Here is a 54759-nt window from a genome sequence, read left to right as displayed (position 1 = left end):
GCCGAACGCAGGCTGCGCCASCTGCTACAGGGGATATGTGCGATCTTCAGTTGCGCGGCAACCAGAAAAACATCACCACGCAATAGACCGTCAGGCCAACGCAGAACCACATGAATCGGCGCTGCCGACGTTCCCCGGCGTATTCGGCCAGTGCCGGCAGGGGCATGCCGCATTGGTGGCACTCGGTTTCTTGTGAAGGGTTGGCATGTTGGCAATACAGGCAGACGGGCATGGCACTCACTCGAACTGTTCCAGGCGCAGACGATCAAGAATGGCGATCTGACGGCCGTCCTGGGTGATGATGTTTTCATCGATCAAGCGGCGGATGATTCGCGAAAAGGTTTCTGGCTGGATCGACAGATGCCCGGCAATCAGTTGCTTGGCCATCGGCAGTTCGAATTGGCAGTCAACGGTTTGCTGGCGCACCAGTTGCGTCAGCAGATAACGCACGACCCGGTGGGTGGCGTTTTTCAGCGACAGGGTTTCGATTTCGTTGACCCGTTGATGTAAGCGAACGCAGAGCTTGCCCAGTAGTGCGAAGGTCAACCGACTATTGCTCTGCAGCAGGCGCATGTAGGTGCTGTTGGATAAACGATAGAGCTGGGTGGGGCAGATCGCTTCGGCCGAGGCCACATAGTTTGGGGTGTCCATCAGCATCATCGCCTCGGCGAAGGTTTGCCGCTCGCTGATGACCTCGAACACTTTCTCCTGCCCATCCGGTGTCAGCCGGTAGATTTTTACCGCGCCGGCAATCACGAAGTAGAACGCATCGGCCGGCTCGCCCTGACGGAACAACGGCTCGCCTTTGTCGATGCTCAGCAATTGGCTGGTACTCATCAATTCGTCCAGCTGTTCTTCGTTCAACGGCTCGAACAGATGATGACTGCGCAGAATCTGGTGATGGACGCGGTGAAGCACCATGAGAATTCATCCTGAAGATTGAGAAGGGGGGCTGGTGAACAAGTCAGACGAGGCCCAGGGAAACGCCGCTGGCTACGGCCAGGATTGAGGTCAACACCACGAACCAGGCCAGTGGCTGGATGACTTTTTTCATGACGACTCCTGGGATCGGTTTGTTTGATTTCCACAAGCTTGAGCAAGACATGGGCCAGGCTTGGAGGCCTTTATTTAGCGGGGTTCTCAGGCGTGAGGGTAAAAAAGACCCTGAGGATTAGGGTGAAAATAACCCTTTAATGGTCATTTGTACCCTGATCCGGAATGCCCTGTGGCGAGGGAGCTTGCTCCCGCTGGAGTGCGAAGCACTCCCAACATCGATCTACGCGGTATGTCTGATAGAACGCATTCGCCGGTTTTACGGCTGCTGCGCACCCGAGCGGGAGCAAGCTCCCTCGCCACAGGAATACGAGAAAGCATCAGGGCACGCCCCTTGCACACTTGATCTGCGACAACGGCAATGGATCGGTAATACCCGATGATTGCCCCTGGATTTACCTCGGCGCCTGCGGGTTGGTGTCAGGTCGGCAACAAGGTAGAGGAGTGGTTTTATGCAAGTGCTTGACCGCCGTAAAGCGATGRCAATCACGCCGCTGTTTCGGCTGGCCTTTCGGCCACTTTTCCTCGCCGGTTGCCTTTTGGCAGTGCTGGTCATTCCACTCTGGCTGGCGGCCTTCAGTGGTTCGATTTCCAACTGGCAGCCGGCGGGCGGTTGGCTGGGCTGGCATCGGCATGAATTGCTGTTCGGGTTCGGGTTGGCGATTATCGCGGGCTTTCTGTTGACGGCGGTGCAGACCTGGACCGGTCGCCCCGGCCTCAGCAGCAAACCGTTGGCCGCGCTGGCGTTGCTGTGGTTGTTGGCGCGGGTGGCCTGGCTGGCCAATGCGCCATGGCCGTTGCTCGCCGTGCTGGAACTGGCGTTCCCGTTGGCGGTGGCGGTACTCATGGGCTTCACCTTGTGGAAAGTGCGGCAGAAACGTAACTACCCGATTGTGGTGGTCTTGATGTTATTGGCCTTGGCTGACGGGTTGTCTCTGTACGGCCTGGTCGAGGGGCACGAAGGCTGGCAACGCCAGGGCGTGCTGAGCGGCCTCTGGCTGGTGGCGGCGATGATGGGGTTGATCGGCGGGCGGGTCATTCCGTTCTTCACCCAGCGCGGCCTTGGTCGGGTTGAAGGCGTTGCCGCCTGGCCCTGGCTGGATCGCCTGCTGTTGGTCGGTTCGCCGCTGGTGGCGTTGTTGTATGCCGCAGGACCGGCGCTCAACCCCAATGTCTGGGTGGGCCTGCTGTTCGCGGTGCTGGCGGCAGGGCATCTGGTGCGCCYGGTGCGCTGGCATGACCGGGCACTCTGGCGCGTGCCGTTGTTGTGGTCGCTGCATCTGGCCTATGGCTGGCTGGCGGTGGCGTGTCTCGGGATGGCGCTGTGGCATTTCGGTGTGCCGATCAACCCGAGTCTGGCGGTGCATTGCCTGACCATCGGGGCCATGGCTGGCCTGGTGCTGGCGATGATCGCGCGGGTCAGCCTCGGCCACACCGGTCGCCCCCTGGAACCGCCATCGGGCATGACCCTGGCGTTCATTCTGCTCAACCTGGCGTGTCTGAGCCGGGTGGTGTTGATCCTGTTTTTCCCCTTGGCCGCATTGTGGTTGGCCGGTCTGTGCTGGGCGCTGGCGTTTGCACTGTATGCCTGGCGCTATGGGCCGATGCTGTTGCGGGCCCGGGTCGACGGTCATCCAGGATGAATACGCGAATGAATGGAGGCAGCCGCTGATGTATCCCTTTTTACTGGTCACGCATTTGCTGGCGGCAATCGCCTTCATTGGCACGCTGTTTTTCGAGGTGGTCATCTGGCATCGCGCCCGCCAGCCGTTGACGGAGATTGCGCAAGTGACGGCGGATCAGGCGATTGCCCTGCGTTCGCGTAAGGTTCTGCACGGCGTGGTGTTGCTGTTGTATGGCGCCGGCATCGGTTTGGCGTGGCAGTACCGTGGCGCATTGAGTCAGCCGCTGGCCAGCAGTTTTGGTACGTTGCTGAGCCTGAAAATCCTGTTGGCCTTGAGCATCATCGGTCATTACTTGCTGCTGGCCTATTGGCTGACCCACGGGCGCCTGACCGCGACCCGCGCAAGCTGGATTCGCCGCAGCATTCTCGGGCACATGGTGTTGATCGTGATCCTGGCCAAGGCCATGTTCTATTGGCACGGCTGATCGCAATACGTCCCTCATAAACAAAACCCGCGTCATCCGGTTGGATGGCGCGGGTTGGGGGGTGGCCGGTAATCGATCAATGGCGGGGGTTCAGGGCATTAATGAACAGCACGTTGTTTTCCAGGTGGATGTGTTGCATCAGGTCGTCTTTGAACTCCAGCAGCCCGCGGTAGAGCGCACGCCAGGTGTTACAGGCATCGGCGGGCGGGATGATGTGATTGGTCAGGGCGAGCATCTTCTCCAGCGCTTCACCATGTTGATCGTGTTCGAAACGCAGCACCTGGATCGGCGGTGCGGCCTGAGGGCCAACGCCTTGTTGCAACATCGGGAAGAGCACTTGTTCTTCCTTGAGCATGTGGCCTTCGAGTTCCTGCTGCATGTCTGTCAGCAGATCGGCCAGGCCGTTGGGGCAACTGCTGCGCGCGCCATGGACCTGCTCGACGCGGCGAGCCAGTCGGATCAGCTCCGGCAGTTGCTCGCGGTGGCGGGCGTGGTAGCGCGCCAGAAGGTGGGCGATCAGCAGTTCCGACGGTTCGTTGCGCCAGTCGTGCTGGGTTTCGCCGGCGTCTTGCAGAATCTGCAGGGCGTCGGCAATGAGGACCGGATCGAGGTTTTTGCCAAGGGCCGCTTCACGCAGGCTTTTATGCCCGCCGCAACAGAAGTCCAGTTTGAAGGTGTGAAAGATCCGGGTGGCACCGGGAATGTCGCAGGCCAGTTGGCCGAGACTTTGTTCCAATAGGGGCTGGCTCATCAGGGTTCCTTGTTTGGGTTTCAACGGTTCCCCAGGCTCATTGCACCCGGCATGCCATTTTTAACGTATTGAAAAACATGGATTAATTTTTAGTTGTGGTGATATTCACCCTGATGCTTCAGGGTAAATACAACCATAGAGGGTGATGACTACCATGCTGCGAGAAAGCCTGGCGGCCGACCTGATCGTCGAGTTGCCCAATGCCGTGCGGTTGCAACGACTGGTCCAGACCCTGCGCGAATACTTCAACAGTGGCGCCGTGGGCTTGCTGCGTCTGGATGACGACAGCCTCAGGCCCGTTGCAACGGTGGGGCTGGTTCATGAAGCGTTGGGGCGCCGGTTCGTCATTGCCCAGCATCCTCGGCTGGCGGCAATCATGGCGTCGCGCGAGCCGACCTGGTTCGAGCCCGACAGCCGCCTGCCGGACCCCTACGACGGCTTGCTCGACAACCATGTCGGCGAACCGCTGCCGGTGCATGACTGCATGGGCGTGAGCCTCTATGTCGAGGGGCGGATCTGGGGCGCGATCACCCTCGATGCGCTGCACGCCGGGACCTTTGACAACCGGGCGCGGGAAGAACTCAAGCGTTGCACTTTGCAGATCGAAGCCGCCGTGCGGGTCACCCGCCTGGAGCAGGAAAACCGCAGCTTGCGCCTGTCCCGCAGCGATCCTCAGGACTTGCGCGTGCCCGTCGGAGAAGGCGAGATCCTTGGGCAAAGTGAGGTGTTGCATCAGTTGCTCAATGAGCTGGATGTACTGGCCGATTCCGATCTGCCGGTATTGCTGCTGGGCGAGACCGGCGTCGGCAAAGAGCTGTTCGCACGGCGCTTGCATCGTCTTTCAAGGCGCCACCACAAACCGCTGATACAGGTTAACTGCGCAGCCTTGCCGGAGTCGCTGGCAGAGAGTGAGTTGTTCGGGCATGTCAAAGGCGCCTTTTCCGGTGCTACGAGTGACCGTGCCGGACGCTTCGACGCCGCCAACGGTGGCACGCTGTTTCTCGATGAAGTCGGGGAGTTGCCCTTGAGTGTGCAAGCGAAATTGCTGCGCACCCTGCAAAACGGCGAGATCCAGCGCCTGGGCGCCGACAAGCCGTTGCACGTCGATGTGCGCATCATCGCCGCCACCAATCGGCACCTGCCGGACAGCATCCGCGATGGCTTGTTTCGCGCCGATCTGTATCACCGCCTCTCGGTGTACCCGGTGCCGATTCCAGCGCTGCGCGAGCGTGGTCACGATGTGTTGATGCTGGCCGGGCATTTTCTGGAGCTCAATCGGGCGCGGCTCGGCCTGCGAGGTTTGCGTTTGTCGCCGGCGGCGGAGCGAGCCTTGCTGGCATACACCTGGCCGGGCAATGTGCGCGAACTGGAGCATGTCATCAGTCGGGCCGCGTTGAAGCAGCTCAGTCGCGGGACGAGTCGCACATCGATCATGACGCTGGAGCCAGAGGTTCTCGATCTCGACAGCCCGGTGGCAGCATCGGGGGCAGAGGTCGAGCCATCCCGGGACATTACGGTTGATCTGCCGTTCCAGCCCCTGGGCGAAGCCGTCGATGATTACCAGCGCAAGAAGATCCTCGAGGCCCTGAGCCTGTCCGGGGACAACTGGGCCAGCGCCGCGCGAATGCTGGAAGTCGACCCCAGCAATTTGCACAAACTGGCGCGGCGCCTGCGTCTGAAGTAGGTCAGGGCGTTGTYGCTTCGACCCTCGGTGTTGATGGCGGTCAAGGTGGTATCGCGCAGTGCCTCGCACACTGCGCAAAACCTTCCGGAGATCACCGTCATGCCCCTGTCCCTGGCCCAAATGCGCCGTAACTACACCCTTAATGGCCTGCAAGATGAGGCTGCGCTGGACGATCCGTTGGCGATGTTCCGGCAATGGCTGCAACAGGCCCGCGACACCGAGTGCGCACCTGTCGAAGCCAATAGCATGGTGCTGGCGACGGTCGATGATGAAGGGCGGCCGCACTGCCGTGTGCTGTTGCTCAAAGGCTTGAGCGATGAAGGTTTTACTTTTTTCGGTAATTACCAGAGCGACAAGGGGCAGCAGYTGGCGGTCAATCCCTATGCCGCCATGACGTTTTTCTGGCCAGGGCTGGAGCGTCAAGTGCGCATCGAAGGCCAGGTGTCCAGGCTCGACCCGCAACTCTCGGATGCATACTTCGATTCCCGCTCGATGGCCAGTCGCCTGGGCGCCTGGGCTTCACCGCAAAGTCGTCCGTTGGCCAGTCGTGCCGCGCTGGAGTCGATGTTGGCGCAGACCATCAAGCGCTTCGTTGGCCAGACCGTCTCGCGCCCCGAACATTGGGGCGGTTATTGCCTGCACCCTGAACGTCTGGAGTTCTGGCAGGGCCGTGCCGACCGCTTGCATGACCGTCTCGATTACCGGTTGCGAGATGGTGCATGGCAACGGCGCCGCTTGGCGCCTTGAGCGACGAGTAAGTTCCCCCGTAGCAGCCTGCGGCAGCTGCTACGGGCTTGAGTCCCCCATTAATCCATAGACCCCGACGAGGTACCTCCTTGGAGGAATAGGCTCGTTCGCTATTCCGGTTCAGGCTTTGGGCCATACCCTCATCTACGGGAAAGCCTGGATATGGCCCATCTGACGCAACGCACGTTTGAACCCCTGAACATCGCCGTACTGACCATCAGCGATACGCGCACCTTTGACACCGACACTTCAGGACAGACCCTGGCGGATTTGCTGCAAACGGCCGGGCATGTGCTGATCGATCGTGGCCTGGTCAAGGACGACATTTATCAGATCCGCGCAACGGTCTCCCAGTGGATCGCCGACCCCCGGGTGCAAGTCATATTGATGACTGGCGGCACCGGTTTCACCGCTCGTGACAACACACCGCAAGCGGTGCTGCCACTGCTGGACAAACATGTGGAAGGCTTCGGCGAATTGTTCCGCCAGGTGTCGCTGGAGGAGATTGGCATGTCCAGTCTGCAGTCCCGGGCACTGGCCGGGATGAGTAACGGTGTACTGGTGTGCTGCGTTCCTGGCTCACCGGGTGCCTGCCGGACTGCCTGGAACAAGATTCTGCTCGAGCAACTGGACAGTCRCACCGGCCCGTGTAACTTCGCCCCGCATTTGAAAGCGCAAGCACAGCGGGTCATCGACGCCTGCGAGACACGCTCATGAGCGGCCGGGTGTGCGACCTCGGCAACCTGATGCCCGTGGACGAGGCCATCAGCCGTCTGCTCGACCAGGCGCCACCACCACCCCTGGCGCAAATGGTCCGTCTGGACCAGGCCATGGGGCGGGTGCTGGCGGTGGACATTCATTGCCCGGTGAACCTGCCGGCCTGGGACAACAGTGCCATGGACGGGTATGCCCTCAGGGCTGGTGACCTGCCAGCGGAAGGTGGCTGTTTGACGATTGGCGGGCGAATTGCGGCGGGGGATCAGGCGCGCTCGCCCTTGCTTGCGCAGCAAACGGTGCAGATCTTTACCGGCGCGCCATTGCCACCGGGTGCCGATACCGTCGTGCCGCAAGAGCGCTGCCGGGTCGAAGGCGAGCGAGTCTGGTTCCCGCCCGTAGCCGTTGGCGATCACGTGCGCAAGGAAGGGGAGGAAGTTCGCCGCGGGCATCTGCTGCTCAAGGCTGGCAAACGCCTGCGCGCACAAGAACTGGGGTTGCTGGCCGGCGCCGGGATCGCCCGGGTCGAGGTCTATAGGCCGTTGCAAGTGTGCCTGCTCAGCAGCGGTAATGAACTGCGCGAGCCGGGCGATTCCTTGGCACCGGGGCAGATCTACAACAGCAACCGGTATTGCCTTGCTGCGTTGTTGCGCGGCTGGGGCGTCGAGGTGCATGACTATGGCGTCATGGCCGATGAGTTGGTGGCCAGCCGGCATGCCTTGAGCCTGGCGTCTTCGGAATGCGACTTGCTGTTGAGCTCCGGTGGCGTGTCGGTCGGCGAGGAAGATCACCTCAAACAGGCCATCGAGGAACTGGGCAGTGTGGATTTCTGGCGGCTGGCCATCCAGCCGGGTAAGCCATTGGCCTATGGCGAAGTGGCCGGTAAACCGTGGATCGGTATGCCGGGAAACCCGTCAGGGGCGCTGATTACCGCGTTGGTGGTGGTGCGTCCGTTCCTGCTCCGGGCCCAGGGCGTGACTGACGTGCTGCCAGTGCCGTTGGCTGTACCCGCCGGGTTCGACTGGTTGCAGCGTAACAAGCGTCGACAATACCTGCGGGCCAGGTTGATTCCCGGTGCCGATGGCCAGTTGAGTGTGGAACTGCACCCTCAGCAAAGCTCGGCCATGTTGACCGCCGCGTGCTGGGCCGACGGGCTGGCGGTGATCGAGTGCGAGCAGCAAGTGCTCAAGCACGACAACGTGATGTTCCTGTCCTTCGCCGACCTGATGCAGTGATGGCAATTGATTGCCGTCAAGGCTGTGCCTGCCGGTCTGGCTAGACTGTGTGGCGAGGGAGCTTGCTCCCGCTGGGTCGCGAAGCGGCCCTGTTATTCAGGCCTGCTGCGCAGTCCAGCGTCGGAACGCCGCCCGGAGCAAGCTCGCTCGCCACAAGCGCATTCCAACCATGGCTGATCAGGCTCCGGACTGCGCTTTTTGATGAGGATTACCCATGCAACTGGTCTGCCCGGCAGGGAATCTGCCTGCGCTTAAAGCGGCGGTGCGCCAAGGCGCCGATGCCGTGTATGTCGGCTTTCGCGATGACACCAATGCCCGGCATTTCGCGGGGTTGAACATGGACGACAAACAGTTCGACGCCGCCGTCGCCCACATCCGCCAACATCAACGCAAACTCTACGTCGCGGTCAACACGTACCCACAACCCAAGGGGTGGGAGCGCTGGCAACGGGCGGTGGATCGTGCCGCCGATTTCGGCGTCGATGCGCTGATCGCCGCCGACCCCGGGGTGCTCGACTATGCCAGTCAGCGTCACCCGCAATTGGCCCTGCATCTGTCGGTTCAGGGGTCGGCAACCCATGCCGCGGCGCTGGAATTTTATGCGCAGCGCTACGGCATTCGTCGCGCGGTATTGCCACGGGTGTTGTCGTTGGCGCAGGTACGTCAAGTCGCCGCCAGCAGCTCGGTGCCCATCGAAGTCTTTGGCTTCGGCAGCTTGTGCATCATGGCCGAAGGGCGTTGCCACCTGTCTTCCTACATTACCGGTGAGTCGCCGAACCTGTGCGGTGTCTGTTCGCCAGCCAAAGCCGTGCGTTGGAGCGAGGACGCCGAAGGCTTGAGCGCGCGCCTCAGCGAAGTGCTGATCGATCGCTACACCCCTGACGAATCGGCCGGTTACCCGACCTTGTGCAAAGGCCGTTTTCTGGTCGATGGCAAACGCTTTCATGCGCTGGAGGAGCCCACCAGCCTCGACACCCTGGACTTGCTCCCGGAATTGACGGCCATTGGCGTCGAAGCGGTGAAAATCGAGGGCCGCCAACGCAGCCCGGCGTATGTCGAACAAGTCACCCGGGTCTGGCGCGCGGCATTGGATGCTCACCGTGGCGCGCCCGGCAGTTTTCGGGTCAAGGAAGAATGGCGTCAGGTGCTGGCCGGTTTGTCCGAAGGCAGCCAGACCACCCTGGGCGCTTATCATCGATCATGGCAATGAGGGACGCGACATGAAGCTCAGCCTGGGACCGGTCCTGTTTTATTGGGACAAAGAGCAACTCAGCAACTTTTACGCCGACATGTCGACCTTGCCCCTGGACGTGATTTATCTGGGGGAAACCGTGTGCTCCAAACGCCGGGCCTTTTCCCTGGATCAATGGCTGGGGCTGGGGCGCGAGTTACAGGAATGCAGCCAGGCACAGTTGGTGCTTTCCAGCCTGACGCTGATCGAGGCTGCCTCCGAACTCTCCAGCCTGCGCCGGCTGTGCGACAACGGCGAGTTGTTGGTGGAGGCCAACGACATGGGCGCGGTGCATTTCCTGGCCGAGCGCAAGTTACCTTTCGTGGGCGGCCCGGCGCTCAATCTGTACAACGGCCACTCATTGGCACAATTACTCGACAGCGGAATGACTCGCTGGGTGCCGCCCGTGGAGTGTTCGGCGACGCTGATCAGCGACGTGATCGGGCAAGTGCGCGAGCTGGGCCGTGCAGTGCCGGAAGTTGAAATCTTCGCCTATGGGCATCTGCCGTTGGCCTATTCCGCCCGCTGCTTCACTGCCCGTGCAGAAAACCGGCCCAAGGACGACTGCCGGTTCTGCTGCATCAACTACCCCGATGGCCTGGCGCTGACCAGCCAGGAGGGGCAACCACTGTTTACCCTTAACGGTATTCAAACGATGTCGGCCGAGGTGACCAACCTGCTGGCCGATTACGCCGGACTGGTGGCCTGTGGTGCCGATCTGTTGCGCTTGAGCCCTCGTGCTCAGGGCATGGACGAAGTGATCGCGGCCTATCAACGGGTTCGTCTGGGCGAAACACCGCCGCTGTTCGTCGAAGGTTGCAATGGCTATTGGCATGGTCAGGCCGGCATGCTGCGCGTCGAGGAGGTTGGCCTGTGCTGAATCGAAAGAAGTGGCTGTTGAAAGGCGCCGACCGGTTGTTGCCACTGGTGCGCCGGGTGCCTTTTGCCGTGCAGCGCCTGGCGTTGCAGCAGACGCTGAATCGCTGCCTCGCCGAGCCATTGCGCGAGGGCGAGTTCGAAGTGCTGCGCGGGCGCTGGCTGTGCTTGCGGATTCCGGACCTGGGTTTGTCCTGGTACCTGACACTCAGTCGTCAGGGCTTGCGGATTGCCGAGCACGCTACGGCGAACGTGACCATCAGCGGTAACTGGCGCGAATTTTTATTGCTGGCCAGCCGTCAGGAAGATCCGGACACGTTGTTCTTTCGCCGGCGACTGGTCATCGAGGGCGATACCGAACTGGGGCTGGCGCTGAAGAACCTGATCGACAGCCTTGACCCCGATGTTCTGCCTGTGTGGTTGTGGCGCAATCTGGAGCGGGCGGGGAAGGGCTTGGCGGCGGGATGACCAACGTAGATTAAATGTGGGAGCGAGCAGGTCGAATCGTCGCACCGCCGCTCCCACAGTTGGATTTTCGTTGGCCCTCAGGCCATCGTTTACTGTAATGCTGTTCACTTAAGCCGTAATGCGATCTGTAGCAGCTGTCGAGCCTGCGAGGCTGCGTTCGGCGGCGAAGCGGTCGTGAATCCGGCTAGTGCGGTCTGYCTGACACRCCGCAATCACTGGTTTGACGACGGCTTCGCCGCCGAACGCAGCCTTCGGCAGCTGCTACAAGGAATGCGTCGCGGCTGAAATTGCTTAAGTGAACAGCATTAATCGTTTACTGGCGGCTTCCGTGCTGTCGGGCATCACTGGCAATCAACTGCCTGATCCCTTCAAACAACTCATCACTCTGCGCCAGCGTGCAGTCCTCGCCATAGCGTTTGCGCAGCCCGTAGTGGCTGAGGATCAGGTGCACGTCCGCGTGCAGGCCATGTTGCTTGAGGCAGTTCTCGACGCATTGCAGCGGGCAGCCGTCCAGCGCGAAGATCCGGCGCCCCGAGCGCGCTTTGTTGACCAGCGCTGCCACATGCCCGCCGACACCAACGATGCAGGACATTTCAGCGAGACCACTGCGATCCAGGCGCACGGCCAGGGTGTTGGCCAGTTGGGCGACGTTGGAGCAGCCTGAGCAGGAGTAAACCAAAGGCAGGGTTGAACGGGGCATTTGCACTCTCCGTGGATGGGCTCTGTCAGTGTGCAAGAGGTGTGGATGGGTACCTTGATGACGGTCAATTCCGGCTATTGGAAAGCGGCCAGTTCCTCTTCAGCGAGGATGCTGATGTGGCGTCGTTCCATGGCAATCAGGCCGCTTTCCACCAGGCGATGCAGTATCCGCGAAAAGGTTTCCGGCTGAATTCCCAGCTTCGACGCCACCAGGCGTTTGGACATCTGCAAGACAATCTGGCCGGTCACCGGGTGGCGTTCCTGGAACAGGAAATTGATCACCCGACGGCTCGCACTGGCCATGGTCAAGGTATCGATGTCGCGCAGACGCAGGTGCAGGTGCACACTCATGCTCGCCAGGATAGCCAGGCAGACTTTTGGCTGGTCCTCCAGGGCATTGCGGTAATGGTTGCCGTCGATGCTCACCAGCACGCTGTCCTTCAGCGCGGTGGCGCTCACCGGATACAGACGAGCCTGGCTGAACAGCAAGGCTTCGGCAAAAGTCTGGCCGGGCTGAATCATCTCCACCAGGTTCTCCTGGCCTTCGCCGGTGAGCCGGTACAACTTGACCTGGCCGCTGACCAGCAGGAAAAAACGCCTTGCCGGATCCCCTTGATGCATGAGCGTGCTGTGACAACTCAGGCGTTTGAGCATGGCCAGGCTGCAGACTTCCTCGAAGACTTTCTCCGGCAGTTGGCTGAACAGATGATGACGGCGCAACGTTAAAACGATGGAAGGGTGAGTCAGCATGGCGTACCTCCGCTGACGACCATAGTAGAGAGCGCAGGCTCGATGACCTATGCCTCTGCAGGCCTACCTCCAAAGAGGAATACCCTTCAGCCGGCGTTGCGCAGATGTTCCATGGCCCACACCGCCGCCTCTACTCGTGAGCGCAAGCCGAGTTTGTGCAACAGGTTTTTGACGTGAACCTTGACCGTGCCTTCGGTGATGCCCAGTTTGTGCCCGATGACCTTGTTGCTGAAGCCGCTGGCGATGGTTTTCAGCACCTGACGCTCACGCTCGGTCAGTTCCACCACGGCCTGACGCGCAGGAGCACGCAGTGCTTGCGCCATGACTTGGGTCAGTCCCGGGCTGATCACCAGCGCGCCGTTCAGGGCATCGCGGATGTACTGAATCAACAGTTCGGGCTCCATGTCCTTGAGCAGATAGCCGTCGGCATCCAGGCGCAATGCATCGCGAATATCGTCTTCGGCGTCCGATACCGTAAACAGCAGGACTTTGCCGGTGTAGTGCATGGCTCGTAGCCGGCGCAGGGTTTCGATGCCATTCATTTGCGGCATGTTGTTGTCGAGCAAAACCAGGTCCGGCTGAAGCGGCTCAATCAGACTGAGTGCTTCTTCACCCTGGCTGGCTTCGCCGACGATCAGGAAATCATCTTCGAGTTCGAGCATCTGGCGAATGCCGTGACGCATCATCGGGTGATCGTCTACCAGCAGGATTTTGTGTTGTGGGGACGGGGTCATGTGGCGCTACCTTCTGTTTGCTGCCCGAGAAACTCCGGGTGGAATTCCAGTTGGACACGGGTGCCTTGGGGCTCCCTGGAAAATATCTGCAGTTGGCCGCGCAGGCTGCGAGCCCGCTCATCCATGATGTTCAGGCCGTGGTGTTCGCGCTGGTCGACATTGCCACTGAACCCACGCCCGTCGTCTTCGACCGACAACCTGACGGTCTCGCCATCCTGGCGCAGTTGCAGCCAGGCGTTTTGCGCATGGGCGTGGCGCAGGCAGTTGGAGAGCGCCTCGCGGGTGATCTGCAAAATGTGGATTTGTTCGCTGGCCGATAGCTGAAAGGCCAGCGTGTCGACGTGCAGGTGCACCTGGAGTTCTCCGCGACGGGAAAACTCCTCGGCCGTGTCCTTGAGTTCCTGTACCAGTCCCGCGTCGTGAATCTGCAAGCGAAACGTGGTCAGCAACTCGCGCAACTGGCGATAGGCATTGTTCAGTCCCTCGCGCAATTCGCTGGTGACGGTTTCCAGGGTCTGGACCGGTTCGCCCCGGCGCATCAGGGTTTGCATGCGGCTGACTTGCAGCTTCATGTAGGACAGGGCCTGGGCCAGTGAATCGTGCAGCTCGCGGGCGATGATCGTGCGTTCTTCGAGCAGCAGCAGGCGATGATCCTGTTCCCGTTGACGCTTGAGCGAGAGCGAGGTGCCGATCAGATTGGCCAGGGCCTGGATCAGTTGGGTTTCCCAGGCTTGCATGGGGTGCCCGTCGACAAAGTGCGCCTTGAGTTCCCCCAGTTCACTGCCCTGGTTGCTGATGCTGAAGATTTGCGGGTTGGTTTTAGGGTGTCGCTGGCACGTGGCGCAGTCGCTGCTGGCACAGACTTCCCGGATGTTCGCGCCATGCAGGGCGAGCAACTGCTGGGCCGGTGCCTGCAACTGTCCCTGCAGGCACAGCGACAGGCGCAAGCCGGGCAGGCGTTGCTGGAAGCGCCGAATCAACTCATCCAGGCCTTCGGCATTGGCCAGGCGTGTGGCCAGGCTTCGGCTGCTTTGATACAGAAGCTCCAGGGCGGCATTGGCTTGTTGCAGGTTCAGGGTTTTTTGCCGGACCTGACTTTCCAGGGTGCGATGCGACTCTTCGATCGTCTCGGCCATGGTGTTGAAACTCATGGCCAACTGGCCCAGCTCATCCTCGGACTGATGGTTGACCCGCACCTTGAAGTCGCCGCGACSAAAGCGCTGGGTTGCATCCACCAACTCCTTCAAAGGGGTAACGACGCCGTACTGCAGTTCGTAGAGCCCGAGCAGCAGGACGATCATGGTGGTGAACAGGGCCAGGCCCTGGATCGCCTGTTGCCAACCTTGCTTTTGTTCGCTTTGGCGCTGCAACAGATCGACGAACTGGTTCAGTTGCTCAACGAAGGACTGCGCCTGAGCCTGAAAGGCCGCCGCATCGCCGCGCTCCAGGGCCGGACGCAAATCCTCATTCCAGTGTTGCTGGATTTGCCCATAACTGAGTTGCAATGCGGTGGTCGGGCCATCTTCCAGTACCGCTTTGAGAGAGTGGCTGTCCAAGCGGTTTTGCAGGCTGTCGATGATGGTGGTGATTTCTTCGTCGGCGACGCCAGCGGCGAGTTTCCAGCTCAGGTGATAGGTCTCCATGCGCACCGAGCCTGCGGTGTTGATGGCAGCGGCATCGCCCTGGCTGAACCAGGCGATCAGCCCGGCGCTCAATGAACTGGCGAGCGCCAGCACGGCGATCAGGATCACCGCCAGCCCGGCGCGAGCGGGCAGGGAGCTGCGCAACCAGCGGATCATCGGCGCAGGTCCGGGAAAGCGATAAGAAAACAGAGCATGCACGTTCCAGCGTGGGGTTTTGCCGCCGTTCCTGGGCGAGCTACCTCTAAAGAGTTGTCGACAGTTCCTTGTCGGCAAAAGCGTGGGTTGAAACCCTTAACAAGCTGATAAATAAAGGTTTTCAAGGTTTTCTTGCACTACCTCCTTGGAGGTAGGCGGGCTAAGCATAGGCTTAGGCCCTCATGGGCATCGTTGACCTGGGTCAAGTTTTTGCGGGGTTTGCCTCTCTAGTCTGCCGCCATGGCTAATTGACGGGAGAGCATTGTGACCCAACCGCGTGTACGACAAGGCTTGGTGCTGGGCATGAGCACGCTGGCCTTCACTGTGTGCTTCATGGTCTGGATGATGTTTGCCGTGCTCGGCGTGCCGATCAAGGAATTGCTCCAGCTCAACGAAACCCAATTCGGCCTGCTGGCCGCGACCCCGGTGCTGACCGGCTCGCTGGTGCGTTTGCCGCTGGGGTTGCTGACCGACCGATTTGGCGGGCGCTGCGTGTTTTTCCTGCTGATGCTGACTTGCGTCACGCCGCTGTACTTGATCAGTCACGCCACCGCCTACTGGCAGTTCCTGGTACTGGGTTTGTTCGTCGGCCTGGCCGGTGGCTCGTTTTCCGTTGGGATTGCCTACGTCGCCAAATGGTTCGACAAGGAGAACCAGGGCTTCGCCATGGGCATCTTCGGTGCCGGTAACGCCGGGTCGGCGGTGACCAAGTTCCTGGCCCCGGCGCTGATCGCCGCCGGCAGCTGGCAGCTGGTGCCGAAAGTCTTCAGTGCGATCTTGTTTATCACTGCGCTGCTGTTCTGGTTCCTGACCTCAGAAAACAAGGGCCATCGTAGTGCCACGGGCGCCAGCTTGCGTGAGCAACTGCGCTCACTGAAAGATCCTGCGGTGTGGCGCTACTGCCAGTACTACTCGATCGTCTTCGGCGGCTACGTTGCCCTGGCACTGTGGATGACCAAGTACTACGTGCAGGAATACGGTTTCAGCTTGCAAAGCGCGGCGCTGCTGGCGGCCTGTTTTTCCCTGCCCGGCGGCGTACTGCGTGCCGTCGGCGGTTGRATGTCGGATCGCTGGGGGGCGCAAAGCGTGACCTGGTGGGTGTTGTGGGTCAGCTGGATCTGCCTGTTCCTGCTCTCGTATCCCCAGACCCAACTGCAAGTGCAGACCATCGACGGCCCGCTGGATTTCCACATTGGCCTGAGCCCCGCGTTGTTCACCGTGCTGCTGTTCGTCATGGGCATCGCCTTCGCATTCGGCAAGGCCTCGGTTTTCAAATACATCGCCAATGAATACCCGAAAAACATGGGCGCGGTGTCCGGCATCGTTGGCCTGGCGGGTGGCCTGGGCGGTTTCGTGCTGCCGATCCTGTTCGGCGCCCTGGTGGACCTCACCGGCGTGCGCTCTTCCTGCTTCATGTTGATGTACGGCGTGGTCTGGGTCTCCCTCACCTGGATGTACTTCAGCGAAATACGCAAAAGCCCGGTGCTTGGTAAAGAGCCGCTGCTGATCCCGTCCCCGATTTCCAGCATTGCCCAAGGAGAAGAACATGTCCGTTCTGCAAACGCCTGACAAAGGCCCGGTCATTCATGACTGGCGCCCCGAGGACCCCGCGTTCTGGGGAAGTAGCGGCAAACAGACCGCCACTCGCAACTTGTGGATTTCCATTCCTGCGCTGTTGTTGGCCTTTGCGGTGTGGATGGTCTGGAGCACGGTGATTGTGCGCTTGAACGCCATCGGCTTCAGCTTCACCACCGACCAACTGTTTTGGCTGGCGGCATTGCCGGGGCTGTCCGGTGCGACCTTGCGGGTCTTCTATTCCTTTATGGTGCCGATCTTCGGCGGCCGGCGCTGGACTGCCCTGAGCACCGCRTCGCTGCTGTTGCCATCGATCTGGATGGGCTTCGCCGTGCAGGACCCGAGCACCTCATACAGCGTGTTCGTAGTGATTGCCTTGCTCTGCGGTTTCGGTGGCGGCAACTTCGCCTCGAGCATGTCCAACATCAGCTTCTTCTATCCCAAGTCCCAACAGGGCACAGCTCTGGGCCTCAACGCCGGACTGGGCAACCTGGGCGTCTCGGTGATGCAGTTCTGCGTGCCGCTGGTGATTACCTTCGGTGTGTTCGGCTTCATGGGTGGCTCGCCGCAAGCGTTGCCGGACGGCGGTCAGTTGTGGCTGCAGAACGCCGGGTTCATCTGGGTGCCATTTATCGTCCTGGTGACAGTGTTGGCCTGGTTCGGCATGAATGACCTGTCCAGCGCCCGGGCCTCGTTCAGCGAACAGGCGGTGATCTTCAAGCGCAAGCACAACTGGCTGATGTGCTGGTTGTACCTGGCGACCTTCGGTTCGTTCATCGGCTTTTCCGCCGCGTTTCCGCTGCTGATCAAAACCTCCTTTCCGGATGTCATTGCCTTGAAATTCGCCTTCCTCGGCCCACTGGTTGGCGCTCTGGTGCGGCCATTGGGTGGCTGGCTGGCGGACAAGCTCGGTGGCGCGAAAGTGACCCTGTGGAACTTCGTGGCGATGATCGCGATGGTCTTCGGCGTGATGCACTTCTTGCCGCAGAACGGCGCGGGCGGCAGCTTCTACGGCTTCCTCGGCTTGTTCATGCTGCTGTTCATCACCACTGGCGTGGGCAACGGCTCCACCTTCCGGATGATCCCGGTGATCTTCCGCACGCAGCACGAAAAAGCCTCGGCCGGGAAATCGCCAGCCGTGCGTGAACAGGCGCTCAAGGATGCCGGCAAGGAATCGGCCGCCGTCCTGGGCTTCAGTTCGGCCATGGGCGCCTTCGGTGCGTTCTTCATTCCCAAATCCTTCGGCACTTCGATGGCCCAGACCGGCGGCCCTGAGATGGCCTTCTACATGTTCGTCGTTTTTTACCTGAGCTGCATCGTGGTGACCTGGTGGTGGTACGCGCGCAAAGGCGCCGCGACACCCTGCTGAGACGACCTGAATCCAACCATTGCGTGGGCGGGGCGCAGAACCCCGCAGCAAGCCTGAGAGGACACACCGTGAGTCATTTACTGGATCAACTGCGGTTTTTCAATCGCAAGCAAAACGAGTTTTCCGATGGTCATGGAGAGACTCGCAAAGAGTCTCGCGACTGGGAGAACGTCTACCGTTCGCGCTGGCAGTACGACAAGATCGTGCGTTCCACCCATGGGGTGAACTGCACCGGCTCGTGCTCGTGGAAAATCTACGTCAAGAACGGCCTGATCACCTGGGAAACCCAGCAGACCGATTACCCGCGCACTCGCAACGATTTGCCTAACCACGAACCCCGCGGTTGCCCGCGTGGCGCCAGTTACAGCTGGTACATCTACAGCGCCAACCGCCTCAAGTACCCGAAAATCCGCAAGCCGTTGCTCAAGCTCTGGCGCGAGGCGCGGCAGACCATGGCGCCGGTGGAAGCCTGGGCCAGCATTGTCGAGAACAAGGCCAAGGCCGACTCCTATAAAAGCAAGCGCGGCATGGGGGGCTTCATTCGCTCCAACTGGGAGGAAGTCAACGAGATCATTGCCGCGTCCAACGTCTACACCATCAAGCAATACGGCCCGGACAGGATCGTCGGTTTCTCGCCGATTCCGGCCATGTCGATGGTCAGCTATGCCGCGGGTTCGCGTTATCTGTCGCTGATCGGCGGTGCGTGCCTGAGTTTCTATGACTGGTACTGCGACTTGCCACCGGCCTCGCCGATGGTCTGGGGCGAGCAAACCGACGTGCCGGAATCGGCCGACTGGTACAACTCCAACTACATCATTGCCTGGGGCTCCAACGTCCCGCAGACCCGTACCCCCGATGCGCACTTTTTTACCGAAGTCCGTTACAAGGGCACCAAGACCGTCGCCATCACCCCCGACTACTCGGAAGTCGCCAAGCTCACCGACCTGTGGCTCAACCCCAAGCAGGGTACCGATGCGGCGCTGGCCCAGGCGTTCAATCATGTGATCTTCAAAGAGTTTCACCTGGACAAACCGAGCGCGTATTTCACCGACTACGCCAAGCGCTTCACCGATTTGCCGGTGCTGGTGCTGCTCAAACAAATGGTCGACAAGGCGCCGGGCGCCGGTTACCAGCCGGACCGTTTCTTGCGCGCCTCGGACCTTACCGACAACCTCGGCCAGGAAAACAACCCGGAATGGAAAACCATCGCGCTGGATGTCAGCGGTGAACTGGTTTCTCCTCAGGGCTCCATCGGTTATCGCTGGGGCGAGAAGGGCAAGTGGAACATCCTGCCTCGTGAAGGCGGCGAAGGGCGTGAGATCGATCTGAAGCTGAGCCTGATCGGCGATGACATCGCCGAAGTGGCGTTCCCGTATTTCGCTGGCGAGTCCCACGAGCACTTCCAGCACGTCGCTGGCGATGYCGTGCAATACCGCCGCGTGCCGGTGCACAACGTGGTACTGGCCGATGGCAGTGTGGCCAAAGTCGCCACTGTGTTCGACCTGTCGGCCGCCAATCTGGCGATCGATCGTGGCCTGGGTGGCGCTAACGTCGCCAAGGACTACAACGACGCAAGCGTACCCGGCACCCCGGCCTGGCAGGAGCAGATCACCGGCGTCAGCCGCGAGAAAGCGATCCAGATCGCCCGCGAGTTCGCCGATAACGCCGACAAGACCAAGGGGCGCTCGATGATCATCGTCGGCGCGGCGATGAACCACTGGTACCACATGGACATGAACTACCGCGGGCTGATCAACATGCTCATGCTCTGCGGGTGTGTCGGCCAGACCGGTGGCGGTTGGGCGCACTATGTCGGTCAGGAAAAACTGCGTCCGCAATGCGGCTGGCTGCCCCTGGCGTTCGGCCTGGACTGGAACCGTCCGCCACGGCAGATGAACGGCACCAGCTTCTTCTACGCCCACAGTTCGCAATGGCGCCACGAGAAGATGAGCATGCACGACGTGCTCTCGCCGCTGGCCGATAAATCACAGTTTCCCGAGCATGCCCTGGACTACAACATCCGTGCCGAACGCGCCGGCTGGTTGCCCAGCGCACCGCAACTCAACACCAACCCGCTGCACATTTGCCGCGATGCCGCGGCAGCCGGCATGGACCCGAAAGACTACGTGGTCAAGTCGCTGCAAGACGGCTCGCTGCGCTTCTCCTGCGAACAGCCGGACAGCCCGGTGAACTTCCCGCGCAACATGTTTATCTGGCGTTCCAATCTGCTGGGCTCCTCGGGCAAGGGCCACGAGTACATGCTCAAGTACCTGCTCGGCACCAAGAACGGGGTGATGAACGAAGACATCGGCCAGGTCGGCGATTGCAAACCCGAAGAAGCCGAATGGGTGGACGAGGGCGCCATCGGCAAGCTCGATCTGGTCACCACGCTGGATTTCCGCATGTCCTCGACCTGCGTCTATTCCGACATCGTCTTGCCGACCGCGACCTGGTACGAAAAGGACGACATGAACACCTCGGACATGCACCCGTTCATTCACCCGTTGTCGGCCGCCATCGACCCGGCGTGGGAATCGCGTTCCGACTGGGAAATCTACAAAGGCATCGCCAAGGCCTTTTCCAGCATGGCTGAAGGGCATCTGGGCGTTGAGAAGGACCTGGTGACCATCCCGCTGATGCACGACAGCGTCGGTGAACTGGCTCAACCTTTTGGCGGCACCGACTGGAAAAGCGCCGGCGTGGCCCCGGTGCCAGGCAAGAACGCGCCGAACCTGCATGTGGTGGAGCGTGATTACCCGAACATTTACAAGCAGTTTTCCTCGCTGGGGCCATTGCTGGAAAAACACGGTAACGGTGGCAAGGGCATCAACTGGAACACCGACGCCGAAGTGAAATTCCTCGGTGCGCTCAATCACCGCGAAGGGGCTGCCGGGATCAGTCATGGTCGGCCGAAAATCGACTCGGCGATCGATGCTGCTGAAGTGATTCTGTCCCTGGCGCCGGAAACCAATGGCCACGTCGCCGTCAAGGCCTGGGCTGCGTTGTCGGAATTTACCGGCATCGATCACAGCCACCTGGCGTTATCCAAGGAACACGAGGCGATCCGATTCCGCGACATTCAGGCGCAGCCGCGCAAGATCATTTCCAGCCCTACCTGGTCGGGTCTCGAAGACGATCACGTCAGCTACAACGCCGGCTACACCAACGTTCACGAAGCCATCCCATGGCGCACCATCACCGGTCGCCAGCAGTTCTACCAGGATCACCCGTGGATGCAGGCATTCGGCGAGCAACTGATGAGTTACCGCCCGCCGGTCAACACCCGCACCATTGCAGGGGTGAAAGGCAAGCGCAGCAACGGCGAGACCGAAATCGTCCTGAACTGGATTACTCCGCACCAGAAATGGGGCATCCACAGCACTTACAGCGACAACCTGCTGATGCTGACCCTCAGCCGCGGCGGGCCGATTGTCTGGCTCTCGGAGAACGACGCGAAACGCGCCGGCATCGAAGACAACGACTGGATCGAATGCTTCAACGCCAACGGCGCGCTGACCGCACGAGCGGTGGTCAGCCAGCGGGTCAAGGACGGCATGGTGATGATGTACCACGCCCAGGAACGGATCGTGAACGTGCCTGGTTCGGAAACCACCAAGACCCGTGGCGGCCACCACAACTCGGTCACCCGCGTGGTGCTCAAACCGACCCACATGATCGGCGGCTATGCACAGCAGGCCTACGGTTTCAACTATTACGGCACGGTCGGTTGCAACCGCGATGAATTCGTCGTGGTACGCAAAATGGCCAAAGTCGACTGGCTCGATGGCTCAAACGGCGATGACCTGCCGCGTCCTCTGCCGACCGATATCGAGGAGAACTGAGATGAAGATTCGCTCACAGATCGGCATGGTGCTGAACCTGGACAAGTGCATCGGTTGCCACACTTGTTCGATTACCTGCAAGAACGTCTGGACCAGCCGCGAAGGCATGGAATACGCCTGGTTCAACAACGTCGAATCGAAACCCGGCATCGGTTACCCGAAAGAATGGGAAAACCAGGACAAGTGGAAGGGCGGCTGGATCCGCAATGCCAACGGCACGATCAACCCGCGCATCGGCGGTAAATTCCGGGTCTTGGCGAATATTTTCGCCAACCCGGACCTGCCGAGCCTCGACGATTACTACGAACCGTTCGACTTCGATTACCAGCACCTGCATACCGCGCCGCTGGGCGAGCATCAGCCCACTGCGCGCCCGCGTTCGCTGATCTCTGGCAAGCGCATGGAGAAAATCGAATGGGGCCCGAACTGGGAAGAAATCCTCGGCACCGAATTCGCCAAGCGCCGCAAGGACAAGAACTTCGACAAGATCCAGGCGGACATTTACGGCGAATACGAAAACACCTTCATGATGTATTTGCCGCGCCTGTGCGAGCACTGCCTCAACCCGGCGTGCGCAGCGTCGTGCCCGAGCGGGGCGATCTACAAGCGTGAAGAAGACGGCATTGTGCTGATCGACCAGGAAAAATGCCGTGGCTGGCGGATGTGCATCAGCGGCTGCCCGTACAAGAAGATCTATTTCAACTGGAAAAGCGGCAAGTCCGAGAAGTGCATCTTCTGCTACCCGCGTATCGAAGCCGGGATGCCGACTGTTTGCGCCGAAACCTGTGTCGGGCGTATCCGTTACCTCGGTGTGCTGCTGTATGACGCCGACCGCATCAGCGAAGTGGCGAGCACCGCCAATGAGCAAGACCTGTACGAGAAACAACTGGAGATCTTCCTCGATCCGAATGACCCGGCAGTGATTCGCCAGGCCCTGGCCGATGGCGTACCGCAGTCGGTGATTGATTCCGCCCAGCGTTCGCCGGTCTACAAAATGGCCGTGGACTGGAAACTCGCACTGCCGCTGCACCCGGAATACCGCACCTTGCCAATGGTCTGGTACGTGCCGCCGCTGTCGCCGATCCAGAACGCCGCCACTGCCGGCACCGTGGGCATGAACGGGGTGATCCCGGATGTCGACAGCCTGCGTATTCCACTGAAGTACCTGGCGAACCTGCTGACAGCGGGCGATGAAAAACCGGTCAAGCGCGCACTTAAACGCTTGCTGGCGATGCGCGCCTACAAACGTTCCGAGCAAGTCGATGGCGTTCAGGACCTGCAAGTGTTGAAGGACGTCGGCTTGAGCGTGGCCCAGGTCGAAGAGATGTATCGCTACCTGGCGATTGCCAACTATGAAGACCGCTTTGTGGTACCGAGTGCCCACCGTGAAGACGCCATGAGCGACGCCTTTGCCGAGCGCTCCGGTTGCGGCTTCAGTTTCGGCAGCGGTTGCAGCGGCAGCTCCGACACCAACATGTTCGGAGCGAAGAAAGCCAACCGCCGCGACGTCCTGAAAACCGTCCAGTTGTGGGAGGAATGAGCATGCAAATTCTCAAAGTGATTTCGCTGCTGCTCGACTATCCGACCGAGACGCTGATTGGCGGGCGCGACGAACTGGAGCAAGCGATTATCCAGTCACGGGAAATCAGCCCTAAACAGCGCGGTGCGTTGTTCGAATTGCTGGAGTTGATCTGCGCCAATGACCTGATGGACGGGCAGGAGCACTACGGCGCGCTGTTCGGCCGGGGGCGTTCGCTGTCGTTGCTGTTGTTCGAGCATGTGCACGGCGAATCCCGCGATCGTGGCCAGGCCATGGTCGACATGATGGCGCAATACGAAGCCGCCGGTTTTGCCATCGGCGTCAAGGAGCTGCCGGACTATATCCCGCTGTACCTGGAGTTCCTGTCCACCCGCGAAGACCTCGAGGCCCGCGAGGGCCTGGCGGATGTTTCGCACTTGCTGGCCTTGCTCGCGGCGCGTCTGGAAGAGCGCGAAAGCGCCTATGCCAGTTGCTTCCGGGCGTTGCTGCAAATCGCCGGGGCCGAGCCGCATCAGGCGGTGGCCGACCTGCGGGCGCAGGTGGCGTCGGAACCGCGCGACGACTCCCTCGAAGCCCTCGACAAGATCTGGGAAGAGGAGGCCGTGGACTTTCTCCAGGCCGAACAGCAAGACCGTTGCAGTTCGTTGCCTGGCGCCCCGGGCAAGGCCCGGGAAGAAAGCGCCGTGCCGTTGCACTGGGTGGATTTTCAGCATGAAGGGTTGGCCACCGTGCCAGCCAAGGAGGTAGGCAATGTCTAAATGGAACCTGTTGTTGTTCGGGATCTATCCCTATGTCGCTTTGGCGATTTGCCTGATTGGCAGTTGGGCCCGTTTCGATCTGTCGCAGTACACCTGGAAGGCTGGCTCCAGCCAGATGCTCAACCAGCGCGGCATGCGCGTGGCGAGCAACCTCTTCCACATCGGTGTGCTGTTTGTACTGGCCGGGCATTTCGTCGGCCTGCTGACGCCTGCATCGGTTTATCACCATGTGATCAGCACCGAGAACAAGCAGTTGCTGGCGATGGTCTCCGGCGGGCTCTTCGGCCTGCTGTGCCTGATCGGCTTGCTGATGCTGGTCAATCGGCGGCTCACCGATCCTCGGGTACGTGCCGCCTCCAGCGCTTCGGACATTTTGATTCTGCTGGTGCTGCTGGTGCAGTTGCTGCTCGGTTTGCTGACGATTGCAGCGTCCACCGCGCACATGGACGGTTCGGTGATGGTGATGCTCGCCGACTGGGCGCAGAACACCGTGCTGTTGCGGCCGATGGAAGCGGCGGCGTCCATTGCGCCGGTCGGGCTGACCTACAAGCTGCATGTGTTTCTAGGCTTGACCCTGTTCGTGTTGTTCCCCTTCACCCGTCTCGTACACATCGTCAGTGCACCGATCTGGTACCTGGGGCGTCGTTATCAAATCGTTCGGCAGAAAGTCTGAGGAGAACATCATGTCAGGTGGATGTGGATGTGGCGGCGGTAACGGCGGCAGCGGTGGCTGCGGTTCTTCTAAAAATGCAGAGCTTACGGTGCCGGAAGTTGTCGACATCGCGCAGTTTGAAGCACTGCCGGTCGAGCCGGCGGCGGCCGAAGACGCCCCGGTGCAGTTGATCGCCAGCAGCGAACAGGAGTGGCCGATCATCAGCGTCAACGGGGTGTCGATCACGCCTGAGGCAATGGCCCAGCAGCTGCAATATCACCCGGCCGAAAGCCGTGAAGAGGCGGTCTATCTGGCCGCCAGGGCACTGGTGATCCGCGAATTGTTGCAGCAGCGCATTGCCGAACTCGGCCTGGCGCTGGAGATCGGCGCTGGTGAGAACGAAGAAGAAGCGGCCACGCGTTTGTTGCTCGAACGCGAGGTGCACGTGCCGCAGTGCGACGAGGAAACCAGCCTGCGCTACTACGAAAACAATCGCGGGCGCTTTCACAGCGCGCCGTTGCTGGCGGTGCGACACATCCTGCTCGAGTGCGCGCCGGATGATGTCGAGGCTCGCAGCCTTGCGCATGCTCAGGCCGAGATATTGCTGCAACGTCTGGAGGATTTCCCCGGCAGTTTCGCCGAGCTGGCGGTGAAATATTCGGCCTGCCCGTCGAAGGCTCAAGGCGGTTCTCTGGGGCAGATCAGCAAGGGCCAGACCGTGCCGGAACTGGAGCGTCAGCTGTTCACGCTGGCGCCCGGCCTGGCCAGTAAACCGCTGGAAAGTCGCTACGGCTGGCATGTGGTGAGTGTCGATCAGCGGATTGAAGGCATGCCGTTGCCTTATGAAGTGGTGTCGACGGCGATCCGCACGCAGTTGCAGCAGGGCGTCTGGCAAAAAGCGCTGGTGCAGTACCTGCAAACCCTGATCGGAGCGGCGGATATTCGTGGCATCCACTTGCAGGGCGCCGACTCACCGCTGGTGCAGTGAGCATCGAGACAAACCGGGAGATGTGATGAACGCTGTCATGCAGGATGGTTTTGGACGGCAGATCGATTATCTGCGGATGTCGGTGACGGACCGTTGTGATTTTCGCTGTGTGTATTGCATGGCGAAAAACATGACCTTCCTGCCGCGTCAGCAGGTCCTGACGCTGGAGGAATTGCAGCGCCTGGCAACGTTGTTCGTCGGGTTGGGCGTCCGCAAAATCCGCCTCACCGGCGGCGAGCCGCTGATTCGTCCGGGCATTGTCGAACTGTGCCGCAACATCGCCGCATTGCCCGGTTTGCGCGAACTGGTGATGACCAGCAACGGCTCGCAGTTGGGCCGTCTGGCCCGGCCGTTGGCGGAGGCAGGCGTCAAGCGAATGAACATCAGCCTCGATAGTCTGGACGGACAGAAGTTTCGCGCAATCACACGCAACGGCGATCTCGATCAGGTGCTGGGTGGCATTGAAGCGGCGCGGGACGCGGGGTTTGAGCGGATCAAGCTCAACTGCGTGGTGATGAAGGGGCGCAACTTCGATGAAGTCCCGGCGTTGGTGCAGTACGCCATCGATCAGCACATCGATATCAGTTTCATCGAAGAAATGCCGTTGGGCGATGTCGGCAGGTCACGGGGTGAATCGTTTTGTTCCAGCGATGAGGTCCGGGCGCTGATCGCCAGTGGTCACCGGTTGCTCGACAGCACTGAAAACAGCGGCGGACCGGCGCGCTATGTGCGTCTGGAACGCCATCCCGATACCCGGATCGGTTTCATTTCACCCAACAGCCATAACTTCTGCGGCACCTGCAACCGGGTGCGGATGACCGTTGAAGGGAAGCTTTTGCTCTGTCTGGGCCAGGACGACGCGTTGGATTTGCGTGGATTGCTGCGGCGTTATCCGCTGGACGACCAGCCGCTGATCAATGCGGTGCAAAAGGCTTTGCGCGGCAAGCCATTGCGCCACGACTTCAACCCCGAAGGGGAGGTGCAGATTGTGCGGTTCATGAACATGAGTGGCGGTTGAGCTGTTCTGTTAAGGAAAGAGTTTGCTAAACACAATACTTGTGGCGAGGGAGCTTGCTCCCGCTGGGTTGCGAAGCAACCCTAAATGAGGCACCACGATTATTCAGACAAATCGAGCTTGCAGGATTGCGACCGCTTCGCGGCCGAGCGGGAGCAAGCTCCCTCGCCACAGTGTTCACACCGATTTTCCCTTCACCGCCTTCGGGCGGTTTTTTTCACCGGCAAATCTTGATATCGATCAATTGCAGAACAGCACTTTGTCCGTAGTCTTCACTGCATGTTGTGTTTGTTTGTGTATGAACATCTATATGTAGTATCTGGAGGCCAAATGCAGAGCACGCTGATCTCAGTGGGATGTAACCGCTTGCACAAACGCGATGGCAGTCTGGTCGCCTTCGATGCCGACAAGATCCGCCAGGCATTGATCGCCGCCGGCAAGGCGACAGGGGAGTACACCGAGGTTGAGGTTGAAGGCTTGCTTCAGGCGGTACTCGCCCGACTGGAAGGGCTGCCAAGGTTGCACGTCGAGCAGATTCAGGATCGGGTCGAACGGGTATTGATGGATGCCGGTTACTTCTTCGCCATGCGCGCCTACATCGTCTACCGCGAACAGCACGGGCGTTTGCGCCGCGACCGCCGGACCATGGTCGAGGTGGCGACTTCTATGAATGAATACCTGGACCGTGAAGACTGGCGGGTCCAGGCCAACGCCAATCAGGGCTACTCCCTGGGCGGGCTGGTGTTGAACGTGTCGGGCAAGGTCACCGCCAACTACTGGCTGGACGAGGTGTACAGCGAGGCCATCGGCCAGGCCCACCGCGAGGCGGATTTGCATGTGCACGACCTGGATATGCTCGCCGGTTACTGTGCCGGTTGGTCGCTGCGTACTCTGTTGCACGAGGGGCTCAACGGTGTGCCGGGGCGTGTCGAAGCCGGTCCGCCAAAGCACTTGAGCAGTGCCCTGGGGCAAATGGTGAATTTTCTCGGCACCCTGCAGAACGAATGGGCCGGTGCCCAGGCGTTCAGTTCATTCGACACCTACCTGGCGCCTTACGTGCGCAAGGACCAGCTGAGTTACCAGGAGGTGCGCCAGGCGATCCAGGAGTTCATCTACAACCTCAATGTGCCGTCGCGCTGGGGCACCCAGACGCCGTTCACCAACCTGACCTTCGACTGGGTTTGCCCGCAGGATTTGCGTGAGCAGATACCCGTCATCGACGGTGAGGAGATGCCGTTTGCCTATGGTGATCTGCAAGTCGAAATGGACCTGCTCAACCGCGCGTACATCGAGGTGATGCAGGCTGGCGACGCGAAAGGGCGAGTGTTCACCTTTCCGATCCCGACCTACAACATCACCCATGACTTTCCATGGGACAGTGAGAACGCCGACCGTCTGTTCGAGATGACGGCGCGTTACGGTTTGCCGTACTTCCAGAACTTCCTCAATTCGGACATGCAGCCCAATCAGGTGCGTTCGATGTGCTGCCGGTTGCAGCTCGATGTGCGCGAGTTGCTCAAGCGCGGCGGTGGCTTGTTCGGTTCGGCGGAACAGACCGGATCGCTCGGCGTGGTGACCATCAACTGTGCACGCCTGGGCTATGTGTTCAAGGGCAACACCAGTGGCTTGTTGCGACGCCTGGACACGCTGATGGAGCTGGCAATGGAGAGCCTGGAGGTCAAGCGCAAGGTCATTCAGCACCACATGGATGCCGGTTTGTACCCTTACACCAAGCGCTACCTGGGCACCTTGCGTAACCATTTTTCCACCATCGGCCTCAACGGCCTGCATGAAATGCTGCGCAATTTCACCGGCGACGAGGAGGGCATGCACACCGAACATGGCCGACAGTTTGCCCTGAATCTGCTGGACCATGTACGTGCCACCTTGCTGCGGTTCCAGGAAGAAACCGGACATCTCTACAACCTGGAAGCGACACCGGCAGAAGGCACCACCTACCGCTTCGCCAAGGAAGACCTCAAGCGCTATCCGGACATTCTCCAGGCGGGCAGTGCGCAGGCACCGTATTACACCAACTCCTCGCAACTGCCCGTGGGCTACACCGAAGACCCCTTCGAGGCCCTGGAACTTCAAGACGAACTGCAATGCAAATACACCGGTGGCACGGTCTTGCACCTGTACATGGCCGAGCGGATTTCCTCGGTGCAGGCCTGCAAGCAACTGGTGCGCAAGGCCCTTGGACGTTTCCGCCTGCCGTACCTGACCGTGACCCCGACGTTCTCCATCTGCCCGGTGCACGGCTACCTCGATGGCGAACATGAGTTCTGCCCCAAATGTGACGAGGTCCTGCTGTTGCAAGAACAGAAGGCTGGCACCGTTCATTGATTTTGATCCACTCAACCGCAAGGAGCTTCACCATGACTGCATCGCAAACTCTGCCCCAGGCTCAACGCCAACGCTGCGAAATCTGGACCCGCGTGATGGGCTATCACCGTCCTGTGTCAGCGTTCAATCCAGGTAAACAGTCGGAGCACCGCGAGCGGGTGCACTTCACTGAAGGCGCAGCCCTGGCCGGGCGCCAATGAGTCGAATGCTTCGGGTCGGGGGCATGGTGCCCCTGACCACTATCGACTATCCGGGACAGCTCGCCTGCGTGCTGTTTTGCCAGGGTTGCGCCTGGCGTTGTCGTTACTGTCATAACCCGCAGCTGATTCCGCCTCGCGGCAGTGAGGAAGTGGATTGGCGGCGGGTGTTGGTGTTTCTGCAACGTCGTCAGGACCTGCTCGATGCCGTGGTGTTCAGCGGCGGTGAGCCGACCTTGCAAGACGGTTTGCTCGGCGCCATGGATGAAGTGCGGGACATGGGATTTCGCATCGGCTTGCACAGCGCAGGCATCAAGCCTGCGGCCTTCGCCAAGGCGCTGACTGGCGCGGATTGGGTCGGTTTCGACGTCAAGGCGTTGCCCGAAGATTGCCTGGCTATCACCCGGGTCGAGGGCAGCGGAACGGCTAACTGGCGCAGCCTTGAGCATCTGCTGGCCAGTGGTGTGGACTACGAATGTCGCACCACAGTGCATTGGCATCTGTTCGAGCCGGCGCGTCTGCTGATCCTGGCAAAACGCTTGAGTGCGCTCGGCGTCAAACGCTTCGCCGTGCAACTGGTCCGCACTGAGCGGATGTTCGATCCGCTACTGCCAAGCATTTCGGCACAAGCCTTGTTGCCAGAGTTGTGGGAGGCCATGCGCGAGTTGTTCCCAGCCTTCGTGCTGCGGGGGTAACGGGGGCTGGGGAAACTCAAGCCCAGCCCCAGAACTGCAACCACCAGCCAAACCCGATCAGGCCGTTGGCGAGGAACAGGCAAACTCCACCCGACACGCGCCGAGCCAGGGGAATACCTTCGTGTTTCAGCCGTTTCCAACCCAGTAGCAGGCTCCACCCCATGGCGGCCAATAGCAGGCAGGCCCTGGCGGGTTGTACCCACTCCAGCAGCAGACCTTCATAACGCAGTAATTTGACGGTGGTGGCCGACAGCCCGAGAAACAGTCCGGCACCACCCACAGGCGTGAGTGTCAGCGCCAGAGGCCAATACAGTGCGCGATCTCGCGCCAGTCGGGCCGTCAGGCGCAGGAGCAGCATCAACGCCGTGCCGAGCATGATCGAACTCACACTCAAGTAAGCGACAATGCTGAAGCCGTCGAGCCAGCTGAAGCTGTCGTTGAGTTGCGGGTAATGGGTCAGCAACCACCAGGGGGCGTTGTCCCGTAAGGCCCAGAGCTGGTTGTGTTCCACCAGCCACTGGGCCAGGGTTTGTTTGAGGGCGATAAACCATGGGCTGACCGTCCACTGAAACGCGCCCATGGCCAAGCCGATCACGCCGAACAGCAGCAAGCGTGTATCCCAAGGGGACAGCGCCTGCGCGGTTGCGTGAAGAATCTCCTGATTGCTGGAGCGGGCGATCAGCTGCACGGCGCCGCGTTGCCCGCTGCAGCGTCCGCAGGCGTGGCAATCACTGGCGCCTTGCAGGCGACGGATATCGAGCAGGGGAGCGCAGTTGGGGGGCGGCAGGCGTGGCGCGGCATTCTCTATCCAGCGTTGCTCATCGACCTGAAAGTGCACGGGGGCCAGCCTTGCGAGCAGGGCGAAAACCCCGCTGACCGGGCACAGGTAACGGCACCAGACCCGCTTGCCCCGGGCGAACAACAACCCGACGATGACCGCTGCGACGGTTGAGCCACCCAGAATCAACAGTGCGGCCTGGGCGTAGTCATAGACGCTGATCAATTGGCCGTAGAGGGTCGTGAGGCAGAACGCCAATGTGGGCCAACCGCCCCAACGCAACCAACGCGGCACACCCAGGCCTTTGCCGTAATGACTGGCCCATTCGCTGAGCGAACCTTCCGGGCACAGAACGCCACACCAGAGTCGACCGAAGCACACCATCGACAGCAACACGAACGGCCACCAGATTCCCCAGAATAAAAACTGCGCGAGCAAGGTCAGGTTGTCGAGTATCCGTGCCTGGCTGTCCGGCAACGGCAACAGCGCCGGGGTCACCAACAGCACTGCGTAAAACACTACGACAGTCCACTGCAGCGCACGGATGACGGACGCATGGCGACGCATCCCGTCACCCAGGCGCTGGAGCCATCGATTGTGCCGGCTCAGGTCAGGCATGGGACTTTCTCTGCAGCCCGTTGGCGTAGCCAGGCGCTGACGACCAGCCAGTAACCGACCCACACCAGTAGGGTCATGCCGCTGGGCGTTGCGCGATAACCGACAAAACTGGCCAGAAAGCCACCCAATCCATGGCTGTCGCTCAGCCACGCGCTGCCGTCCCAAAGCGATTCGCCTACGAGGCTGTAAACCACGTCCGGCACATCCAGGGCGAGCAGTTGGCCGCCGATTCGCTCGGTGCCGCTGACCAGCAACCCCGCGCCGAGCATGAGCAAGATGACTTCGCTGATGGCAAAGAATCGTTGCCATGAAATGAAGCGGCGACTGCTGTGCAGCAGCGTAATGGTCAGCGCGGACAGCACCAGCCCCAACACGCCGCCGACGGCAAACAAACCGAGCTGCGGACCTCGCAACCGGGCGCCGGCGCCATAGAGAAATACCACCGTTTCGCTGCCTTCGCGGCTGATCGCGAGCATGGCCAGCAGTAATAGACCTGCGCCTCCTTGTCGAGCCAGGTGGCTATCGGCGTGCCGTCGCAAATCGTGGTTGAGGGTGCGCCCGTGACGGTGCATCCAGCCGACCATTTGCACCATTAACAGGCTGGCAAACAGTGCGAGTGCGGCCTGGAACCATTCACTGGCCGACCCGCTCATGGCCTCACCGGCAAACAGAATCAACACCGCCAGCAGGCCCGAGAGCATCAACCCCAGCATCACACCCGCCCACAGGTATTTGACCAAGCGATGACGCTGGCCTTGTTGGCTGGCCCAGGCCTGGAGAATGCCGATCACCAGCAACGCCTCGACGCTTTCGCGCCAGACGATGAACATTGATTGATTCATGGAAGCTCCGTGCGCTAACAGGTTATTTCGCGAGGATGCCGCCCTCGGGCAATTGCGGATTGAACTCGTCGAAAAAGGGATAGTGGCCGGGCCTGAGCGGGTGAATGACGACGAAGGTTGTCACGCCCGGCGACAGTACTTTTTCAACCCGCAACGGCGTGCTCTCGAACTCGGCCGGCCCCTGACCGCTATTTTTCAGGACGATCTTGAAGCGCTGTCCGGCCGGGACCTCAAGCAAGGCAGGGGAGAAGTGGCCATCGCGCAGGGTCAGCTCAAAGCTCGGCAACTCGGCATGCGCCGTCAACGGCGCAACTGTTCCGGCCACGATCAGCCAGGCAAGATGCAGGCGCTTCATTCAATAGCCGCCTTTTTTACCGATGCCGGCGTAGATGAACTCGTAGTGCAGTTCGCAGCGTTCGAACCAGGGCGCCACACCGGTTTCCTTATCGGTGTGACGCCCGAGGGAGCCGTGACCGGTGGGTGGTAGCACGGTGAACGTCAGCCGATATTTGCCCGGCCCCAGCAGCTTCACATTGTCGCCATAGTGCGGGCCGTCATTGGCGACCATGGCATGGAAGTCGCCCTTGATTTCGTCCGGGTTACCCGCTCTRCTCAAGTTGAACGAGACATTGAGGTAAGGCACGAAACTGCCTTCCTGAAAGCCCTGTCGATTGTCCGCGGTGGCCCGAATGTCAGCTTCCAGGTGAACATCAGAATCGACAGTAGCGCGCATCATGCCAGCCGGGGCCATCTCGATCGGTTGCAGATACACCGCCCCGACTTCCAACCCCTGACACAGCTGTGGTTCCCCGATCGGGTATTCCTTTGCGTGAGCCAGCGGTACGAGCAAGAGCAGGGCGAGTGAGAGGTGGGTACGCATAATGTCTTCCTGAGCACTGACGAGTAGGAACCCGAGTCTAGGAAGCTTTGCTGCGAACAATAATGATTGTTATCAAGTTTTGATCAATTAAACCGTTAGAAGCTTAGCTCCAGGATCGCGATAGGGAGGGCAGTCGCTCGATGTCGATTCTTGATATCCATCAAGGATGGTTTTGCACAAAGGCTGTAGGTTGGAAGAACGTCTCTCAATGACCGGAGATCGAAATGGCCAAGAACTTCCCCGTCAACCCCAAGCACCCCGAGCGGATCTGTTGGGGATGTGACCGGTATTGTCCGGCCAAGTCCCTGGCATGCGGCAATGGCTCCGACCGTACGATGCATCCGGCCGAGATGTTCGGAGAGGATTGGTATTTGTCTGGCGACTGGGGAATCGAGCCCCTCATCGTCACAGACAAGACAGCGGATGATGGCGTCTAGTGCATGCCAAAGCTCGCAGATTAAAAAATCAGGGAAATATCTGGATGCTTCTCCGGATATTTCCCTGTTGCTCAATGTTTGGAATTGCTATCGATAAACTTCTCGTAATACATCTGGAACTGCTCGATCTTCTGATCGTTGAACCAGGTTTTAATCGCGTCGACCATGGGCGGAGGACCGCACAGGTAGATGTCGAATGGGTTGGCGTCGAACGACTGACGGTCGAAGTGATCAGGAATCCACCCGGTTTTACCTTGCCAATCCACGGAGGGTTTCGAAACCACAAGGTGATAGTCGAAGTCGGCGATGCGGTCGCGATAATCAGCCAGGCGTTGAGTTTCGCACAGGTCATTGTCCTGCGTGACGCCATAGAACAGTTGGATCGGGTGCCCGCAGCCACCTTTTTCTGCAATGTTATCAAGCATCCCGAGGAAGGCCGACAGGCCGGTTCCTCCTGCCACCAGTACGAGAGGTTTGGTCACCTGACGTAGATAGAAGCTCCCCAATGGGGCCTCGAGCTCGAGTACTTGACCGGGGCGGCAATGCTCGCGGATGAAGTTGCTCATCACGCCATCAGGCAGGAGCCTGATGAGAAACTGCAATTGGTTGGTGGGGTTGGGGCGGTTGGCGAATGAGTAGGAGCGCCACTCACTGGTGCCCGGTACATGCAGTCGAGCGTATTGCCCCGGAAGAAAGTCCAATTGCTGCTGGTGGGCGCAAGCGTCCAGATGAAGGATCGCCGTGGTGGCCGACACCTGTTCTACACCGGTGATCACCGTTTGCAGTAACCGGGTTGCGCCAGCGTTGCACAAGCTCGAATCGAAGTCGAAATAGAACGACGCATCCGATTGCACGCGGGTCTGGCAAGAGAGCATTTTGCGTTGCGCCAGATCCTGCTCGGAAAGAGCCTCTTCATCGACGTAGTCTTGAGTGAATTGGCCTGATTCGCAGCGACCCTGGCAAGTGCCACAGACACCTTCGCGACAGTCCAGCGGGATGTTCACGCCATTGCGTAGCGCGGCGTCGAGCAGCAGTTCGTTGGGCTTGACCTCGAAGAACGAGGTCTTGCCATCTGCGAAGCTGAAAGCGACTTTATGGTTCATGACAGCGTGCCCCACAGTTCACAGGTGATAGAAATCAAGCACTGAGTTGATCGTGTCGTTGAGCAGCACGATGTGCTTGCGGGTGATCTTCCAGCTGTCTGCGTCCGCTTTGAGGTGGTAGGTCACATGGCCGTAGAACTGCTCGGACAGCCCTTGCCGGGTGTAGAGCGTGACCCAGGCGGCCTTGACTTCAAGCAAGCCGTTATCGATCTCCTTGATTCGCACATTGCTGATTTGATGCAAGGTGCGCGGCATCGGGTTTGAAGCTGCCGACTTGCCTGTGCGCAGACGAAATACCCGGTCTTCCAGGCCGGAGCGGTTCGAGTAGTAAATCAGCGACATGCCGCGCTTGGGATCGGTGGTGTACACATGCTCCGACTCCCATTGCGGCAGGTGGAATTCGCTCTGTTCATCAAACAGGGCGATGTAGGCGTCCCAATCCTGCTGATCACACAGCTCGGCTTTGCGGTAGAGGAATTGTTCGACGGAATGTTGTAGTGCGCTCATTTCACACCTCCTTCAACTTCAGGGCTTTTTGTGCAAGACCTTGCAGAAGGAAGCGCTGCCAGGATCCGTGCTGATTGATGTAGAGCCCCTCATGCGTGAACTCGGTGCCGGTCAGTACCGGTTTGATGCCCAGAGCCTCGCTGTTCGGGGTGGGGCCTTCGACCCATTTCTCACTGCCGCGGGACACTTCGTTCCAGCGCTCGAGGCGGGCCTGGAATCCGCGTTGGGCTTCGCGAAACTCCACCAGGTCGTCGGGAGTGCCCATGCCTGAAACGTTGAAGAAGTCCTCGAACTGGCGGATCCGGTTTTCCCGATCTGCGTCGGACTCACCCTTGACGCCGATGCACTGGCTGGTGATCTCGGTCTTGTTCCAGGCCACTGGGCGCACGATACGCAGCTGCGAGCTGATCTGATCCATGAAGAACAGGCTTGGGTAGATGTTGAGATTGCGTAGACGATGCATCATCCACTCGGCTTGTTGCTGGCCGTATTCCTTCACCAGGCGCGGCATGACGCTGGCATACCCGGCGCGTACAGTCGGGTTGGGCATGTCGCTGAACAAGAGGCTGTGGCCATTCTTGAACGAGAACCAGCCGTCGTCGGTCTCGGCATCGCCGGCGCCCAACTTGCTGTAGTCCAGCGTGTCGGAGCCGCCGCCCTTGGCCGCGTTGACTTGCTGGCGATGCTGTACCGTGGAGACATAGTTGTAGTGCACGGTGCTGACGTGATAACCATCCAGGCCGTTTTCGTGCTGCAGTTTCCAGTTGCCGTCATAGCTATAGGTCGACTTGCCGGGCAGTACTTCCAGCTCGCCGGTCGGAGACTGCGCGACCATCATGTCGAAGAACACTTTGGCATCGCCGAGGTAGTCTTCCAGCGAGTCGCTGCCATTGACGTCCAGGCTGATAAAGACGAAACCCTTGTAGCTCTCGATCCGGGCCTTCTTCAGGCCGCGGGTTGCTTTGTCGAAACCTTCCGGGTATTCCCCCGGAGCCTTGACCTTGACCAGGYGGCCAYCACTTTTGTAACACCAGGCGTGGAACGGACAGGTGAAGGTAGATTGGTTACCTTTGCTGACGCGAGTCAGGGTCGCGCCCCGGTGCTGGCAAGCGTTGATCAGCGCGTGGAGCTGATTGCTTCCATCGCGGGTGATGATCATCGGCTGACGACCGGCGCGCATCGTCAGGAAATCATTGGGATTGGCGATTTCACTCTCGTGGCAGGCGTAGATCCAGTTCTTCTCGAAGATCAGTTCCATCTCCAGGTCGAACAGTTCCGGCTCTGTGAACATGTCGCGGGCGACGCGGTAAATACCTTCGGCCGGCCGAAAATCCAGGCAACCCTGAATGTAATCTTGCCACTGCGCAATGCTTCTAGAGCTGTTCATCAGGTACACCCTTTTTGTAGTTTTAGGCACGACCTGATTGAAAGCCTTTCTGTGCGGTGCATCTATCCGGATTCGAGGCGATATCTATCCGTTTCTGAGGGGGTAGGGCGCTTTTCGTGAGGCCTGTCAGGCGCGGTTGCTTTATGCGCTTTTCATTTCATATCCCTGGCCTGCACCCACAGCACCGCGTCTTGCGACAAGGGTTTGCCCTTGTGGGTTTTCGTTGTACCGATGTCGAGCGCTGCAATACCCCACCAGCCGGCCCGGGGCAGGCCGATGGTCACGATGCCCTGGGCGTCCGTGTAGGAGCTCAGGGATTTGAATGAAGCTTGAGGTGCCGTTACATAGTCTTGCTGGCCGAAGGCGTTTTTCTCGATATCGACGGAATGGTTGATGTATTCGATTTCGATTTCGGCGAAYGGAACGGGCTTGCCATCGGCCAGCACCAAGGCGCGGAACACTCCGCCTGTCCAGTTTGCATAAGGCTTGTTCAGTGGCTGGATCTCAACCGGCAACCCTTGTGGTTCTGCCCAGTTGCCGGGTACTCCGCCCACGTTCACGATCAGCTTGGTGAACTGTTGGATGTAGACGTCTTCCTCGGTTTCCAGGTAGGGCTCGGGCTCGAGTACGAAGATATGGTCACCCAGTGAGCGAACCAACTCCCGCGGAATCGACGCACGATAGGCAGTCGTTTGGTTATCGCGACTCTGCCACTGGACAGGGCGCAAGTATTGGCGCAGATCGATTTTTTCCCCGCCGTGCGAGCTGATGTGGCTAAAGGCGCGGGGTTCATCCATGGTCATGGTGGGGCCGCCGGAGAAGGGATGCGTGAACACCAGCGCGAACTCCAGTTTATCCGCACGCGGCAGCGCCGTTTCCTCGACGTAGAGCATCTGGAAATGGGCCTGTGCAGCGCCTGTCAGGCAACCTAATGTAACGGCGGCAAGTGCCTGGAGCAGTCGTCGTTTGATCGGCATGGTCGATTTCACCTTGAAATGTCGGATGATTGAATCGTGGCTTGATGGTTGTCTCCGCCCATGAACACAACGGAGTATTTCCCGGCTGGGGGTTGGAATGCGTAGGTGTTGTCGGTGCCGACGTTTCCTTCGAGCAACACCTTGTTGCTAGTGTCCTGGACATGGACTTTTCTGCCAGCGGCGGAGCTGCCGTCGGTGTAACCCGCCTCGCACTTCACCAGATCATCGCTCTCGATGTAGCAGTCGAAGACGGGGCCATGAGCGAAGGCTGCCTGGCAGAACACCAGGGCGCCGGCGATCAGTATCCGATGTGCTGAGCCTAGGGGTTTCATAAGGTCTTCGATCTCCACGGTCGAGGTTGATCATTGGAGCGGCGATTTGTGGTCGCCGCTCGTATTGGGGCCAGGTGGCGCGAAGGCCGTCAGTAAGGAATCCAGGTTCGAACTCAGGAGTGCTTCGTACCCGTCGGCCGCGTCGGCGAGCATTCCCGGGTTGCCGGCGTCCAGTATCAACAACCGTGCGCCGCCGTCCTCGATGGCCTTGGCAATCCTGGCGTCCGGTGCCCACTTGTGGACCACCACGTGGATGTCACGCTCGCGCAGGTATCGGGTCAGTGCGGTGCAGTCGGCGTCGCTCCAGTCGATGTCCTGTCGGACGAACCAGCCGTCGACAAAAATCCCGAACTCGCCGAACAGGTAGGTGAACTCACTGGCCAGCGACAGCACGCGCAGATCCGGCACTGCCAGCAGCCGGGCACCGTAGTTGGCCTTGAGCTGGCGCAATCGGCCTTCGAGTGCGGCGAGGTTGCGCTCTATCCGAGGCGCATCGGGGGGAGACAGGCGTGCCAGGTCGGTAGCGATAATCGCCGACATGCGCATGGCGTTGACGGGGCCGAGCCAGGCGTACGGCGACAGTCCGCCATCGACGTCGCGTTCGGTTACCCAGGGAACGTCGTTCGATGGCACGCGGGCCACGGCCACTCCGGGCTTGACGGTGTCCCATGAGTGCGAGGCATCGATCTCGACGATTCGCAGATTGTGGCGACGTGCCGTGGTGTAAAGCGGATCCGCGCGCCAGAGGTTGCCCAGGGTAACTACGGCGGTGGCCTGCTGGAACACGGCGGGCTCCAGGCGCGACAGCGCGTTGGCCTGGCTTTCCATGGGCACGGCAGCGTCTGCCGGAAGGCGGACGACCTTGAGGGTTGTGCCGTCGCTGAGCGTCGAGGTGAGCGCATACACCGCCGGCAGTGCGACAAGCACCTGCTGCCTGCCGGTATCCGCGAAGGCAGAAAGCGGATTGCCCAGCAGCAGTACCAGCATCGCTAGCCAGGGTCGACGTGACATGCAAAGCCATTTCATACGCTGGCACCTCTGAACCGGGCCCCGGTAGCGCGGATGACGGTGGTGACGACGAACACCAGGGCGGCGACGATCACGATTGCGCCGCCTGTCGGTACGGGAATGTGAAATTGCATGGGTGCCAGGATGCCGACCACGCAGGAAAAAGTCGCGATCAGGATGGCGCGCACGACCAGCCCCGGGAGCGAATGGCTGATGTTGCGTGCTGCCGCGGCCGGTATGAGCAGAAGGGCTTCGACGAGTACTGCGCCGATGATTTTCAGGCAGGCTACCGTCACCAGGGTGACCAGTACGACAAACAGGTACTCGACGCTTCGCACGCGCACGCCGCGAGCATGTGCCAGGCTCGGATTGAGGCTGGCCAACAGCATGCCGTTGTACATCGGCAGTCCGAGCAGAGCACACGTCGCCGTTACCACAAGCAGCACGTTCATGTCGGTGTAGTCGACCGCCAGGATGGAACCGAACAGCACGCTTTCCATTACGTGCGTGTTGATCTTCGCCGACACGAACAGCAGCAACGAGGCCCCGACCGCCAGCGAGATGGACAAGAACACGCCGATCAGCGTGTCATTGGCCAGCGTGGTGCGGTGCTGCGTGTACTTCAGCGTCAGGGCGAACAGCAGGCAGAAGCCGAACATTGAGAAGTAGGGGGAGGTGTAGGACTCGCCGATCAGCACGCCAATGGCAACGCCGGTCATCGCCGCATTACCGACGGCCTGACTGAAGAACGCCATGCGCTTGATCATCACCATCGAGCCCAGCACACCCAGTAGCGGTCCGATGAGCACTGCACAGAGCAGCGCATTGATCACGAACTCGTACTCGAACGGTTGCGGCAGGATGCCACTCGCGGCAAGCGCCTGGAGCTGGTTGCGAATCAATTCGTACAGGGCACTCATTGGGTAGCCTCCAGAGGGTAGGCGACCTGGTCGGGCGAACCATGGAACAGCACCCGCCGGTTGATAACGGTCACCGATTGCGCGATGCGCCTGACTTGTTCCAGGTCATGGTTGATCCAGAGGATGGTGACGCCGCGGCCGTTCAGCTCGGCCACCAGCGCCTCCACCAGTCGCACACCCGGTTCGTCGATGCCGGCGGTCGGTTCGTCAAGGATCAGTAGCCAGGGCGCCGGGCTGATCGCCTGGGCCAGCAGCACTCGCTGACGCTGGCCACCGGACAGGCTGCCAAAAGGTTTTGCGCCCATTCCGGCCACGCCGGTGCGCTCCAGTGCTTGGGCATTGGCCGCCTTGGCAGATCGGCTTGAGCCCAGGAAGGCCGGCCTGCGTTGACCGAGAAGGGCCATGATGTCGTTGACCGTCATCGGCACGTTGCGGTCGAAGTCCGGCAATTGCGGAACATACCCCATGGGTGTCGTGACCTCGCCTTCGAACCGGACCGTCCCTGAATGCGGCATCTGGCCCAGCAGCGCACGCACCAGTGAAGTCTTGCCGCCGCCGTTCGGGCCTACCAGGCAGTGCAGCGCACCGGCTTCTACCCGGAAGCTCACTTTGTCGAGCACTTGCGTACCTCCCAGTTGCAGGGAGACGTTATCGAGCACTATGGCGGGGCCGCGCATCGCTTGTTCCTTCTTCATCGCGTTCATCGCTGCGTAAACTCAACGGCTTCGGCCAAGGTCTCGAGGTTTTCACGCATCGCCACCTCGAATTCGTCCGGGCTATAGGTATTGCCAGTGATGTGAGACAGCGCGAACACCTTCACGCCGGTGGCTGCCTCGATAGGCTTGGCCAGGTCGAGGGAGAAATTCTTCTCGGCAAAAAGCACACGCACATTGGCCCTCTTGATCGCGTCGATGGTGTTGGCCAACTGGCGCGCAGTCGGCGCGACGCCGTGACGCGGCTCGATCACCGCACTCACGAACAGGCCGAACTCTTGCATCATGTAGTCGTAGCCAGCGTGCGTTGTCGCGCACCGGAAGGAAGACAAATCCAGCGCGGCGAAACGGGTCATGAAGCCGGCCCTTAGCGCCCGGATACGCGCGGCATACGCCAGGGCGTTTTGTCGATACGCCGCAGCGTTGTCCGGGTCCAGTTCCCCCAGCCGGCGAGTGATCTCGAAGACCTGTTGTATCGCTGCCGTGGTGGATACGAAGGTATGCGGATTGACCACCTTGACGCCGTCCTGGCCGCCGCCGATTGGAATGAGCGCAACCGAGGCATTGGCCTGGATGATCGGCAGGGTCGCCCCGCGGCCAGCGGCCTTGATGATCTGGAAGGCCCATTCATCGTGTCCGATGCCGTTGACGACCAGAACATCGATATTCATCGCGCGGGTGATGTCATCGGGCTGCGGCTGGTAGTTGTGCGGATTCGCTTCCGCCGGGATGAGCGCAACGACTTCCGCCCGATCTCCAACGATATTTGCCACGAAGCTGTAGTAGGGATGCAGTGTGACGCCGATCTTGAGCTTCTTGCCCGAAGAGGGAGCCGGGCTGGCGAGTGCGATGGCGGGTATCAGCAGCAATAGCGCGATGCATCGGCGCCACAGTGCGCGGTGTTTCATAGAAACGGTCATGGCTGGGTTCCTTTTACGCGTTCGACTTCGCTGGCACCGTTGTAAGGGATGACCTGGCGCCAGCCGTCGCCGACCAGCGATTCGGGCTTGACGATGCCAGGGTAGGGCGCGTTCGGGTCGCGGTGGACCCAGATCGTCGCCTGGTTGGCCCACATGACACCGGCATGCGCGTGACCGATGACGAGCAGGTAGGCGCTCTGGCCCGGCGCGCGGCCGCCCGAGCCGTAATAGACCGTAGCGCCCTGGCCCTGGGTGGCTTGCGACACCTTGTTGGCGGTCTGGTCCGGCGGGGTGACAGGCGCATCGGCGTGCACGTCGCCGGAAGCGGCATGCGGCAGGTGAGTGCCAGGCAGAATCAATTGCCACTGCACCTCGCCATTGGTCTTCCAGAAGGCGTCACGGTAGAAGGGCGGCAGCAAGATTTTCTGCGCACGCTCCAGCGTGATCCAGCCGCCGGTATCGTTGTTGAACCAGATGATTTCTTCACCGGCCGGCAGCAGAGCGCTGTGAATCGCCTGATCGACCGCACCCAGGCCATCGAAGGAACGCACCTGCCAGCTCAAGGTTATCGGTGGGCCGACTTTCTGGGGGCGCAGCGTTATATAGCCTGCCACGCTGGCGATGACTGCCAGGGCCGCAAGCAACAGCGCCAGCGATTCCCATCGGCCGGATACCGGGCGCACCACCTTGATTGCGCTGTTTGCGTGATCGCTGGGCATATCTGCACCGGATGCGCGACGCGGCGATAGACGAGCCATCAGAGAAACGCGATCCAGCGGCCGAGGAACACCACGCCCGCCCACAATGCCAACGAACTGAACCCTGCGACACGCGCCTGGCTGGGAGGCGTTAGCGTTGTGTCCCATTCGGCAATGCGGCGAAAGACGCCCAAATGGAATACCCCCATGTTGAGCCCCGCCAGCAGTAACACGCCCATCTTGCACAAGAACGCGGTGTTCTCGGCATAGGTCGTGGCATTGGCGGCGAACATGAGCAGGCCGGTGATCACGCAAGCCACGAAAGCGACCCAGGTGAACGGCAGCAAATCTTTTATCAGCCGTAGCGCGCTGCGGCGATGGGAGGCAACGCCGAGCAGACGCAAATCGACGACGGCGATGGTCCCGAACACAAGGGCGATGCCGATCACATGCACCGATTCAAGGGTTGGAAAAGCGGAGCCCGACTCTCGGATGAAGGTGGCGACAGAGGTGTCCTGGRGGGCTTGTAGTGTTGGTTGAATGTCCATGGCGAATACCTGGGAGCTTTCGTTGAAAACGCTTAGATCGCGTAGGCGATCCAGCGACCACAGATGATGACGACGCACCACAAGCCAATCGACAGCCAGGCTAGCGCCTTGACAAGAGGAGGCTTGCCATCACGTTGTGCATCGTCGGCAGGGCGCAGAAGGGGGCGCCGCAGAAGCAAGGTCAGCGTGAACGCACTCACGACCAGTGCCATCTTCAGCCAGAAGGTCGAGTTGACGAGTACGCGATCAGGCTCGGCGATGATCATGATCAACCCCGTGAAGAGCAGGACGAGGAGCGCATTGCGCATCCACGGGTAGTACCGGCGAACGACGCCACGCAAGGGCTCGTCCGTGGCGAACACACCCGCCAGCCGAAGATCGGAGATGACCGCAGAGCCGAAGAGCACTGTGATAGCGAGGATATGAATGCTCTGGACGGTGGGTATGATCCAGAGAATGTCCCGGATGGCTGTGCTCAAAGGTGACGCATAGATCCAGGCAATGATGAGTGATGATGACATTTGCTGTTCTTCCCAATGGGTTAGAAGTCTTGAGGTTTTGCGATCGAGCGCAGACCCGCCGCATCCTCCGGCAGTAGGTACCCTTCCTTGATCGAAAGGGCCTTGGCGTCTTCGAATTTCTGTTCGTAGTTGCTGAAGCTTCCATAACGCTGGCCAAGCACGTCCCTGGAGTAAGGCACCTTGGTGTCGTAGATCAGTCCGCAGCCGGTCTCCTGATCCGTGAGGTAGGTCGCACTGGGCACCTGGATCCACGGCGGGCGTACGCCCCCTTGCAGGTTGCCGGTAACAGGGTCGCGTGCGGCGGTCTTGCCATCGCGGGCGACCCGCGGAGCATTCGGCATGGGTTTGCCTTGGCGCACCCATTGGTCCATGCGATCCAGGAGCGCCGAGACGACCAGCTCCGCCGGTTCGTCGTACAGCGTCCGGCACCGTGGGTCGTCGCCCTTGCCGATGTCGGCAGCGAGCTGTTCGGTATGCTCCGTACCGAGGTCGGCCAGCCGCAGGTGCGGCATGCCGGTCACTTCGTAGTAGCGAATCTGCGGGCTGTCGGTGTCCGGCGGCAGGTTGATGCCTTCGATCACGTCGTGCATCAGTTCGGACTGGCTGTAGACGGTCACGAACGGCACGCCATCGGGCGTATGGCGCGGCACCCGGATGACGTCGCCGCCCACTTCTCCGTAGGCCATGCGGCCGGTCATGTAGGCATCGATCAGCGGCCTTGCGTCGGGCATACGCCATTGCTGGTGCCGGCCCTGGTCGAGGTAGTCCATCCAGACTTGCGCGGTCACGGCCCAGCTATTGACGTAGATGCGTTGAACATCGAGACCGGCCAACGGGCTTTGCGCTGCATTGGTTTTCAGCAGCAACGCCAGTTGCGCCCCGATGCCCTGGGACTGTGGAGCAAACGGATCGGGAGCTTCACCGCGGGTGAAGTGTTCCGGGTCGTAATAGGTGCCCAGCGGCGCGTAGCGTGCAAAGTCGAAGCGGCGCATGAACTCGAAGTTCACGATCCGTCCGTACTGAGCGATCTGCTCGGCCTCGGCAGCCGGGGTGTCCGAGATGAACTTGGGATCGACTGGTGGCTTGTTCACATTCAGCGTGTACCCGACGTACGCGTAGCCGCGACGCAGCAAATAGTCGCGGGTCAGGATCCATCCCGCGGCGCGCTCGCCGAACCAGCTGAACGGCTCGATCACGACCGTGCCATTGAAGCGCGCGGGGTCAGCCGGTTTGCGCACCAGAATGCGTGTGGTGTAAGGCGCCTCCAACAGGGTTTTGCCCGAGGCGGTAATGGCCGGGGCAACGCCTTGCAGGTAAAACTCCTCCTCGATGTAGCCGTACTTGTCGAGGTCGCTGTATTCGGTGCCCGGGCGTTTCGCCGACGAGAGCGGTGGCTTGCCGGAGGGCGGCACCGCGATGGCCGTGGGCATGCGCGGCACTTCTGCGAATGTGTTCGACGTGAGGATCAACAACAGCAGGGCGCTTTGCAGCGTCGGCCGCAGGATGCTGATGGTTGTCAGTCTTTCCATTTGGTCAGCTCCCATGGCGATTAATGGCGACTTCACTCGAGACTGAGGGATGCCTTGCCCTCTTTATCGATCACGATCTGATTGTTCTCGCAGACATACTCTTGAATGGCGTAGTTGGACCGTTTGTACTCGAACGTGAAGCGATACGGGGTCTTGAGCACCTGCGGGTCCTCGATCACGACCTGGTTCTCCAGGTGATCCGGCGCCGTCAGCCTGATGCGTTCGGTGATCTTCATGTCCTTGCCGTGTGGAACGTCGTAGAAACTCACGTCCGTTCGCACCCGTTGTGTTTCCACGACGAGCGTGTCGCCTTCCCAATGGCCGCGTGAATGGCCTTGATATTTAGGGTCCAGGGTCTCTTTTGCAGGCATCGCTTCGTTCAAGAGAATCCGGCGGACCTGCTGGAGATACTCACCGAGGACAATCACTTGCTTGTCGTCGTGAATGATCTGGATCGGGAAGAGCGCCGCCATCAACGTTGGCATTCCCTCGGGCAGGCATCTGGAACTTGTTGTGGCCAACGGCGTTCCGGCCTCGTTCGCAGCGGCTTGTTTCTTCTTCAGCGCGACGTATTCGTCGGCATAGGGCGCCTTCAGGTCCATCGGTCCGCCTGGGTGCACCGGGTTGTCGGGGTTCTCACCGAACCAGTCGTCCGGGGTTCGTTCCCAGGTGCCGCTGATGTCGGGGCGTGCGCTGACGCTGTGTTTGTCGCTTAGAGGTTTGGAAGGTGTAGCGGCGTTGCACATCCCGGCGACAGTCACGAGGGCGATGCCCAGGACGATCATTGCCGTGTTCAAGGTTCGTGTCGGTTTCATTGAAACGTCTCCACGCTGCTGGTCTGGTCCGGTCGGTTAGGTCGTCATGAAGCCAGGGAAGGATTTCTCATCCGCCGCCCGTGAGTACGACGTCACCGATCTTGATCTCCACGAGCAGCCCTCCTGGCTCACCGTTTTTCAACGGTTTGAAGGACACCTCGGCAGTCTCGCCGGCCTTGATCGACTCAGCGGTCCAGCCCGTGCGCTGTAACGCGTTGACACTGCCCGTTTCGATCTTGAATCGCTGGGCCGGCGGGCCGGGTGTATCGAGGTAAATCGTGATGTGAGGATTGCTCCAGGCAAAGCGCTCGACGACACCCTTGATCGAGACGGTCTGGGTCTGGTCGAAAAGCGCGAACGAATGGTGTGCACTGGCAACAGGTGCCAGGGCACTGCAGGCGAAGAGGGTCAGAAGACAAAGCCCCTGACGTAACAGCGGGGAGGGTGACAAAGGGGTCATGACAGGTGCCTCGGTTCTTATGGTTCTTATGGGCCCAGCATAGGGGGAGTGCGCTCAGAGGCCGTAGCCCAAAACGGCAACCATTCGAGGCGCTGAGGATGTTTTGCAGCGGGGGAGGTATCGCGCGAGGGGATGGGCGGCCAGCCCCTTGAAAGTGCTGATTTGGGTTACCGCTTGCGCGACCCAAGCCGGAACACTCATGGCTCGCCTCATAAATATAAAAACAGGAGAGACGTCATGCGCACCCTCAGTTACGCCCCATTACTTTCGCTGGTCGCACTCTGTACATTTGAGCCGCAGGTACACGCCTACCAGCTCTACAACGAAGACGATGGCGGAACCGTCCTGAACGCCGACCTGTCGGCGGCGTTTGGCTGGTTCGGCAGCGAGAAAAACTACATTGGCGACCCTGAGAGGGAGCCTGGCAGGATGCGCTGGCAAGAAGGCTACGCCAAGTACGGTCTCAACGGCACGACAAACAAGATCACTGCCGGTTCCGTCTATGGCGGGCTCAGCTGGATCAGCACGGGGTCATTTGGCGATGGGGACGCGGGAGGACTCACCGTCGGGGATGAAAGAAGAACGGCTGTGGAAGACGCCTACCTGGGCTGGAAGTCAGGTGACCTGATTCCTGCGCTGGGCAAGGACGGCGTTGATTTCTCTTTTGGCCGGCAGCTCGTTACGGTGGACGGCTTCCTGATCACTGACGACGGGTTCGCCCCCGGGAAGGCCTTCAGCCCTATCGAGGGCGTAAGGGATGGCCGGTTCAATCGCGGTGGCGCCTTTTACCTTGGCCCGCGGTTGGCGTTCGGGAATACGGCAGTCTTGAAACTGGGTGGTCAGGAGGGCCTGCACGGTAGCCTGATATGGCTCAAATCCGATAACCCCGGGCAGTCGAAGACCGAAGTGGCTGCCGCCACCCTCGACTACACGACGCCCGTCGGCTCGATCGGTTCGACGTACGTGCACGGCCTGGATGTTGACGAGCGATATGCCTTTGGCGATCGGCTTGAGCGCAAGGGTATGAACGTCTACAGCATTCGTGGGCAGGGCAATGCCGGGATCGAGAATGCCGACTTTGCGTTCGAGGTCGCACGTCAGGAAAAACGCTCGGGCTCACAGCGGGCGATGTTCTTCGAAGCGGGCTACACCTTTGCCGACACCCAATGGCAACCGACGGTGAGCTATCGATATTCGCGCTATTCCGAAGGTTACGACTTTCTGTTCCAGGGAGGTTTTCGCAAGCGATACCAGGGTGAAGTCGCCGCCAATTACGCAGGTTCAGTGACCTCGAACATGGCGATCAACGACGTGCTCCTCTCAGTCAAGCCGACCGATAAATTGACCCTTAACGCAATGGCCTTCAACTACCACCAGCTCTCCCGTACGCATGAGCAGGACTTCGCTGCACGTGAGGTCGACCTTTTTCTGGATTGGATGGTGACGGATAACGTCACACTCTCGCCTCTGGTCGGCTTCTACAAGCCCGAAAAGTGGCTCGGGGACGGTGGTCTGCAGAGCGGGAGCGCATCAACGAACACTTACTTCCAGTTCATCGTCTGGATGACGTTCTGAGTCGCCGCTCACGCCGTAACGACGAAGGTTTGTTGCCGGTATCTTGATCGGGGGCGCCACCCGCGGTGGCGCATTCCCGATGGGAGGTCGCCAGGCAACAGACGATCGAGGAGGGGCCAGGCTAGGTGGTTTTTTTGCCGACGAAGCCCATCTCGATTGGGGTCTTTATGTAGAACACAGAGATTTCCTCAGCCTCCAGCCTCTTGAGCAACCTTTCGGATTCGTCCTCGGTGATAGCCATGCGAATCTCCGTAGGCTGATCCGCGAGTTCAAAAAAATGCGAAGAGTGCAGTCGACCGGTGTGTCCAAAACCCTCGATAGCCGTAGAGAGAGTCGCACCACGCAGCCCCATCTCCTTGGCCACATCGACGATCCATTCGCCAAGCATCTTTCCCTGATAACGGCGGTTCTGTTGAGTGAAGAAAATCACCAGAAAACCTTTCATTTTCATCTCCTCATCGCATGCCAATGATTTGATAGGACAAAAGCCCGGCAGCGGTCATCACCAACGAGCCTACGACGTGCAATGAAATTGAGCCGAGCGCCCAGAGCAGTCTGCCTTCCTGGATCAGGGCAACTGTTTCGGCGGAAAACGTAGAAAAGGTGGTAAGCCCACCGCAGAAACCCGTGATGATCAGCAGGCGCCACTCAGGACTCAAGGTGGGTGAGGCGGCCAAAAACGCGATAGCCAGGCCAATGATGTAGCCCCCGACCATGTTCGCGACCACCGTGCCCGGGGGAATCGTGGGGAACAGGGCGTTCAGCTTCATGCCCAGGAGCCAGCGCAACCAGGCACCAAGTGACGCACCAACGGCGATAACTGCGAGTGATTTCAGCATGGCGGGCTCACCTCGTCAGACCTGGGCCAAACTGATAGCAGGTAAGCACAACAGAACTGAAAACTTCAAGACCGTACGCAAGTGACTGTACCGGGCCCCCTCAGGTCAGAGCCACGAAGGCGTGGACATCTTGCGCCCACGCCTCATCAAGTTACAGCATGCGGCGCAGGACGTCGTTTCGAGGGTCCCGGTCGTAAAACCGGTGTTTGAGGGCGCCTACGACATGCAACAGGATCAGTCCGAGCAGGGTGTAGGCGAGCACTTTGTGCAGCCATTGGAAGACGACGAACCAATTGTCATTTTTCGGAAGGAGCTCCGGCAGGTTGACCCCAAAAAAGAACACCCCGTCGCTCATCGTGTAAGTGCTCGACATTGAGTAGCCCATCAACGGCACGATCACGACGAGCGCATACATGACACGCTGCGTAAGCCTTGACAGGAACCTTTCATAACTTGCCAGCGTTTCCAGCGGCTGCGGAAGCACGGGGGTCCGAAAGCGCAGGGCGATCTGGGTCAGGACAACCAGAAACACCAACAGCCCAAAGGATTTGTGCCACGGGTAATAGAGCTCGTACTTGCTCGCCACTTCGTCATTCAGACCGGTCATATGCCAGCCTGCCCAGAGGAGGCCTGCGATGAGTGCGGCACGCACCCAGTGCAACATTCGCAGGGACGTCGGATACCGATCGGTTGTTTGTTGATCTATCGGGTTCATCGCAGTCTCTCCATTGATTATCAACGGCATCAGGGATGCACTTTTGAACGCTAACCCTCGCGGCACAGGGGCCGGAGGGTTATTCGGTCAGGACAGGGATCGTGCTCAGGAAGGTAGCAGCACGGTGATGACTTTCTCCTCGGTGTAGGCCACCGCGCCGGCAAACCCGCCTTCACGGCCGATACCGCTGGTCTTTACGCCACCCCAGGGCAGGTTGGCGTCCAGCGGACTCCAGCAGTTGATACCCACGGCACCGGCCTTCACCGCAGCGGCTACGCGGTGCGCTCGCACCAGGTCGGTCGTCCAGACCGTGGCCGCCAGGCCGTAGGAGGAGTCATTGGCCAGTGCGATAGCTTCCTCTTCGCTGTCGAAACTGATCAGCGTGCCGACGGGCCCGAAGATTTCGTCTTGGGCGATCGCCATGGCGTTGTTCGCGTTGGTGAAGATCGTCGGCCGGACAAACCAGCCCTGTTCAGGCGTCGATACACCACCGGCCAGCAGCGAGGCGCCTTGGTCTATTCCCAGTTGGATGTATCGGTTAACGCGATCGAATTGCGCTTTCTTGGCCACCGGTCCCATCTGTACACCGGGCTGGCGAGGGTCGCCCACGTTGACTGCCTCTGCGGCATCGGCCAGCGCTGCGCCGAAGCGATCTGCGATGCTGCGGTGCACCAGGATGCGCGAGCCGGCCGCACAGACCTGGCCCTGGTTGGCGAACAGGCCGAGCGCACACCCGCGCAGCGCGTCTTCGAAAGAGGCATCGTCGAAGACAATCTGGGGGCTTTTGCCGCCCAGTTCCAATGCCACGCGCTTGAACAGCACACCGGCGGTGCGCTGGATTTCGCGTCCGGCCTCGGGGCTGCCGGTGAAGCTGATCTTGGCAACGAGCGGGTGTTCGCACAAGGCGCGACCCACCTCATTGCCGTAGCCGGTGACCACGTTGATCACACCGTCAGGGAAGCCCGCTTCCTGAGCCAGCACCGCCAGGTGCAGGGCAGACTGCGGCGTCTCTTCCGAAGGTTTGATGACCACGGTGCAGCCTGCCGCCAGCAACGCGGCGAGCTTCCAGACGGTGATCATCAACGGCGAATTCCAGGGAACGATGGCGCCGACCACACCCACGGGCTCGCGTACCGTGTACGAAAGAGTCTTGGTGCCGAAGTAGCCACCGGTGGGAATGGTGCGCCCTTCCAGCTGGTTGGCCCAGCCAGCAGCGGCACGCAGGTTGGCGATCGCGTTGGGCAAGTCCATCCGGCGCGGTTCGATGGGTGAGCGACCGATGGCGTTGGCGTCCAGATCGGCCAGCAATTCGCTGTCGCGTTCAACCAGGTCAGCGAGTTTAGATAGCAGTCGACCGCGCTGGGCGCCGTCGAGCTGGCTCCAGGCGCCACCCTCAAGTTGGCGGTGTGCGGCCCCCACTGCGCGGTCCACGTCCTCAGTCGTGCCCTGTGCGGAACTGCCGTACACCTGTTCTGTCACGGGGTTGACGAGGTTTATGCGACGACCGTCGGAGGCTTCGAAGGACGCGCCTTCGATGAAGTGATTCAAGTGCTCAGTCATTTTGCGGTCCATAAGTGATGTGCAGTGGTCGGGTCATGCCTCAAGGGAAGCCAGGGCGTCGCCGAAGATGTCCAGTGCCTTGAAGAACAGCGAGCGTGAGATCGTCAGCGACGGCATGACTCGCATCACGTTGCTGTAGCGACCACAGGGAATCATCAGCACGCCGTGGTTCAGCAGGTAGCCCATGAGCTGGCCGATTTTTTCGGGCGCCAGGGGAGCCTTGGTGGCTGGGTCTTCAACCAGTTCGATACCGATCATCAGGCCGCGGCCGCGGACTTCAGCGACGAACGGGCTGTTGAAGCCACGGATACGTTCCTGCGCCTCCAACCCCAGGGTGTGCGCACGGTTGAGCAGATCGAGCTCCGGGTCCTGCAGGATGCTGATGTTGGTCAGCGCAACCGCCGCAGACAACGAGTTGGCGGCAAAGGTGTTGGGCATCGATCCGTCAGGAATCGCCGCCGCCAGGTCCGAACGCATGATCAGGCCCGCCATTGGCAGGTCGCTGCCGATGCCTTTGCCGAACGTGAGCATGTCCGGCTTCACGCCCGAGTGCTCGACCGCCCACATCTTGCCGGTGCGCCCTGCGCCGGATTGCACTTCATCGACGATCAGCAGCGTGCCGCTACGGTCGCATGCTTTGCGCAAAAGCTGCAGGAATTCTGGTGAAGGAGGCACGTAGCCGCCTTCGCCCTGCACCGGTTCCACAATCACGGCAGCCACGTCATCGGCGGCGGTGTAGGGGGTGTTCAACAGGTAGTCCACATATTCGCCGGCGATCTGCTCGGCGCTTTTGTGAGTGGTGTCGAAAGGGAAACGGTAGGCGTAAGGGTAGGGGGCGTGAATCACCCCGCCCATTTGGGCTCCGTAACCCTTGCGGTATGCCGTACCTGTCGTCAGGGAACCCGAGGCGTTCCACACGCCGTGGTAGCCTCCATGAAAGGCGATGATCTGGTGCCTCCCGGTGATGCGTTTGGCGAACTTGATGGCTGCTTCAAGCGCATCGCTGCCGCTTTGCGTGAAGAAGGTGATGCAGTCGCCACGCAAGCCGTCGGGCGCGATCTCGGAGAGCTTGGCCGCCAGCTCGGTGCGCCGGGTGCTGTTGACCTCCAGGGCATGCATCAGCACTTCGGACTGTTCGCGGATCGCCTGCACCACCTTCGGATGGCAGCGGCCTACGCTGCTGACGCCCACGCCGGCGGACAAATCGATGTAGGTGTTGCCATCCGGGTCTTTGAAGGTCGCGCCGAAGGCGCGGTCCATGGCCACAGGCATGCGTCCGCCGCCGCGCGCCATCGACTCGGTACGCGCCGACAACGCCAGGGCCTCGCTGGTTTTGGGGCCGGGAAGTGTGCTGGAGGTAATTCGCGGGGCATCCGCGAAATGGAGGGATTCAAGTTTGGCTTCACTCATGACGTTCACTCTGGATGTCGATTTAAGTGTGCTGATCATCTCCGTGGTGTGTGTATGGCCGGTAGCCCGAATTGGCATATGAGTGGACCGCCCTGAGCGCACTGTCCAGTGAATTTAAAATCTCATAAAGAATTGTGCAAAATTCTCACTATGTGCGAATATCGCATAGGAAGGCGATCTAAAAACAAGAATATTGGCAGAGGCTTTCGACATCATGAAAAATCAGACTATCAGCCATTTCAGAGACGTCCATGTCCATGCGGCCACCGTCCAGGAGTGGAACCAGGACTACAGTCAGCTAACGGCAGGCTCGACTGAGAGTTCGCTGATGCAGTTGTCGACGGCGGGTGTCCACGTCTTTCTCGAGCAGATCAACCAGCGTGTCGTGCAGCACGGCGTGGCTCCCCGAGGCAAGATGTGCTTTGCCGTGCCGATCACCACCCCGGGTTCGATTCGGATGCAGGGACGGGAGGCGGACGATAGCAGCCTGTTCTTTCTTCACGGTGGCGAGGAGTTCATGTTCCATATGCCGATGGGCATGGAGCTGCTGTCCATCACCTTCGAACGTGAATTGTTCGAGCAGGCGTTGGCGCAAACGGCTTCGGCGAAGGAGGTCAGCCTGTTGCTGCGTCAGCCGGTGATCAGGGTTTCCACGCCGCGCTTTGCAGACGCTCGTCGCCGATTGCTGGCGATGTTCTCCCAGGCCCTGGTGTACGAAGAACTCGACAGCACGCGAGATCGGGAGCGGGAGCTGGCGCTGGAACAGGCGATGCTCGGCGAGTTGCTGCAACTCATGACCGACCCGGCTTGCGACAAGCAACAACGCTCCGCAAGCTCCACGCGCAGCTTCATTGTCGAGAAATGCCACCGTCTGGCGACCGCGGAGATGATCGACGTGCCCAGCGTGATCGAGTTGTGCCAGCGACTCCAGGTCAGTCGGCGTACCGTGCAGAACAGCTTTCGCTCGGTTGCCGAGACGACGCCGCTGAATTACTTGCGCTCTGTGAGGCTCAACGGTGTACGCCGGACCTTGATGTCCACCCGCGCGTCGCATCTCTCGATCGGCGATGCCGCTGCCCAATGGGGCTTCTTTCACCTCAGCCATTTTGCGGCGGAGTACCAGGAGCTGTTCGCAGAGTTGCCGTCCCATACCCCCCGCGCTGCCATCACCGGTTGCGCTCATGCCTGAACACCCGCCCGCTGAAAGCAGTGTGGGGTGACCGTTGGCTTCACAAGGATGTAGAGAAAGATGAATAGCCTGCGCCGTCTGCTCATGGTCTTCGACCTGTTTCGCCCGGAACAACCGGTCATCGATGTGGACATCATTTGCCGGGAGCTCGGCTACACGTCCGCCACCGCCTATCGTTATCTGCGCGAACTGGGCGACGCGGGCTTTTTGAAGCGATTGCCGCGCGGTTATGCGCTCGGCCCGCGAATCGTCACGCTGGAGCATCTGATGACGAACTACGATCCGTTGTTGGCATGCAGCCGGGATCTGGTCGACAACCTGGTCGTCGACACCGGCCTGGACGCGCTGGTCAGCGAGTGGCATGGCGACTCCGTGGTCAACGTGCTGATCCATCGTGGCTCCGATGCTGGACCGGTCGGTAGCGGCAGGGGGCGGTCGATCGATCTTTTCCACAGCGCGACCTCCCGGGTCGTACTGGCTTATCTGCTACCGCGCCAAATCCGACGTGTTTACGACGCGCACGTGAACCCATCCGAATTGCAGCATCTGGGGCTGGAGTGGAAGCCGTTCATCAAGAGCCTGCTCGCCATCCGCAAGCAGGGCTACTGCATCAGCGAAAGCGAGCTGCACCCAGGACGCAGTGGCGTCGCGGCGCCGATCTTCGACGAAAAGCAGCGCGTCCTAGGGAGCATGACCCTGGTGGGGCGCAGTGAGCGGTTCGGTGCGTTTCAGCAAGGCTATCTGTGCGACCTGGTGACCGGCGCGGCGTCAGAACTGACGGCGCGTCTCGCTTCGCAGTGAGGTCAGGCAGGCGGATGGCGCTGTTCAGGTGATGGCGTAACAGGTTACCGATTTGGGATACCGGGGCGTTCACGGTGAGGCATAGGATCGAATCCAGCGTGCGATAAAAGCGACAAGCTCTATCGGTGACGGTGAACGGCTTGCTGCACCGATCCTACAGCGACTGCCTCATACAATAAGGTCAAGAACATGAGCGTATCTATCCCGATCAACAGTTCGACGGAGTTGAAGCGTGGTGCCCTGGGTGTTGGTTTCATCATCTTCTTCGTGGTGTCGGCGGCGAGCCCGTTAAGTGTCATCGCCGGTGGCTTCCCGATTGGCATCATGCTGGGCAATGGCGCCGGCACGCCGGCGTTGCTGATCCTGGCGTTGCTGGTGCTGCTCGCGTTCTCGGTGGGTTACACCACCATGTCCCGGCACCTGACCAATGCCGGCGGTTTTTATGCGTTCACCTCACGTGGTTTGGGTGGCCTGGCAGGCGGAGCGGCCGGGGTGTTGGCGATGTTTGCCTATAACATTCTTCAGGTCGGGTTGTATGGCATGTTCGGCGGGGTGGTCAGTGGCACCATGGAAAGCATGTTCGCACTGGTGCTGCCGTGGTGGTCTTACTCGCTGATGGCGATGGCGAGCATTGCGATTCTGGGGTATCGCAAGATCGACCTGTCGGCGCGGCTGCTGTCGGTGATGGTGATCGCCGAGTACCTGGCGATCCTGATCCTGGATTTTTCCATCCTCAAATCCGGCGGCGACAGCGGCATCAACCTTGATGCGTTTGATCGCGGTCATGTGTTCAGCGGCACACCACACCGTC

56 protein-coding genes are annotated in these 54759 nt (G+C 60.3%); 25 read left to right on the top strand and 31 right to left on the bottom strand.

Features of this window, described 5'->3' with window-relative positions; translation table 11 throughout:
* Positions 1-46: 46 nt before the first annotated feature.
* The gene (locus tag AC1DIS_RS18850; RefSeq protein ID WP_477781026.1) at positions 47-232 is read right to left on the bottom strand and encodes a protein DnrP; all 186 of its coding nucleotides are present in this window, start codon (positions 230-232) and stop codon (positions 47-49) included.
* Between the two features lie 5 nt (positions 233-237).
* Positions 238-921, bottom strand: a complete 684-nt coding sequence (locus AC1DIS_RS18845) for a Crp/Fnr family transcriptional regulator (protein ID WP_018927791.1) — start codon at positions 919-921, stop codon at positions 238-240.
* A gap of 584 nt (positions 922-1505) precedes the next feature.
* Here AC1DIS_RS18845 and AC1DIS_RS18840 point away from each other — a divergent pair.
* Together AC1DIS_RS18840 and AC1DIS_RS18835 are read left to right on the top strand one after the other, a co-directional pair.
* Complete coding sequence (locus AC1DIS_RS18840) at positions 1506-2696, top strand: NnrS family protein (RefSeq protein ID WP_477781025.1); 1191 nt, start codon at positions 1506-1508, stop codon at positions 2694-2696.
* 28 nt (positions 2697-2724) lie between these two features.
* On the top strand, positions 2725-3162 hold the full coding sequence (locus AC1DIS_RS18835) for a membrane protein (protein ID WP_018927795.1): 438 nt from the start codon (positions 2725-2727) through the stop codon (positions 3160-3162).
* Between the two features lie 76 nt (positions 3163-3238).
* On the opposite strand, the gene ytfE is transcribed toward AC1DIS_RS18835, so the two are convergent.
* Positions 3239-3913: an iron-sulfur cluster repair protein YtfE gene (gene ytfE, locus AC1DIS_RS18830; protein ID WP_018927796.1), complete on the bottom strand. Its 675-nt coding sequence runs from the start codon at positions 3911-3913 to the stop codon at positions 3239-3241.
* Between the two features lie 154 nt (positions 3914-4067).
* Between ytfE and norR the strand changes: the two genes are divergently transcribed.
* The 7 genes from norR to ubiT all read left to right on the top strand — a co-directional run bounded on the left by norR (position 4068) and on the right by ubiT (position 10868).
* Entirely contained in the window at positions 4068-5597 is a 1530-nt protein-coding gene (norR, locus tag AC1DIS_RS18825; protein WP_026286548.1) for a nitric oxide reductase transcriptional regulator NorR, read from the top strand.
* Between the two features lie 99 nt (positions 5598-5696).
* The gene (pdxH, locus tag AC1DIS_RS18820) at positions 5697-6344 is read left to right on the top strand and encodes a pyridoxamine 5'-phosphate oxidase (RefSeq protein WP_026286549.1); all 648 of its coding nucleotides are present in this window, start codon (positions 5697-5699) and stop codon (positions 6342-6344) included.
* A 162-nt stretch (positions 6345-6506) separates the two neighbouring features.
* Positions 6507-7061 (top strand): molybdenum cofactor biosynthesis protein B, encoded by a 555-nt coding sequence (moaB, locus tag AC1DIS_RS18815; RefSeq protein ID WP_477781024.1) that lies wholly within the window; start codon positions 6507-6509, stop codon positions 7059-7061.
* On the top strand, positions 7058-8293 hold the full coding sequence (locus tag AC1DIS_RS18810) for a molybdopterin molybdotransferase MoeA (protein ID WP_192351175.1): 1236 nt from the start codon (positions 7058-7060) through the stop codon (positions 8291-8293). The genes moaB and AC1DIS_RS18810 overlap by 4 nt, the downstream gene beginning before the upstream one ends.
* Before the next feature lie 214 nt (positions 8294-8507).
* Complete coding sequence (gene ubiU, locus AC1DIS_RS18805; protein WP_018927801.1) at positions 8508-9503, top strand: ubiquinone anaerobic biosynthesis protein UbiU; 996 nt, start codon at positions 8508-8510, stop codon at positions 9501-9503.
* Positions 9504-9513: 10 nt separating this feature from the next.
* A complete protein-coding gene (locus tag AC1DIS_RS18800; protein WP_018927802.1) occupies positions 9514-10404 on the top strand; it encodes a U32 family peptidase in 891 nt (296 codons plus the stop codon).
* The gene (gene ubiT, locus AC1DIS_RS18795; protein ID WP_018927803.1) at positions 10398-10868 is read left to right on the top strand and encodes a ubiquinone anaerobic biosynthesis accessory factor UbiT; all 471 of its coding nucleotides are present in this window, start codon (positions 10398-10400) and stop codon (positions 10866-10868) included. The genes AC1DIS_RS18800 and ubiT overlap by 7 nt, the downstream gene beginning before the upstream one ends.
* Positions 10869-11181: 313 nt before the next feature.
* On the opposite strand, the gene AC1DIS_RS18790 is transcribed toward ubiT, so the two are convergent.
* The 4 genes from AC1DIS_RS18790 to AC1DIS_RS18775 form a co-directional block, all read right to left on the bottom strand.
* Positions 11182-11568 (bottom strand): putative zinc-binding protein, encoded by a 387-nt coding sequence (locus tag AC1DIS_RS18790; RefSeq protein ID WP_064617227.1) that lies wholly within the window; start codon positions 11566-11568, stop codon positions 11182-11184.
* Positions 11569-11642: 74 nt separating this feature from the next.
* Positions 11643-12317, bottom strand: a complete 675-nt coding sequence (locus AC1DIS_RS18785; protein WP_477748801.1) for a Crp/Fnr family transcriptional regulator — start codon at positions 12315-12317, stop codon at positions 11643-11645.
* A gap of 86 nt (positions 12318-12403) precedes the next feature.
* On the bottom strand, positions 12404-13051 hold the full coding sequence (gene narL, locus AC1DIS_RS18780) for a two-component system response regulator NarL (protein ID WP_018927806.1): 648 nt from the start codon (positions 13049-13051) through the stop codon (positions 12404-12406).
* Complete coding sequence (locus AC1DIS_RS18775) at positions 13048-14850, bottom strand: HAMP domain-containing protein (RefSeq protein WP_477781023.1); 1803 nt, start codon at positions 14848-14850, stop codon at positions 13048-13050. The genes narL and AC1DIS_RS18775 overlap by 4 nt, the downstream gene beginning before the upstream one ends.
* Before the next feature lie 303 nt (positions 14851-15153).
* On the opposite strand from AC1DIS_RS18775, the gene AC1DIS_RS18770 reads away from it, so the two are divergent.
* The 11 genes from AC1DIS_RS18770 (at position 15154) to AC1DIS_RS18720 (ending at position 29866) form a co-directional block, all read left to right on the top strand.
* Positions 15154-16458, top strand: a complete 1305-nt coding sequence (locus tag AC1DIS_RS18770; RefSeq protein ID WP_477781022.1) for an MFS transporter — start codon at positions 15154-15156, stop codon at positions 16456-16458.
* Positions 16436-17833: a NarK family nitrate/nitrite MFS transporter gene (locus AC1DIS_RS18765; RefSeq protein ID WP_111454555.1), complete on the top strand. Its 1398-nt coding sequence runs from the start codon at positions 16436-16438 to the stop codon at positions 17831-17833. The genes AC1DIS_RS18770 and AC1DIS_RS18765 overlap by 23 nt, the downstream gene beginning before the upstream one ends.
* Positions 17834-17901: 68 nt before the next feature.
* Positions 17902-21675 (top strand): nitrate reductase subunit alpha, encoded by a 3774-nt coding sequence (locus tag AC1DIS_RS18760; RefSeq protein ID WP_477781021.1) that lies wholly within the window; start codon positions 17902-17904, stop codon positions 21673-21675.
* Between the two features lies 1 nt (position 21676).
* Positions 21677-23215, top strand: coding sequence for a nitrate reductase subunit beta (gene narH, locus AC1DIS_RS18755; RefSeq protein WP_018927811.1), 1539 nt, complete (start codon positions 21677-21679; stop codon positions 23213-23215).
* 2 nt (positions 23216-23217) lie between these two features.
* On the top strand, positions 23218-23973 hold the full coding sequence (gene narJ, locus AC1DIS_RS18750; RefSeq protein ID WP_138867333.1) for a nitrate reductase molybdenum cofactor assembly chaperone: 756 nt from the start codon (positions 23218-23220) through the stop codon (positions 23971-23973).
* The gene (narI, locus tag AC1DIS_RS18745) at positions 23966-24646 is read left to right on the top strand and encodes a respiratory nitrate reductase subunit gamma (protein ID WP_018927813.1); all 681 of its coding nucleotides are present in this window, start codon (positions 23966-23968) and stop codon (positions 24644-24646) included. Before narJ ends, narI begins: the two co-directional genes overlap by 8 nt.
* Before the next feature lie 10 nt (positions 24647-24656).
* Entirely contained in the window at positions 24657-25613 is a 957-nt protein-coding gene (locus tag AC1DIS_RS18740) for a peptidylprolyl isomerase (RefSeq protein ID WP_477743996.1), read from the top strand.
* 25 nt (positions 25614-25638) lie between these two features.
* A complete protein-coding gene (gene moaA / locus AC1DIS_RS18735) occupies positions 25639-26631 on the top strand; it encodes a GTP 3',8-cyclase MoaA (RefSeq protein WP_477743997.1) in 993 nt (330 codons plus the stop codon).
* Between the two features lie 327 nt (positions 26632-26958).
* A complete protein-coding gene (locus AC1DIS_RS18730; protein WP_018927816.1) occupies positions 26959-28974 on the top strand; it encodes a ribonucleoside triphosphate reductase in 2016 nt (671 codons plus the stop codon).
* A gap of 32 nt (positions 28975-29006) precedes the next feature.
* Positions 29007-29174: an anaerobic ribonucleoside-triphosphate reductase gene (gene nrdD / locus AC1DIS_RS18725; protein ID WP_028940864.1), complete on the top strand. Its 168-nt coding sequence runs from the start codon at positions 29007-29009 to the stop codon at positions 29172-29174.
* The gene (locus AC1DIS_RS18720) at positions 29171-29866 is read left to right on the top strand and encodes an anaerobic ribonucleoside-triphosphate reductase activating protein (protein WP_477743998.1); all 696 of its coding nucleotides are present in this window, start codon (positions 29171-29173) and stop codon (positions 29864-29866) included. Before nrdD ends, AC1DIS_RS18720 begins: the two co-directional genes overlap by 4 nt.
* Positions 29867-29882: 16 nt before the next feature.
* Here AC1DIS_RS18720 and AC1DIS_RS18715 read toward each other — a convergent pair whose 3' ends face one another.
* Genes AC1DIS_RS18715 through AC1DIS_RS18700 form a run of 4 tightly spaced genes read right to left on the bottom strand, consistent with a single transcriptional unit; the run spans position 29883 to position 32984 of the window.
* The gene (locus AC1DIS_RS18715) at positions 29883-31262 is read right to left on the bottom strand and encodes a 4Fe-4S binding protein (protein ID WP_018927819.1); all 1380 of its coding nucleotides are present in this window, start codon (positions 31260-31262) and stop codon (positions 29883-29885) included.
* Positions 31250-32104 carry an FTR1 family iron permease gene (locus AC1DIS_RS18710; protein WP_349746806.1) on the bottom strand — a complete coding sequence of 285 codons (855 nt, stop codon included), beginning with the start codon at positions 32102-32104 and terminating at the stop codon, positions 31250-31252. Before AC1DIS_RS18710 ends, AC1DIS_RS18715 begins: the two co-directional genes overlap by 13 nt.
* A gap of 22 nt (positions 32105-32126) precedes the next feature.
* On the bottom strand, positions 32127-32459 hold the full coding sequence (locus tag AC1DIS_RS18705; RefSeq protein WP_204125089.1) for a cupredoxin domain-containing protein: 333 nt from the start codon (positions 32457-32459) through the stop codon (positions 32127-32129).
* Positions 32460-32984, bottom strand: a complete 525-nt coding sequence (locus AC1DIS_RS18700; RefSeq protein WP_018927822.1) for an iron transporter — start codon at positions 32982-32984, stop codon at positions 32460-32462.
* 224 nt (positions 32985-33208) lie between these two features.
* Between AC1DIS_RS18700 and AC1DIS_RS18695 the strand changes: the two genes are divergently transcribed.
* Positions 33209-33421 carry a DUF3079 domain-containing protein gene (locus AC1DIS_RS18695; protein ID WP_018927823.1) on the top strand — a complete coding sequence of 71 codons (213 nt, stop codon included), beginning with the start codon at positions 33209-33211 and terminating at the stop codon, positions 33419-33421.
* Positions 33422-33492: 71 nt separating this feature from the next.
* On the opposite strand, the gene antC is transcribed toward AC1DIS_RS18695, so the two are convergent.
* From antC to AC1DIS_RS18620, 15 genes are all read right to left on the bottom strand, one after another.
* The gene (gene antC, locus AC1DIS_RS18690; protein WP_064617268.1) at positions 33493-34524 is read right to left on the bottom strand and encodes an anthranilate 1,2-dioxygenase electron transfer component AntC; all 1032 of its coding nucleotides are present in this window, start codon (positions 34522-34524) and stop codon (positions 33493-33495) included.
* Between the two features lie 18 nt (positions 34525-34542).
* On the bottom strand, positions 34543-35031 hold the full coding sequence (antB, locus tag AC1DIS_RS18685; protein ID WP_018927825.1) for an anthranilate 1,2-dioxygenase small subunit: 489 nt from the start codon (positions 35029-35031) through the stop codon (positions 34543-34545).
* A 1-nt stretch (position 35032) separates the two neighbouring features.
* On the bottom strand, positions 35033-36418 hold the full coding sequence (antA, locus tag AC1DIS_RS18680; protein ID WP_477781020.1) for an anthranilate 1,2-dioxygenase large subunit: 1386 nt from the start codon (positions 36416-36418) through the stop codon (positions 35033-35035).
* A gap of 152 nt (positions 36419-36570) precedes the next feature.
* Positions 36571-37395 (bottom strand): DUF4198 domain-containing protein, encoded by an 825-nt coding sequence (locus tag AC1DIS_RS18675; RefSeq protein WP_019649044.1) that lies wholly within the window; start codon positions 37393-37395, stop codon positions 36571-36573.
* Positions 37396-37403: 8 nt separating this feature from the next.
* The gene (locus AC1DIS_RS18670; RefSeq protein WP_019578571.1) at positions 37404-37745 is read right to left on the bottom strand and encodes a hypothetical protein; all 342 of its coding nucleotides are present in this window, start codon (positions 37743-37745) and stop codon (positions 37404-37406) included.
* Between the two features lie 12 nt (positions 37746-37757).
* Positions 37758-38714, bottom strand: a complete 957-nt coding sequence (locus AC1DIS_RS18665; RefSeq protein WP_477743999.1) for a metal ABC transporter solute-binding protein, Zn/Mn family — start codon at positions 38712-38714, stop codon at positions 37758-37760.
* 35 nt (positions 38715-38749) lie between these two features.
* The gene (locus AC1DIS_RS18660; RefSeq protein ID WP_018927830.1) at positions 38750-39655 is read right to left on the bottom strand and encodes a metal ABC transporter permease; all 906 of its coding nucleotides are present in this window, start codon (positions 39653-39655) and stop codon (positions 38750-38752) included.
* A complete protein-coding gene (locus tag AC1DIS_RS18655; protein WP_477744000.1) occupies positions 39652-40359 on the bottom strand; it encodes a metal ABC transporter ATP-binding protein in 708 nt (235 codons plus the stop codon). Before AC1DIS_RS18655 ends, AC1DIS_RS18660 begins: the two co-directional genes overlap by 4 nt.
* On the bottom strand, positions 40356-41288 hold the full coding sequence (locus AC1DIS_RS18650; protein WP_477744001.1) for a metal ABC transporter solute-binding protein, Zn/Mn family: 933 nt from the start codon (positions 41286-41288) through the stop codon (positions 40356-40358). Before AC1DIS_RS18650 ends, AC1DIS_RS18655 begins: the two co-directional genes overlap by 4 nt.
* Positions 41285-42007: a DUF6162 family protein gene (locus AC1DIS_RS18645; RefSeq protein ID WP_018927833.1), complete on the bottom strand. Its 723-nt coding sequence runs from the start codon at positions 42005-42007 to the stop codon at positions 41285-41287. Before AC1DIS_RS18645 ends, AC1DIS_RS18650 begins: the two co-directional genes overlap by 4 nt.
* 38 nt (positions 42008-42045) lie before the next feature.
* Positions 42046-42534 (bottom strand): DUF6644 family protein, encoded by a 489-nt coding sequence (locus AC1DIS_RS18640; protein ID WP_477781019.1) that lies wholly within the window; start codon positions 42532-42534, stop codon positions 42046-42048.
* Positions 42535-42566: 32 nt separating this feature from the next.
* Positions 42567-43055 (bottom strand): DUF6644 family protein, encoded by a 489-nt coding sequence (locus tag AC1DIS_RS18635; RefSeq protein ID WP_018927835.1) that lies wholly within the window; start codon positions 43053-43055, stop codon positions 42567-42569.
* Between the two features lie 20 nt (positions 43056-43075).
* Positions 43076-44584 carry an alpha/beta hydrolase domain-containing protein gene (locus AC1DIS_RS18630; RefSeq protein ID WP_477744002.1) on the bottom strand — a complete coding sequence of 503 codons (1509 nt, stop codon included), beginning with the start codon at positions 44582-44584 and terminating at the stop codon, positions 43076-43078.
* Between the two features lie 32 nt (positions 44585-44616).
* Positions 44617-45399, bottom strand: a complete 783-nt coding sequence (locus AC1DIS_RS18625) for a hypothetical protein (protein WP_019578579.1) — start codon at positions 45397-45399, stop codon at positions 44617-44619.
* Positions 45400-45466: 67 nt separating this feature from the next.
* Positions 45467-45859, bottom strand: coding sequence for a DUF6152 family protein (locus AC1DIS_RS18620; RefSeq protein ID WP_019649037.1), 393 nt, complete (start codon positions 45857-45859; stop codon positions 45467-45469).
* Positions 45860-46096: 237 nt separating this feature from the next.
* Between AC1DIS_RS18620 and AC1DIS_RS18615 the strand changes: the two genes are divergently transcribed.
* Positions 46097-47434: an alginate export family protein gene (locus AC1DIS_RS18615; RefSeq protein ID WP_019649036.1), complete on the top strand. Its 1338-nt coding sequence runs from the start codon at positions 46097-46099 to the stop codon at positions 47432-47434.
* Positions 47435-47555: 121 nt separating this feature from the next.
* Here AC1DIS_RS18615 and AC1DIS_RS18610 read toward each other — a convergent pair whose 3' ends face one another.
* The 5 genes from AC1DIS_RS18610 to AC1DIS_RS18590 form a co-directional block, all read right to left on the bottom strand.
* Positions 47556-47879, bottom strand: coding sequence for a DUF190 domain-containing protein (locus AC1DIS_RS18610; protein WP_019578582.1), 324 nt, complete (start codon positions 47877-47879; stop codon positions 47556-47558).
* A gap of 10 nt (positions 47880-47889) precedes the next feature.
* Positions 47890-48273 carry a fluoride efflux transporter CrcB gene (crcB, locus tag AC1DIS_RS18605; protein WP_064617293.1) on the bottom strand — a complete coding sequence of 128 codons (384 nt, stop codon included), beginning with the start codon at positions 48271-48273 and terminating at the stop codon, positions 47890-47892.
* Between the two features lie 151 nt (positions 48274-48424).
* Positions 48425-48988, bottom strand: coding sequence for a cytochrome b (locus AC1DIS_RS18600; protein WP_018927842.1), 564 nt, complete (start codon positions 48986-48988; stop codon positions 48425-48427).
* 105 nt (positions 48989-49093) lie between these two features.
* Positions 49094-50548 (bottom strand): aldehyde dehydrogenase family protein, encoded by a 1455-nt coding sequence (locus AC1DIS_RS18595; protein WP_026345800.1) that lies wholly within the window; start codon positions 50546-50548, stop codon positions 49094-49096.
* 33 nt (positions 50549-50581) lie between these two features.
* Positions 50582-51958 carry an aspartate aminotransferase family protein gene (locus AC1DIS_RS18590; RefSeq protein WP_018927844.1) on the bottom strand — a complete coding sequence of 459 codons (1377 nt, stop codon included), beginning with the start codon at positions 51956-51958 and terminating at the stop codon, positions 50582-50584.
* Positions 51959-52172: 214 nt separating this feature from the next.
* Between AC1DIS_RS18590 and AC1DIS_RS18585 the strand changes: the two genes are divergently transcribed.
* The 3 genes from AC1DIS_RS18585 to AC1DIS_RS18575 all read left to right on the top strand — a co-directional run.
* Positions 52173-53147, top strand: coding sequence for a helix-turn-helix domain-containing protein (locus AC1DIS_RS18585; protein ID WP_026286553.1), 975 nt, complete (start codon positions 52173-52175; stop codon positions 53145-53147).
* Positions 53148-53207: 60 nt separating this feature from the next.
* Positions 53208-53948 carry an IclR family transcriptional regulator gene (locus AC1DIS_RS18580; protein ID WP_018927846.1) on the top strand — a complete coding sequence of 247 codons (741 nt, stop codon included), beginning with the start codon at positions 53208-53210 and terminating at the stop codon, positions 53946-53948.
* Positions 53949-54137: 189 nt separating this feature from the next.
* Positions 54138-54759, top strand: a 622-nt coding sequence (locus AC1DIS_RS18575; protein ID WP_477781018.1) for an APC family permease, incomplete at its 3' end; no start/stop codon positions are given.

It is taken from the genome of Pseudomonas sp. 05N433, from assembly GCF_056396925.1.
This window is presented reverse-complemented; position numbering and strand designations above follow the sequence as displayed.

What these genes read in the sequence shown, in the direction of transcription:
- AC1DIS_RS18835 (WP_018927795.1), top strand. Translation starts at nt 2,725, where the DNA reads ATGTATCCCTTTTTACTGGTCACGCATTTGCTGGCGGCAATCGCCTTC.
- narL (WP_018927806.1), bottom strand. Translation starts at nt 13,051, where the DNA reads ATGACCCCGTCCCCACAACACAAAATCCTGCTGGTAGACGATCACCCG.
- AC1DIS_RS18705 (WP_204125089.1), bottom strand. Translation starts at nt 32,459, where the DNA reads ATGAAGCGCCTGCATCTTGCCTGGCTGATCGTGGCCGGAACAGTTGCG.
- AC1DIS_RS18615 (WP_019649036.1), top strand. Translation starts at nt 46,097, where the DNA reads ATGCGCACCCTCAGTTACGCCCCATTACTTTCGCTGGTCGCACTCTGT.
- nrdD (WP_028940864.1), top strand. Translation starts at nt 29,007, where the DNA reads ATGACTGCATCGCAAACTCTGCCCCAGGCTCAACGCCAACGCTGCGAA.
- narH (WP_018927811.1), top strand. Translation starts at nt 21,677, where the DNA reads ATGAAGATTCGCTCACAGATCGGCATGGTGCTGAACCTGGACAAGTGC.
- AC1DIS_RS18585 (WP_026286553.1), top strand. Translation starts at nt 52,173, where the DNA reads ATGAAAAATCAGACTATCAGCCATTTCAGAGACGTCCATGTCCATGCG.
- AC1DIS_RS18845 (WP_018927791.1), bottom strand. Translation starts at nt 921, where the DNA reads ATGGTGCTTCACCGCGTCCATCACCAGATTCTGCGCAGTCATCATCTG.
- AC1DIS_RS18695 (WP_018927823.1), top strand. Translation starts at nt 33,209, where the DNA reads ATGGCCAAGAACTTCCCCGTCAACCCCAAGCACCCCGAGCGGATCTGT.
- moaA (WP_477743997.1), top strand. Translation starts at nt 25,639, where the DNA reads ATGAACGCTGTCATGCAGGATGGTTTTGGACGGCAGATCGATTATCTG.
- AC1DIS_RS18635 (WP_018927835.1), bottom strand. Translation starts at nt 43,055, where the DNA reads ATGTCATCATCACTCATCATTGCCTGGATCTATGCGTCACCTTTGAGC.
- AC1DIS_RS18665 (WP_477743999.1), bottom strand. Translation starts at nt 38,714, where the DNA reads ATGCTGGTACTGCTGCTGGGCAATCCGCTTTCTGCCTTCGCGGATACC.
- narJ (WP_138867333.1), top strand. Translation starts at nt 23,218, where the DNA reads ATGCAAATTCTCAAAGTGATTTCGCTGCTGCTCGACTATCCGACCGAG.
- ubiU (WP_018927801.1), top strand. Translation starts at nt 8,508, where the DNA reads ATGCAACTGGTCTGCCCGGCAGGGAATCTGCCTGCGCTTAAAGCGGCG.
- AC1DIS_RS18580 (WP_018927846.1), top strand. Translation starts at nt 53,208, where the DNA reads ATGAATAGCCTGCGCCGTCTGCTCATGGTCTTCGACCTGTTTCGCCCG.
- crcB (WP_064617293.1), bottom strand. Translation starts at nt 48,273, where the DNA reads ATGCTGAAATCACTCGCAGTTATCGCCGTTGGTGCGTCACTTGGTGCC.
- narI (WP_018927813.1), top strand. Translation starts at nt 23,966, where the DNA reads ATGTCTAAATGGAACCTGTTGTTGTTCGGGATCTATCCCTATGTCGCT.
- AC1DIS_RS18650 (WP_477744001.1), bottom strand. Translation starts at nt 41,288, where the DNA reads ATGACCGTTTCTATGAAACACCGCGCACTGTGGCGCCGATGCATCGCG.
- norR (WP_026286548.1), top strand. Translation starts at nt 4,068, where the DNA reads ATGCTGCGAGAAAGCCTGGCGGCCGACCTGATCGTCGAGTTGCCCAAT.
- AC1DIS_RS18655 (WP_477744000.1), bottom strand. Translation starts at nt 40,359, where the DNA reads ATGAACGCGATGAAGAAGGAACAAGCGATGCGCGGCCCCGCCATAGTG.
- antC (WP_064617268.1), bottom strand. Translation starts at nt 34,524, where the DNA reads ATGAACCATAAAGTCGCTTTCAGCTTCGCAGATGGCAAGACCTCGTTC.
- AC1DIS_RS18590 (WP_018927844.1), bottom strand. Translation starts at nt 51,958, where the DNA reads ATGAGTGAAGCCAAACTTGAATCCCTCCATTTCGCGGATGCCCCGCGA.
- AC1DIS_RS18645 (WP_018927833.1), bottom strand. Translation starts at nt 42,007, where the DNA reads ATGCCCAGCGATCACGCAAACAGCGCAATCAAGGTGGTGCGCCCGGTA.
- ytfE (WP_018927796.1), bottom strand. Translation starts at nt 3,913, where the DNA reads ATGAGCCAGCCCCTATTGGAACAAAGTCTCGGCCAACTGGCCTGCGAC.
- AC1DIS_RS18850 (WP_477781026.1), bottom strand. Translation starts at nt 232, where the DNA reads ATGCCCGTCTGCCTGTATTGCCAACATGCCAACCCTTCACAAGAAACC.
- AC1DIS_RS18660 (WP_018927830.1), bottom strand. Translation starts at nt 39,655, where the DNA reads ATGAGTGCCCTGTACGAATTGATTCGCAACCAGCTCCAGGCGCTTGCC.
- AC1DIS_RS18620 (WP_019649037.1), bottom strand. Translation starts at nt 45,859, where the DNA reads ATGACCCCTTTGTCACCCTCCCCGCTGTTACGTCAGGGGCTTTGTCTT.
- AC1DIS_RS18785 (WP_477748801.1), bottom strand. Translation starts at nt 12,317, where the DNA reads ATGCTGACTCACCCTTCCATCGTTTTAACGTTGCGCCGTCATCATCTG.
- AC1DIS_RS18715 (WP_018927819.1), bottom strand. Translation starts at nt 31,262, where the DNA reads ATGCCTGACCTGAGCCGGCACAATCGATGGCTCCAGCGCCTGGGTGAC.
- AC1DIS_RS18600 (WP_018927842.1), bottom strand. Translation starts at nt 48,988, where the DNA reads ATGAACCCGATAGATCAACAAACAACCGATCGGTATCCGACGTCCCTG.
- AC1DIS_RS18595 (WP_026345800.1), bottom strand. Translation starts at nt 50,548, where the DNA reads ATGACTGAGCACTTGAATCACTTCATCGAAGGCGCGTCCTTCGAAGCC.
- AC1DIS_RS18810 (WP_192351175.1), top strand. Translation starts at nt 7,058, where the DNA reads ATGAGCGGCCGGGTGTGCGACCTCGGCAACCTGATGCCCGTGGACGAG.
- AC1DIS_RS18800 (WP_018927802.1), top strand. Translation starts at nt 9,514, where the DNA reads ATGAAGCTCAGCCTGGGACCGGTCCTGTTTTATTGGGACAAAGAGCAA.
- AC1DIS_RS18790 (WP_064617227.1), bottom strand. Translation starts at nt 11,568, where the DNA reads ATGCCCCGTTCAACCCTGCCTTTGGTTTACTCCTGCTCAGGCTGCTCC.
- AC1DIS_RS18625 (WP_019578579.1), bottom strand. Translation starts at nt 45,399, where the DNA reads ATGAAACCGACACGAACCTTGAACACGGCAATGATCGTCCTGGGCATC.
- AC1DIS_RS18610 (WP_019578582.1), bottom strand. Translation starts at nt 47,879, where the DNA reads ATGAAAGGTTTTCTGGTGATTTTCTTCACTCAACAGAACCGCCGTTAT.
- AC1DIS_RS18740 (WP_477743996.1), top strand. Translation starts at nt 24,657, where the DNA reads ATGTCAGGTGGATGTGGATGTGGCGGCGGTAACGGCGGCAGCGGTGGC.
- AC1DIS_RS18630 (WP_477744002.1), bottom strand. Translation starts at nt 44,584, where the DNA reads ATGGAAAGACTGACAACCATCAGCATCCTGCGGCCGACGCTGCAAAGC.
- AC1DIS_RS18730 (WP_018927816.1), top strand. Translation starts at nt 26,959, where the DNA reads ATGCAGAGCACGCTGATCTCAGTGGGATGTAACCGCTTGCACAAACGC.
- AC1DIS_RS18720 (WP_477743998.1), top strand. Translation starts at nt 29,171, where the DNA reads ATGAGTCGAATGCTTCGGGTCGGGGGCATGGTGCCCCTGACCACTATC.
- AC1DIS_RS18710 (WP_349746806.1), bottom strand. Translation starts at nt 32,104, where the DNA reads ATGAATCAATCAATGTTCATCGTCTGGCGCGAAAGCGTCGAGGCGTTG.
- antB (WP_018927825.1), bottom strand. Translation starts at nt 35,031, where the DNA reads ATGAGCGCACTACAACATTCCGTCGAACAATTCCTCTACCGCAAAGCC.